The following is a 43,287-nucleotide window of genomic DNA, read 5'->3' as shown; positions in this document are numbered from 1 at the left end:
ATCGCTGCGGAGCCACCATGCGCCATTGGGTCAACGAAGCCATACGTAAAATAGATGCCGACTTTCAGCGCACTGCCGACACCCATCTTATTAAACTCCCCCTGCCCTGTTACCCAGGGGTAGACATCTATTTGAAGGATGAGAGCACTCACCCAACCGGGAGCTTAAAGCACCGTTTAGCGCGATCATTGTTCCTCTACGGGCTTTGCAATGGGCATATCAATCAAGATACTCCAATCATAGAGGCCTCCTCAGGCTCCACAGCCGTTTCAGAAGCCTATTTTGCCCGTTTGATAGGCTTACCCTTTATCGCGGTAATGCCGGCAAGCACGGCCAAAGAGAAGATCAAGTTGGTGGAGTTTTACGGTGGCCAATGCCATTTTGTTGAGCGCGGTGAGCAGATATACGCAGAGGCAGAACGTTTAGCAAATGAGAAGAATGGCCATTACATGGACCAATTTACCTATGCCGAACGTGCTACAGATTGGCGAGGCAATAACAATATTGCCGAAAGCATTTTTAAACAGATGGAACAAGAGCGCTTTCCCCTGCCCCGCTACCTAGTGATGAGCTGCGGCACTGGCGGTACGTCATCCACGTTAGGCCGTTATATTCGCTACCGCCGATTTGAAACAGAACTGGTGATCGTGGACCCAGAGAACTCGGTATTCTATGAAAGCTTTATGACAGGCGACAAAACACTCACCAGCAATGTAGGCAGTCGCATAGAAGGCATTGGCAGGCCACGAGTGGAGCCGTCGTTTACCCCAGGGGTCATCGACAGAATGATTCAGGTGCCAGATGGCGCTTCGATTGCGGCACTGCGATGGTTAGAGAAATTAACAGGAAGGAAGGCGGGAGGATCCACAGGCACGAACCTGTGGGGGGCATTGCAACTAGCGAAAGAGATGCACGAGCATGAGGACACGGGCTCTATAGTGACAGTGCTGTGCGATACCGGTGAGCGTTACCTCCACACCTATCACGACCAAGCGTGGGTACAAGAAAAGCTGGGCGACATCGCCAGATGGCAAGCCCAACTGCCTGGCCTAGGGGACTAACCTCACTACTAAAAACGACGCTTGCGCAGATACACCACCGCAAACCCCACCCCTACCCCAATACCAACAACATCCGCAATCAAATCCCCTATGCTGGCGCTGCGCCCCGGCACAAAAATTTGAATAACTTCAGTCAGAACCGCATAGAGCAGCAGCAATAAAAAAATGAGATACCAATGCTGCTGCAGAACGTGCCATCCACGCACGAACAACGCACCGCACACTAAGAACAGGGAGGCATGAACAACTTTGTCTATAGGGATTTCAGAGGATGCTAAGCCTGAGGATGGCCATGGCCACAAAGGGTGGATATACAATTGAAGAGCTGAAATCCACTGCCCGGGTATAGAGAGCAGAAATAAGACTAATATGGCGGCAATTATCGAAATGTGTCGGTAATGCTGAGTGCGTTTTGTGGTTTTTATATTCACAGACTAAGAGACTTAAAGAGATCCATCGCTATCATTAAGCACTGACTTTATATCGTATATAACTTGCGTAAGTTTGGGGCGAAAAGGTAAATCTAAAAATTCACGATGTGCAACGGCGAGAACAATGCCATCATAATCACAGAACTCTGTTACTTCCTGTGACGGTAACATCTCAATATCGTATTCTTCTCTCACTTCCCGAGCGTCTGCCCACGGATCAAAAACATCTACTAGGCACCCAAATTCTTTTAGCTCACCAATAACATCGACCACGCGGGAATTACGAATATCTGGACAATTTTCTTTAAAAGTAATACCCAGCACTAGCACCCTCGAGCCTTTAATTTTTTTCTCTTTTGCAATTAACAATTTAATTACTTGATTGGCAACATAAATACCCATGTTTTCGTTCAAGCGCCGGCTCGCCAAAATTATTTCCGGGTTATAACCAACCTCTAGCGCTTTTTTTGTTAAGTAATAAGGGTCAACCCCTATACAATGACCACCAACTAAGCCCGGCTTAAAAGGTAAAAAATTCCATTTCGTCGCTGCAGCCTCCAACACATCTTTGGTACGGATACCCATACGGTTGAAGATCATGGAGAGCTCATTAACAAAAGCAATATTCACATCACGTTGTGCATTTTCAATTACTTTGGCGGCTTCAGCCACTCTGATGGAAGGAGCGAGATGAGTGCCCGCGGTAATGATGCTTGCGTATAGTTCATCAACTCTCTTTGCGATCTCTGGAGTCGAACCCGAAGTGACTTTTTTGATCTGTGTTACTGTGCGAGTATTATCGCCTGGATTAACTCTCTCTGGCGAATAAGCACAGAAAAAGTCTTCATTGAATTTCAAGCCTGACACATGCTCTAACACAGGCACACAGTCTTCCTCTGTAGCGCCTGGATACACAGTAGACTCGTAGATAACGATATCTCCTTTTTTCAATACTTTGCCAACTGTTTTTGAAGCACCTAAAAGTGCTATCAAACATGGACGATGATCACGATCAACTGGGGTTGGCACGGTCACTATGTAAACATTACAATCGGCAATATCATCGGAGAGAGTTGAGAACCGCAGATCTCTTGTTTTGCACACTGCCTTTAAATCATCTTCATCGACCTCGCAAGTCCGGTCAATCCCGTGAGTTAGTTCATTGACGCGACGCTGAGAGATATCAAAACCAGTGGTTGGATATTTACGAGCAAATTCCACGCAAAGGGGCAGGCCGACATAGCCCAGGCCGATAATTGCGAGTTTAGTGTTATGCATACTATTTTCCGGGATAACTGATGGCACTTTTTAAGAGACTGAAAACATCGCGCGTTGTTCGTCTGTTAACAGTGCCATTAATTCAGGCGGTGGCGTGGGTAGTTCTTTGAAATAGTTAAGTGTATTCAAGTGGCGATTGATAATACTGGCCGCGGTCAGGTAGATGATCTTGAAATACAGTAGCACAGACTTATGTTGCGCGTACCACACCTCAAGGTCGCCTTTATAGGGGGTGACAACATCGTCGTGGAACCGGATGGGATCACAACCGCAGTCCACGAGCATTTGCTCCTCATTACGGAAGAATAGCGAACCCACACCCGTCAACCCTGGCCCAGTATCATCGATCACGCGCTGCTGTGTGGGGGTGTATAAACTATAGTGGGGACGGGTTTGAGGACGCGGACCGACGAAGCTCATATCGCCTTTAAGAATATTGAAAAGTTGAGGTAACTCATTCACCTTGGTGCGGCGCAAGAAACGACCAAAAGGTAACACGCGTGGATCATTCACCGCTGTCACAAGACCGCCGGAAAGATTAGGACTATTCTCCAGCATGGTCGCAAATTTGTAGAGCTTGAAATCCTTACCGTATTTGCCTACTCGATTCTGTTTATAGAGAACCTTGTGCTCACCAGTGCACAAATTGATTGCCGTTGCACCTAGCATGAAGATGCCTAAAACTAACAAACCCAACACGGCAAAAAAAATATCCAATAACCTAACCATTCTTGTTCTTCCCTCTTGTTGGAACTACTTGCTCGTAGATCACCGAGCCTTTTCCCGCATGCACCTCAATCCTGCCTAGCGGTTTCGCGCCCATGCGTTGGTAAAAGCGGTGTGCCGGTGCTAATGCATCACCTACGATAATCTTGAACGTTTCGATCTGTTGTTGCTCACAATATTCAATCATTTTTTGGTACAAGCGCCCACTGCACCCAGTGCCCCGTGCGGCAGGGGCCACAACTATGCTCAGTAGCTCAAACTCGGGCAGCGTTAATTCTTCATCAATATTCGCACTACTGCTATAGCGCAGGATTTCATAAATACGTTTGAGTCGCTGCGGCCTGATCAATGACGGCAGCAACGTCATTAAAAGAAGCAGGGGTTTGCATAGCAACTGCCGATATAACGGTTTCATGCTCGCAGCCCCCGACACGAAACCAATGACCTCGTTATTTTCAATCTCCACGATCAGCACACTTGCGTTGCACCCATCTATTGCTTCATACAACAACGTCATGAATCCTTGGCCTAACTGAGGCAGAAAGCCTCTATTTATTCCTTTCATATGTAAAAGCGCAACCTGGCGGTAGAAGGCCTTGTCGCGCGACGAATATGATGGAACGTTAGAAATTTTCTTGGACATTACATCCGGTTATCCAGGTATTTGCCGGTTTCCTTGTGATCAAAACCGGGAATCATCTCATTGAAAAGCGCTACAATTTCTAGTTTATCCCATACGTGTTGACGACGAATGCGAGCAATTTCGTCAAGGAAATAAGTCAGTTTCTGCTCCTCAAACGTCGCCGCATTCTTAATTACACCAATACTTTCAAAACGCGCCATGTCCAGCGTTTCTGCATCCGTGAAGAACTCCTCGAAATCCTTCTCACCGGTCGTGTCGCTAGAAAAAAAGTACACTGGCCATTTCTTCTTTGGAATCAATTCTGCACAACGGTCACGTGCTTCCTGCTCCGATGCGCACTCAAAAGGCTCATACCCCTGCATCGCTAGGTAACGTACGGCAATATCGGAGAAACGCGTCAGGTCCAACGCCTCGTTTAACTTTGGGAAAAAGACATCGCGATTATCGCCCAGCAAACAGGACATCAAACACAACTCCCCTGACTCCTGAGGCGTGACAAAATATCGCCGTACGTCATTGGGGGCCGCAATAGGCTGATGCTTGGCGAAACGTTGATTGAAGCCGTGCAGCAACGATCCGTCCGAGAATGCGACATTGGCGAAACGAGCAGTCGAAACCAGCAGGTTCTGGCTCTCTCGCATCAGAAACATTTCCATGATCCGTTTGCTCGCGCCCATCATGTTGACTGGATTTGCAGCCTTGTCCGTTGACACACAGAAGTACTTGCGCGCACCCTGCTCCAATGCTTGGCGAAAAGTACTCAAGGTGTTCAGGATGTTCACCTCGATCAACCGCATCAAGGTGAACGGGTCCTTCTCACTGCGTACGTGTTTCAGCGCCGAGAGATTCAGCACAAAGTCATATCCTTTCGATGCGTTCATGAGCGCGCTGAATTCTCGCCCTCCGCAATCAATAGCAAAACTTCGGAAATCCCCTTTGATGTAACCCAGTGTGCTGCGGATATCGCGCACCAGTTCCACCATGTTGTTTTCACTGATGTCTACAACATGCAATGCGACAGGATTGCGTTTGAATATTTCGCGTGTTACTGCCTGGCCAATGGAACCGGCACCTCCAATAACGAGAAATTTGCTACCTTCTACTACTTCCAATAACTGACCGTCTTCACGCTTCAGATCAGCAGAGAACAATGCCTTGTCTCGGCCAATCAGCTTCAATACTTTCACTGTCTGATCCTCCAGAACTCGCTTTCAGGTACACTCGACGGCAGATTCACCACTCGCTCCTCAAGCCAGCGAGAAGTTTCCAACCCATCGTTCTGACAGTTCTTGAACATCATCAATGAGCTCATCAACTTCCAGACAGGGCGTGTCATTATGCCCTGACGGTTAGTATGTTCAAGAAAGGCGTTACGCTGGGTGAGATCGTCCAACACGATGGCATTCAACCAATAGTTTGGGGTTGTGTTGGGCAGCGCAGCTATGTACTTCAACTGATTGGCTGCGCAGAATTCCTGGTAACGGCGCGCAATTTCCGCTTTTATCTCAAGCATGATCGGCAGCTTTTCCATTTGTGAACAACCAAGCGTGGCATTGAGATTTGGTAATCGGTAGTTATACGCAACTAGATCGTGCTCAAATTCATACGGATGCAAAACCTTTGCTGTCGTTGTCATGTGTTTGGCTTGTTTTGCCAAGGACTCATCATCTGTCACAATCATACCACCACCGCCGGTTGTGACGATCTTGTTGCCATTGAAGCTCAGGGTTGACAACAATCCGAAAGTACCGGTATGACGAACACCTACATAGCTGCCTAAAGACTCCGCAGCATCCTCCACCACAGGTATGCCAAATTCCTCACAGATAGCGACAATCTCTTCTATTCGGCACGGCAGACCGAAGGTATGCATAGGTACACAAGCTGAGATTCGAGCACCCGTTTTACTATTGATAGCGTGTCCGTCGCGCAACTCAATGTTATCGACAAGCCAGCGCCGCAAAGACACTGGACTCATGCCAAGAGTATCTAAATCAACATCAACGAATACCGGTTTCGCTCCCGCGTAGCTTATTGCATTGCACGTTGCGATAAATGTCAGCGCCTGACTTATCACTTCATCCCCGTGCTTGACTCCCGCCAACTGCAATGCGATATGCAGCGCGGCGGTTCCGTTTACTGTGGCTACCGCGTATCGGCATCCAACAAACTCGGCGATCCTGTTTTCGAATTCGATGACTTCAGGGCCTACTGATGATACAAAGTTGGAATCGATGCAGGCAATCAATCTAGATCGTTCGTTGCCTTCGAAAACAGGTCTATGTAGCGGTATATAGTCCTGTCCGTAAATCCCTCGTATAAACTCAATCAATGAGTTGATATCTCTCATTTAAAATCTTCCGTACTTTTGCCATGTTTTCTATCAATCAGCCAGTTGCAAAATGTAGACTCTAGCCAGTCAACAAACTGTTCCGACAGTTTCTCGCGATCGAACTCACGTCGCGCTAACTCAAGGCCGTTCTCTCCCATTTTATTCAATCTTTCTTTGTCTCCAGCTGCTTCTTCAAGTGAATCAGCAAAAGACACAGGATCATCTGGTGGAATGGAAAATCCACAATCCGTCGATATGATCATATCCGCCAGCCATCCTGGATAATTATTTAGTACTGGTAAACCCGCTGCTATGTAGTCAAAGAATTTATTTGGCGAGGTGCCGTAATAGAATGCTGGCACATTGGCCAGTATTTGCATACCAAGGTCAGTGCTCAACATAAGACCAGCCAATTTGTTTTTGATTACGGGCTCATGAAACACTACATTATTCAGTCTCTCTCTTTGAACACGAGCCTGGAGCGTTTGCTTCAACTTGCCGTTTCCAATTAACAAAAATTTTATATCGCTACGTTCCCTAATCTTGAGCTCGACAGCTGCATCCAGTACTGCGTCAAGGCCATTTGCTATTCCATGAGTTCCCGCGAACACAGCCATGAAGTCGGTTGGAAGGATGCTGTCTGGTCTCCAAGGATCAACATCCGCCGAGAATATGTCAAGGTCACAGCCATTTGGCACCATGATGATCCGCTCAGCTTCAATGCCCCTTGCTCTTATCCCACTGACAATCCCAGGGGAAAGCCCAATCAGTCGGTTTGCAGAGTGATAGCTCAGCCATTCTAGGATGCCCATGGCCCATAGAATGATTGGATTGGAAATCACGCCCATGGCTTTCGGTAGTTCTGGCCAAAGGTCACGCACCTCAAATACAAAAGGTTTACGCCGCAGCCATCTGGCAAATATACCGGGTATCCCTGCAGTGAGCGGTGTTGTCGTTGCAAACACTATGTCATAGCTTTCACCTAAAGCGATTCTTGCACTCCGAATTGCAAAACTGAAAAACGTTCTACCCCTTTTCATGAATCCGTCACTATTCGAATATTGAAGTTCCAACTCAATCACATCAATTCCATCAACTAAACCACGACGAAAGCCTTTGAAAAATTCTCCTGACAATCCGGTAGTTCCTCCTTGAAAGTTTCCGCAAACCATAGTGACGCTATGCCCACGTTGGATCAGCTTCTGCGCCATTGCATAAGAGCGGGTTGCACCTGCCCCCATAGGCGTCACAAAGTGTTGATGGAAATAGAGGACTTTCATTTCGCTTCCCATTCAACACAGGTTATCAACTCGCCAGCATGGTTGATTTCGATCTCCAGAACAGGGATTTCACTCTTGGTCAAATAGTAACGTGACTCCCAGCCCGTCACTAAGGAAATGCGCTGAATTTCCACATTACTAGTGACTTTCACGGAAAAACCCCTGCAGCTCACTGTGGAGTTTGCAATCCGCCACTCGCCCGGTTTCAGTCGCCAACGTAGCACTGCTTTGTCAGTGAAGCCGGATACGTTATCGACAACTTTCATGAAACCGGCTGACAATTGTACTTTTCGCTGATGTTTACAGCGCCAATGATCGCGATAGGCTACTGAAAACGAGTGTGAAGTCGGTTCAACATTGAGCGGTTCAACTACACGTGCTTTAGGCCAACCACCGAACAAGAACCTGCTGATTCTCGGCATCTGATCACGTCCATCAAATTGCACTGTATTATGTGACGCTGTACCTGAAAAATAGCGCATTTCTGCTGGATCGCCGCTGTAACTATAAGTACCTCCATCGCGTAAATAGTTTTCGTTATTAACCCATAAATCCAGGTGAAGAGCATCAGCCTGCCCAGGTCGAAAGCGAAAGCAAGGGTAGCGCAAGACTGCCGTAGCCGACCCAAAATGCAGAACCGCATATCCTCCGCAGTCGAAAATTTCACTTGTGATCGAAGGAAGTGTTTTTTCAGGGACAGGTATTCCCAGCCACTGTAAAGGCAGATTCCAATCACCGGCACCAGAATATGCACGGGCGTCAAGAAAGTGTGCTGCGGCCAGTTGTACCGACGGTCTGTAATCTCTATAGTCGGTGTCAGTCAGTGGCAACAATCGTGCCCCGTCGTTGGCGCCAATATTGGGGGCATCACCTGTCGAGACCTGCACGAATGAGTACAGCCAATGAGTTGCGGCGCGGGCACGCTCGTAAAACGCAGAACTGAACCGAGGCAGCTCAAGCGTGCCACGCCAAAGTTCCACCATCACCAAAGTATCAAGCAGCAAGCGATGATAGTTTACCGAATATTGACTGAAACTCCCATCCGATGCGATCAATCGTTTTGCGCGATTTTCCAGCCATTTGCGTCCAATTCTCTCCCAAGAGGCTCCCCGTTTATCTCCTACTGCCGCCAACCAACTTCCTCCTATAAACAGCGCAGCAGCCTCCGACGTACCATGATTATTATCTTGTGCGAGTGCATATTGGAGAGTGGGTGCGATTCGTTGCAAATGGGTCGTCAACAGATCCAGCAGACCTGAGGATGGTCTCGAATGCTGGCCCAGTAGTCTTGCACCCAAAGCTAAGTGCAGCACTCGAATGGACGCTTCCTGACCACACTTCCAGTTTGGACCTTTATATGGAGGATTATTAAGGCACCAATCCTTCAACCAGAATTCCAGTCGTTGCCATGCATCCTTGTCACCTGACATCATTTGTTCTGTACATGCAATGACCCAGTCGAACCGAGAAGCCTCCCATATCACCTTGATGTCGCCTATTGATGGATCAAAGTCGGGAATCTGCCACCAGAACAAACTGCCAAATCGTGTCGATTGGTTTGTGTTGCATCCAATGAACCAGTTCGGGGGGCGCTCAGAAAGCCTACTAATTTTGATCCCAAATGCTTCGCTGTATTCGTACCAGCCTTTGCGGGGTGGCAGTTCGATGTGAGGCGATTCATGTAACAGGAAGAAGGGATTATCCAGCTTTGGTGCAATCAGCCGCTTTACTGGATTCAGTCCTAGTGCAATTCCCATTCGGTACACAATGACTCGCAGTACGTTTCCCAAGCCCAGTTTGAGTGCTGTCTGCGCTCTTAGAGTGAACAAACTCATTGCTGACGCAGCAACTCGGCCACTTCGATACTGACTCGGGCGACCTCGAACAACTCCGAAGCTGCTATAGGTGATGTGGCACCTTGTTTAATGGCCCGTACAAACGCGGTGGCACAAGCGACCTGTCCCTTGTCTTGCCGCCATAGATTCATTCTACGGAACCCAGGCCATCCATATCCTTTCAGCTTGCGAAAATTATCGAGCTGCAACACACGACCTGCAGCAAATACTTCTATTCGTTCTTTTGGAAACGAACCCGCACCATTCGCAAGATATAAAATGGTCCCAAACGAACCGTCCTCAAATCCAAGCAGAATGGAGGCCTTGTCTTCACTAACCGCATCCGAATCGCTATTTCCCATTCGACGCGCTTGAACGGAAACAATTGCCGAATCTGCCAGGTAACGCATCAGATCGATGAAATGGCAGGCTTCGCCTATGATTCGTCCGCCTCCTACTTCCTTGTTCTGGGTCCAGTGGTCAGACGGTATGAAGCCCGCATTCACTGTCATAACAAACGTCTTTGGCTCGCAGACAGATATCAGCAGGGTTCTGATTTTCTGAATCTGAGGCGAGAATCGACGATTGAATCCAACCATCAGCAATGGTCCTGCTCCATCAGTCAATGAATCCTCATATGCCTGCTGAACGCCCAGTAACTCCTCGTGATTTATTGCAAGAGGTTTTTCAACAAATACATTTTTTCTGGCTTTCAAGGCTTGAATCACCAGGTCCGCATGACTGTTGTGTCGCGTGACAATGGCGACAGTGTTGATGGCATCGCTGCTTATCATAGCCACGGTTTCCGTGGTGGCTTCCGCGAAACCCGCTTTCTCACCATGAACCACCGCACTCACTCCGCCGGACGTGGCAATAGAATGCAGGCGCGCACCGGCCGCTTTGAATGCCGGTATCAATATGCGTGAGGCATAATTTCCCGCACCAACGAACCCGACTATTGGCTGAGAAGCCTTGGAGCCGAATTGCACGGTGCACTCAAGTCGCTTACGGCGCAGATGCCGATCAGCCGAATTACTTTCATACTCCAACAAGATTCCCAGTGCCGACTTGTCCGCCGAAAGTTGTTCATAAGCTTCAGATGCATTTTCAAATTTGAAACGGTGAGTTAACAAGGGCGAGGTGTCTATTCGCTTCGATGCCATCATGTCTAACACAGCTTCAAAATTACGCTGCTCCGTCCATCGCACGAAACCGATGGGGTAGTCGTGGCCTTGTTCTTCATAGCTTGAGTCGTAACGACCAGGGCCATATGAACACGAAACCTGGAAAGACAGTTCTTTCTCGTAAAAGTCGGCTCGATTCAATTCAAGACCAGTGACACCTACCAAAACAATGCGCCCACGTTTTCTGCTCATGCGCGCGGCTTGAACAACAGGATCGCTAGTCTTGGTAGATGCAGTGATAATTACTCCGTCTACACCGTGGCCTTGGCTGAAGGTCATTCCTGCGGCAACTGGGTCAATCCCGGCACTAGGATTGCAAGTTTCTGCCCCAAACTGCCGCGCCAAAGCAAGTCTGGATTCGTCAAAATCAATCGCCAGCACACGACAACCCTGTGCATACAATAATTGGACTGTCAGCAGTCCTATCAAACCGACGCCAGTCACAACAATACACTCACCAAGGCTTGGCTGTAGCAAACGAATGCCCTGCAAACCAATACTAGCGAGCACAACAAAGGATGCCTGTTCATCGGATACGTTATCGGGAATTTTCGCGCATAAGTTTTTCGGAACGAGAACAACATCAGCGTGTGCGCCGTTGGAAACAACACGATCGCCAATTCGAAAACCTATAATGTCATCACCCGCCTCTGCTATCACGCCCACATTGCTGTAACCGAGCGGTAACGGCTGGGCCAGTTTTGACCTTACTGCGTCAATGGTTGAGCCTAATCCATCCGTTTGGATTTTCTCTAGTACCATTTTAACTTTTTCAGGTTGCTGGCGAGCTTTGGCAATATAAGACGCCTTGCCGAAATCAACCAACATACGTTCCGTGCCGGCGGATATCAAAGATAAGCTTGTATTAATCAAGAGGTGTCCGCGCTTGCATGCAGGCGCAGGCGCATCAACAGTGCGCGTTACTCCATTGCCCATGTCCTGCAGTATTTGCTTCACGAAGCGGCCCTGATTGATGTTTTCAATTTCCCCTGCTGCACCAAGCGCTGCAAAATCTCCACTATTCTGCTACCAGTTTTGCCATCCCATTTTTCTGGAATCGTGCCACTCTTCCAATTCCCTGCGAATAATTTTTCCATCGCGGGAGCTAGGTTAGCCGGATTGCTGCCGATTAGCTCGTTTGTACCCATCGTAACGGTTTCAGGCCGCTCCGTAGAATCACGTAAAGTGAGGCAAGGAATACCCATTACCGTGGCCTCCTCAGTGATACCACCTGAGTCCGTAATGACGGCAAAGGCATTCTTAACCAGATAATTGAACTCCAGATAGGATTGTGGTTCCACCAACTTGAGGTTGCCGGGGATGTTGATCACCGCTTCCAACATCTTTGCCGTTCGAGGGTGCACAGGGAACACTACTGGCATTCCTCGCGCTCCGGAAACTACTGCGTTCAACATCTCAGTGAACTGATCTCCATTATCCACATTGGATGGTCGGTGCATCGTCAGAACAAGATAGTTCCCAGGCTGCAATTCTAGGGAATCCCAGAAATCGGGAGGATTCAATCTGTGCATGCTGGTCAGCAAGGTATCTATCATGGTGTTACCTACAAAAAAAATTCTGTCGTTCTCAACACCAGAATTGCGCAAATTCATGTTTGCAACTTCGCTGGTTGTAAAGAACCAATTGCTAATAGCATCCGTCACCATACGATTAATTTCTTCCGGCATAGTCCAGTCTCCGGATCGTATACCACCCTCTACATGAGCAACAGGGATACGCAATTTCTGTGCGGCAATTGCAGTTGCCATGGTGGATGTAACATCACCAACTACTAGACAGAGATCACTTGGCTCCTTAATAAGCAATGCCTCGTAGCGTGTCATGATGGCAGAGGCTTGTTCAGCTTGCGTGCCTGATCCCACCTCAAGATTTACATCCGGATCGGGTATCTCCAACTGATCAAAAAATACACCTGACATTCTTGCATCATAGTGTTGCCCTGTATGAACCAATCGATACTTCAGATTTCCACCTGTAACTTCATAATTTTCCAGTGCACGAATTATCGCTGCGATCTTCACGAAGTTTGGTCTTGCGCCTGCAATCAAATCAATTAGCACTTGGGGAGTCCAGGTAGGTTCTGCACCATATCTCAATGCAGAGCATTGCAAGTAAAGTGTAGTTGGCATCGATGCGCCCGGCATCGTTTGCCTCAATGAGTTTAAGGACAGCGCCCGGTTCAAATAGTCCTCTACGAGTCAGACTTTCACTTGAAAGAAGGTCATGCAATAGATCGCGAAGTTCGTGACGCATCCATCGTCGTATTGGCGCTCCGAAACCGCTCTTGGGTCGATAGATCACATCCTTTGGCAAATACGATTCCATAGCCTTCTTGAGTACCCATTTACCTTCCCCTCCGCGTTGTTTGAGTGCCAATGGCACTTGTGACGCAAAATCGACGAGATCCAGATCCAAAAATGGAACCCTCACCTCGACTCCTGCCGCCATGGACATTTTGTCGGTGTAGTTCAAGTTGTGATCGGTAAGAAAGAAGCGCTGTTCCAGAGCCAGCATTCGTTCCAACGGCTTGATATCCTTTGACAAGGGTTTAAGGAAATCCATCATTGGACGAGCAGCCATCACTGAACTCAGTTTCTGTCTGGTTTCTGTAGAGTACAACGCTCGCAACTCCGTCTCTTTGATCCACTTGAAGTACTCGACCAACCGTTCGTCGCCTTCCAACGCCGCACCACTAAACAGTTTCCTGACGCGCCTACCCAAGTTACGTTGTTGATTCAACTTTCCGGTAGTATATGCTAGCCCGTGACGTACATCTTTTGGTAACCATGACCACAACGACTCGGCCTGCACTGCCCTATGTCGGCGATAGCCAGTAAATAGATCGTCTCCACCTGCACCTGAAAGTAAGACCTTTATGCCCTGATTGCGCGCCAATTGACTAATATAGAGCACATTGAGTGATGCAGGGTCTGCTAATGGTTCATCCAATTGTGCAACCATTTTTTCCAGATCGTCTGCCATTCTATTTGCATCAATGGTAACCACTTCCAGAGGCACACCCAAGTGCTTGGCCACTTTTCTGGCATAAGGCAAATCGTCTTTCATACCCTTTTCTGGTCCCCCTAGCGATTCAATTGTAAAGCAGGGGATTTTGGGGTGTGTCTCGCAGGCCATGGCAACGATAGCGCTGGAATCCAAACCACCCGACAGAAACGCGCCTACTGGCACATCCGCTACCATTTGACGTCTCACAGCCTGTGCTAGATGGTCTTTTACACCAGAAATTGACTCGTGCTCTGCAAGTATGATTTTTGATGTCTGGAATATTGGCAACTGATACCAACACCAACTGCGGACAATCTCCCCTGCACGTACTTGTATTGCATACCCTGGTAACAACTTGCGGACAGCTTTTAAAGGGGTGCCCTCTCCGGGACACCATAGATAACTCAGATAGCGATGTATTGCTTCCAAATCGAGTTCGTGTTTCTTAGGTGCAAGTTTCAAAAGCGACTTAATTTCACTGGCAAATGAAAATTTGCCATCGACACTCGAGTAGTAGAGAGGTTTAACTCCTAACCCATCCCTAGCAATAAGCAAGGTTCCCTTGCGGCGATCCCAAACTGCCAAGGCAAAGATTCCATTCATTCGAGACAGCATCTTCTCGCCTTCGACAAGATAGAGATTCAAGACAACTTCAGTATCTGACTGCCCCTGAAAACTCACGCCCTTCAACTCCAAAGACTGGCGAAGCTCGCGAAAGTTGTAGATTTCACCGTTAAATACCAGGATGACTTCGCCATTTGAGCTATGCATCGGCTGATGCCCCAACGACGAAACATCTTGTATAGATAGTCGAGCGTGGGCAAGGCCCAAACCAGCGTCTCTGTCCTCATATATTCCCGAGTCATCCGGCCCGCGATGCGTCAACGCGCGCAACGACTCTTGTAGTAAACGAGAATCAAAAGCTATCTGCGGGGGATATGAAATCCCGCTAATACCACACATTATCTAGCCTCGATTGCACACCACAAAATTGTAGCCTCATTTCGTTCTACTTCCTAAGAGCTGTAAAGATTAGATCACAATTGGTATTCAAATTGTGATTGCTCTTTATCGTGTCGAGTGCTGCGATCGACTGCACATCTAATAACTTTGGGTTTTTCAAATACCTTTCCATTGCTTCAACAAGTGAATCGGTATCCCTCGGCTTGATCAAGTAACCATTTTTCCCACTGACTAATGAGTCTGAGACACCTCCAACATCACTTACAATCGCAGGAAGTCCCTTTGAAAATGCTTCGATAAGCGACATGGGAAATCCTTCGGAATAACTAGGTAACACAAAGACATCTTGCGACTCCAAGAGTTGCTGGAATTCGCTATTATCAACCCATCCAAGAACAGACACTTCGGAGGTCCATTCTTTCAACTTGATGTGGTTTCGTACTGAATCAAGTAGCTCGCCACCACCTACAAAAGTGAATTCAAACTGGAATCGACCCCGTAGCAGATCAATTGCGGAAAGTAATTCCTCGACGCCCTTCTCTTTTATTAACCACCCCACAAATACAAATCTAAGAGGCCGGTCAAGAGATGCTGACTTCGGGCTGTCTATTACCTTAAAAGTTCGCGGTAACCAATACAGTGTATGCAGGACTCTTGCTTCCCTTAAACCGAGGTCCTTGAAAAGGTCCACCCATTGTTGTCCGCTTGCCAGCTGTTTGTTCGGGACTCTCAGCAGCACAGATATCAGGTATCTATAGAGAGGATTGGATCTACGTACGTTCACAAACGCACCGTCCACAATTATCATGATAGTAGACACTTGAAAAAACCGACACAAGAGTGCCAAAGTCGTGCGTTCGAAGAAACTAAAACCAGCGCCGGTGAACAAAATCGCACCTTGATAGGTGCTGTCATTACGAAACAGAGAAAAAAGCTGACGCACTCTACTCATTCCCATTCGGATTCTACTTAGGGTAGAAATCGGAGACATATCCAGCCGTAATGTATTGATTGTGGTTAACGTAATGCCGCGTTCGCTCGCATAGTCAAATAAACCAGCACATAGCGTGAGAACTCCTCCATGGTGATTAGTGTGTGCACGGGGATCTGCTCCAACTACGATATATTTAGGCATAGATGCCAGAGAGTAGAATGTCTTCCAATGATGTGTTCATAAATTAACTCACGGTTGATGCTAACTCACGATATCAAATGAGGATCTGCTTATTAGCATGGATGCCAGACCCGATTTCAAACTAAACTGCGGCTCCCAGTTAAGAAAACTCTTTGCACGACTTATGTCCGCACGAGTGTCCATCACTTCGCCATGGCGTCTCTTGCCGACGGCTTTAACAGCAAGCGCTGTTCCCTTTATGTCTTGAATAATCTGAATGAGATCCTGTACGGAATAACTTTGCCCTGTTCCAATATTGAAGACATCGAAGTCCCGTCGATTTCGCATAGCCAATACGATTGCCTCGACGAGATCATCTACATACACATAATCTCGCTTTGGTTCGAGATCCTGTACTGTGATAACGGTGTCAGAATTGATCTGGTCAATAATCGAAGGAATTAGAAAATGTCCAGACTGGCCTGGTCCAAATACGTTAAACGGCCTCAAGATAGTGACTTTGACCCCAAAATTTTCTGCATAAAATCTACAGACATCTTCCGCAAGTTTTTTGGACAAAGCGTAGGGGTTACTTGCAATAAGCTGTGATGCCTCAGGGATCGGTAGTTCCTCAGGATTCCCATACAAATAAGAGCTCAGGTACACAAAATTCGCACCATGACGCCTGCAGTATTCCAGGGCAAGGATCGTCCCAGTCAGATTGGTTTTCAAATAGGAGTTTGGTTTCTGCCAACTATCTGGCACAAATGTATTCGCAGCTAGATGAACAACAGTTTCAACGGCCTTCAGAGCATCCCAAGTTGCACTGTCAGAAATATCGCCATTGGATCGGGTTAAAGCTGTGACTTGAAAACCTAAGCTGAATAGTCTCTTCGTCAAGTGCTGCCCAATGAAACCAGTGGAACCGGTAACCATCACCTCAGGCACGGATAAAAACCTCTTTCCATGTTTCGAACTCTTCGATAGCCTGCATATAGTCATCGGGTCTACCGATGTCAAGCCAGTAACCGGAGAATCTCTCGACATGTATCGGAAGACTGGAACGCATCAGATCATGCATAAGGTTGTCGAACCCGTATGTCTGCTCGTCTGCAATGTGGGAAAGTACCTTTCTATTGACCATGTAGATACCCATGCTGACTTGGTATGTATTATTGGGTTTCTCCTGAAATCCGACCAATCTATTGTCTTGATCAGTTTCTAGCACACCATAGTCAATGTTCTGTACGCGTAAATAAGATGAAATTGTAAAGAGATTTCCACTTTCAACATGCTGTTCAAAGAAACGGGCAAAGTCGAGGTCCGTTAGAATATCTCCATTCAGAACAAGGAAATCTTCTGGGAGATCTGGAATCAATTTTAGAGGCCCCATCGTGCCCAAAGGAGTAAGTTCCAATGAGTAGTCAATAGAAATTCCCCACTTAGAACCATCACCAAAAAAAGCCTTAATTATTTCTGCTTGATGATTAACAGCTAAAGTAATTCTATTGAATCCATTGCTTAACAACTGCCGTATGATCACCTCCAGAATTGAGTAGTCCCCAACCGGCATCAGTGGTTTAGGAAGTACGACTGTGTACGGTCTTAAGCGAGTTCCTTTGCCGCCAGCCAGAATAACAGCACGCTTTTCTTTCATCATGATCTAATCCCAGAAATATCTTTAGTTTCCATGGAACGGTGCCCCCACCTCCAAACCTTAGAAGGTTCATAACCATAGAAGGCAGAAACCCCGAGAGTTAGAAAAGCTGTGAATACCCACGGCTCCCACAGAATGCTATTGGTAATACCAAAGGCAAGAGAAATGTATAGAAGGAACAAAATAGAGTAACTGTCAGATTTAATTTTAGTAAATATGCGGAACAGAAATGCAAAAAAAATAATCATAAATGGTATACCAAAGGTCGTAGCAACTAAGCCATAGGAATTATCTGATATTGTAAGACCATTAACCATTGTCGAATTAACTAGTTCAGAGGAAGATCCAATAGCAAAATCTGTCATAGAGTTCGAAACAAGAAGAAAAGTGGCTTTCAATTTATCGTAACGTCCGCTCGTCTCGCCAAAGCGATCGAAGAATGACAAGTAGTCTACTTCCAATGAGGTAATAGTAAAAATCGTAACAGAAATCACACATATTATTCCGAACAACGTCCTAAGCTTAATCAACCTCAATTGCAAAAATGAAAAAAGAAAGAATATGATTGCAATAACTATTGGGAATCTGCTAATTGTAGTGAAAACTGATAGCAGCATTAATAATTGCATTGAGAGGAAGACAAACGAGTTTACTTTGGTAATCAGGTGTTTTACAAGAATTACATTTACGAACATCCCGCAGAGAATAATATTGGCGGAAATTGACGAACCAAGCAGCAGATCGCGCGTTAAACTCCCTTCTGTGTTAATAAATGCTTCATTGTCAGACCCTCCTCCATACGAAATCATGACATAGGGAAAATAGTAATAATTAACAATACGTACTAATGTTACCACCAATCCCTGCGCTAAAATTGCGTATGCTAAAATTCTCATGGCTAGTTCATTACGCATAAGATGACGAGTAAACACGATAAATAGAAGGCAAGTTGCAATAAATCTCATATCTAGAAAGCTTCTATAGTCTTCATATGCAATGGCTCTGGCATTGAACACTAAATAGGACAGTAACGTCACTGCAAAAAACCCAAAATCATATGATGTCAATCTGAATCTCTTTATTAGAAGAGAGTAAGTGTAGAGAGATGTGATCACACCTACCGGTGCAATGATCCAAGCACTCTTACCAACAATGAATATCGGAAAAAGAATGTGCAACAAATTAACGAATGGGAATATCAATACAACAATTACTAGTAGCGCTATCGAACCATTGGGAAATTGTTTCAAATGGAAATACGTCAATATTCTTACTTCCGACGAAAAACGACAATCATTATGAACATCCAAATTAGTTTCGGTTTTAGCGTGTGCCTCCCGTACTTGAAGGCATTTATGATGTCATTTGTCGCTGCTTTGTAATTCCTTGCCCGATAGTTATACCTTCCTCGTGTATAACTTAAATTTCCTTCGAAGCGTTTTTTTTGATAGGAGTCCAATCGACTTACGAACGCTTCCGCGGCAAATCGTGCCGGAACCGACATATCCTTGATTGACGATACACTTTGGCTATGAACTTGATAATAACCAAGTGCGTACGGAATATACTTGAAATGATCTGTGAACTGAGCTATCCGTAACCATGTATTATAATCCTCTGCCGCAATCATTTCTCGTCTTTGATCCATGCCCCCAATCTGTCTTAGCAGAAAAGTACGTACAAACGCAGAGGATGTAGATATGGCGTTCCCTCTGACCAATAGATCAATAAGCACAGGAGCAGAGAGTTGCCATGACTTATTTACTGCGCTTACACAGAGTCCAGTGCGTTCTCGTACTATCTTCAAATCGTGATAAATGAAATCAATATTGTCACCAACTCTATCAATGCAAGTCTGAAGTTTATTAGAAGCCCACCAATCGTCAGAATCCAAGAATGCCACCCACTCTCCTTTGGCTATTTGAATTGCAGCGTTCCTGGAAGCCGCAATCACTCCGTTGTTATGAATTTTCAAGTATAAAAGACGAGGATCATTGAAACTGGATATCACTTCTTCGGTCTTATCTGTGGAATGGTTGTCAACAACAATTACTTCCCAATTCACATATGTTTGATTGAATACAGATAGCAGAGCCCGATGTAGATACTCGGCGTGGTTATATGTCGGAATTACCACTGAGACAAAGGGATTACATTCAGTTTTCATGCGATTGGTTGCTAGAATTAACCTAAAATGAAGATTGACAGAATCGTAATAATTCGTCGATATCAGTAGTGCTGACCTGAGACTCTGAACCAACATCAAGCCTAGGGAGAACTTCCGACTGGTATTGCAGATTTGGTTGCGATTCATCAGAAGCACCTATTGGGCGCTCAATCAAAGGTTCAAACCCAAGAACCTCTCTGCATCGTTGCTGGACAAGTATCGCCATGTCGAGAACTGGCTGTGAGACTCCTGAGCCTATATTGGCGATTTCAATTTGACGAAATGCTTGCTGAGGAAAGACAAATTTTTCAATTACCCTGCAAACTTGAGACATTCCAATAAAGTCACGTTGGTGTTGACCGTTTGTAAGCAGCACCATGTTTCGCGTTGTCACCGCCTGTCGACACAAGTCATTTACCAATAGCATCCAGCAATTTACATTCCGATGTGTCGGCGCGCCAAAAACATTGGAAAGGCGCAAGACCACCCCCTCGATTTCGCATCGCTGTCTGGCGCCCAGTATCGAATATTCACCCGCGAGGTTAGAGGTTGCATAAGGATGCATATTTCGCGGGCATGTATCTTCTGTGATTACACCTACAAGCGGGTTCATGTAAACATGGGCAGTAGAAAGGTAAATGAAACGCTTTACAGCCATTTTGCTCGCCGCACTTACTAATCTTGAAGTTGCCACGCCATTGAAAGAAATTGCAGCGACCGGATCCAAAGCACAGTCTTGAGCATTCATGCCAGCGGCATGAATCACCACCTCTATGCCCTTGCAGCATTTTTCAAGTTCTTGATCACTCTCCCAGCTTACCTTAGTGACTACTGCTTTTGGTAACCAGGACGGCGGATTAAATTTCTCCCGCGAACTAAGCACGATATCATGTCCAAGACTCCCTAGATAGACAGCCAGCCTACCGCCAATGAATCCAAAACCACCAGTAATTAGAATGCGCATGGTTAAGCTAGATAACCCAAGGAGCACCTTTTGCCCAAAGCGATTCGAGCAGTTCATGATCCCGCTTGGTGTCCATACAGTGCCAGAACCCCTCATGTCGGTAGGCCATCAACTCACCAGCTTTTGTTGCCAACTCCAATGGCTCGCGCTCCAGCATAGTACTATCGTCTGCAATCAGTTCGAAAAAGCCCGGTTCAAGAACAAAATATCCACCATTGATCCAGCCGTCATGCAATTGCGGCTTCTCTTGAAAACTGGTTACACGCGCACCGTCCATCTCTAGCTCTCCGAACCGCGCTGCAGGTCGAACAGCGGAAACAGTTACCATTTTTCCGTGAGATTTGTGAAAAGTCAGCAAAGCATCAAGATCGATATCCGCAACACCATCGCCGTAGGTCAGTAGGCAAGTTTCGTTTCCGATGAAGGATTTCATACGTTTGACTCTTCCCCCTGTCATCGTTTCAGCACCTGTATTGACAAGAGTGACTTTCCAGTCGATCGGGTCGATTTGATGAGGCGTCACATCCCCGGTTTCAAGGCAAACAGTGAAATCCGCATGCAATGCCCTGTAGTTAAGAAAGTATTCCTTTATCACTTCTGATTTGTAGCCCAACGCCACATAAAAGTCTTTATGACCGAATTGAGCATACTTTTGCATAATGTGCCAAAGGATTGGCTTCCCTCCTATTGGCACCATGGGTTTCGGAACTATGTCCGTGTACTCCGACAAACGCGTCCCAAACCCACCGGCAAGCAAAATAACCTTCATATAGTCACACCATTCAAAAGTATAAAACCAAGCTTTTTAGAGACTTAAAACTAGCGATGCACCAATTCCCAGTTATACGGAATGGCGGAATCGTTTGGGGGACGACGCTCAATCTCATCACGACAATGTGGTAGTGTCGAACAATTTGCCACAATGGATTCTGAAGTACCCACACATTTGAATCCGTTCCAGATCAAGGGTGGAACGGTTACTAACATATAGTTCTCAGGAGAAATAAACAGCTCCTGCAATTCTCCTTTGGTTGGACTTTGAGGTCGATCATCAAAAAGTACGAATTTTATGGATCCGTGAATGACCGCATAATTCAGCGTCATCTCTTTATGAAGATGCCATGCTTTAACGACGCCCGGATATGTGCATGAAAAGTAGATTTCTCCAAATCTTGAAAATACGGGTGAATCTTCGCGCATCATGTGCATTACTTTACCCCGTTCGTCAAAAATCTGTCGTAGAGGCGTCAATATCAGACCATCGATCATGCCAGCTCCGGGAAGAATTCATGTATCTGTGCGCGGGTAATCAGTTCGGCATTGCCGCCATCCAAAATCGTCTTGTACCAAAGCGCTGTAGATTCCAGTGTTTTCTCAACCTGCCAACGAGGATACCAACCTAATAGTTGATGTGCCTTGTCACAATTTAACTGAAGTAAACGAGCCTCATGAACCTGCGTTTGTGACTCTATAATCTCGATACAACCCTTACCCATATGCTCTACAATTACTTCAGCAACATTCTGCACCGTTCGCACTTCGTGGGTAGAGGGACCAAAATTCCATGAACCGCCCCAACGCTTTGGATCTTCATATAATAAGGCCGCCAGTAAAAGGTACCCTGCTAGAGGCTCCAGAACATGCTGCCAAGGTCGAGTTGCACCAGGGTTCCGTAAGCGTACTGGTTGGCCAGCCTCAATCGCACGAATACAATCGGGAATTATTCGATCGACTGCCCAGTCTCCGCCACCAATCACATTACCAGCTCTTGTAGTTGCAGAACCTAATGTCGGGCGTTGTTGAAAGTATGAACGCGCAAAAGAGGAAAACGCGATTTCGGCGGCTGCTTTAGATGCGCTATAAGGATCTCGGCCGCCGAGAAGATCATTCTCTCTATACCCCCAAATCCATTCAACATTTTCATAACATTTATCGGAAGTGATATATACCAAGGATCGAATCGACTCGCATTTCCGTACTGCATCCAGCAAATTGACAGATCCAATTACATTTGTGGAAAAAGTAGAAGCGGGATCATCATATGAAGGCCTTACCAATGCTTGCGCTGCCAAATGAAAAACAAACTCTGGCTGGAACTCTTGAATTGTAGTTGTAAGATGGTCAGCATCTCGAATGTCACCTATTCGATGTTTGATTTTTTCACTAAGCCCAAGCAAATCAAAATGATTCACTTTAGTAGCAGGGGGCAGTGCAAACCCCATTACATCAGCACCAATCTCATGCAACAAAAATGCAAGCCAAGAGCCTTTAAAGCCGGTATGACCGGTGATGAAAACACGACGATTACGGAACATTTCAAGCGATTTTTTCATTTTATTCATAATTGTGAATTCAAGAGTTTGGAATATTCACGCGCATAATTTTCTAGAGCAATTTCACTGGTAAAATTGTCGTTGAAGCGATTCAAGGCAGCGCGCCCCAATTCATTTCTAGTATCTGGATCAATAAGTAGGCGAAACATTGCTTCGCTCAATTGATCAACATTCCGTGGTTCGACAAGAAACCCAGTCAACCCGTCAACCACTTGTTCAGGCGTTCCTGCAAGGCGGGATGCTATAACCGGCTTACCCAACGCCATGGCTTCCAATATGACATTTGGGAAATCTTCATCCTGAACAGAAGGCAACACCAATACGTCTAGTACTGCCATGAAGTCGACTATATTTTTCTCATTCCCTACAAATGTCACCCATTGTGTCAGACCATTCTGCTCGACGAAGTCAACTAGTTCATTTTTCAATGGCCCATCGCCCTCTATCAAAATCTTAAACTGTCTTTTATAAAATTTTCTCTCAGTGATCAACTTCAAAATCGCGTTCAGCAAAATTTGATGTCCTTTTCTTGGAATTAGTAAGGCAACCACGCCAAAAACAACCCCATCTACATCATTTATACCTATCCTCCTCCGTGTATCCTCAGCCGTACTCTTCAAATCGCGCAATGCGATACCGTTGTGAATAGTGCGTATTTTCTCTGCAGGTAGATTAAGTACTTTTTCAAGGCGCCTAGCGGCCTCTTTGGAACCTGTAAAAAACATATGGACAGAGCTAACTACAATTTTATCAATTGGGTAATCAAACCACCTAGAAAAGTGCCTGTAATTCGAAGCCATGTTATTAACTACCATGATTACGATTGGAGTTCCTGCTAATTTACCTGCAATAGCAGCAGCTAATGCCGAACGTGCAGCAGGGTAACCTCCATTATTAATGTGAAGTATTTCTGGATTAATTCTCTTCAGCAAGCGAAATAGAATATATGTTTGGTACGCTAATAACGGTAGATGAAGAAATAACCTTAATGAGGCCATTATTAGTTTTTTGACTAACAATGGGAACCATTTAGGGACTTTGCTGTAGTCTGACAAGTTAGGAAAATTCAATGGATAGTTAGGCAAGTCTCTATGGACCCGTTGTTTAAAACCTAACTCGTAGTTACTATTTCTAACATAGCTAAAAGTCACTACATAGGAGTTTCGAAACATCTCGGAATTGAAAAAATTTACAAGCATATTTTCGCATCCGGCGAAAAACTCACACTCAGAATGATAGTGTACTTTAATCATATGGAAAATTAACTGAATTTATTATTGCTGGATCCATAGTTCTCAATTAATCGCCTAAGCCCGTTTTCTATAGGGACTTTTGGATGCCAACCAAGAGCTTCCTTTGCAAGATCAATGTCTACACGATAATCCATTAATTCATTTATCCTATAAGGAACTGCTCCGATTTTAAGTAGTGAGCTTGCTTCATGGTGAATTAGGTTAGCCGCATAGGTCGCAAGTTGGCAAATAGAAATGGAAACCCCAGATGCAATATTAAAGATAGGAAATTCAATTTCCTTATCAAACAAAAGCGACTTAACTATGGCGTCGACTACGTCTGTTACATAAATGAAATCCCGAAGTTGCTCACCCAGAGTCATCGAAAACTCTTTTCCCATTAGTAGAGTTTTGACTAGTACCGGTATAAACATATCGTCGTCTTGATCTGGCCCGTATATTATGGACGGCCTCAACACTAAACCAGGTAATTGTCGTGATCTCCACAGTGCAGCAATCGTCTTAGTCACCGTCAACTTAGATATTCCATAAGGACTTACTGGCCTTTCTTGCATAAATTCGTTGTATGGTGAAACTATTGGGCCATACTCTTCACAGCTTCCAACAAAAACTATTTTCTTAAGTGCTTTCAAGTTCAAGCATGATTCGACCACATTAAGTGATATCGCCAAGTTTCTACCAATTGAATCTCCAAAACCAATATCTATTGAACTTCTCGATTTGTTTGCAGCTAAGTGAACTATGTAATCTGGACGAAGGTCTCCAAACAGATCGAGCATCTGTTTTCGTTCCAATAAATCTAGAACGATTACCCCATCAGCACACGAATTACTTGAATGGACAAGTCTAGTTACTTTAAAGTTTTGAGATTCCAACAAATTGCAAAGGTGACGCCCAAGAAATCCGTTTGCACCAGTTACTAGAACATGTCTACTATCATTCATTCAAAACTCTCGATCTGTAAAGTGACGAGAACAAGCAAGGAAGTACATTAAGATTTGTGTTCGAAAAGACTTTTCAGTGTACGGACGGGATCATTGGATTTTTTTGCATACACCTCACAAAATTTCAGCCTGGCTTCCTGTACATTGTCTTGATTCCACCAGCAATCCACATTCTCCCATACTTCATTAACTTTTCTTGCAGCAGACTCAGGTGTTAAATGGACAATACCTACCTCAATTAGCAACTCGTAGTACGGTTTAGCACTATCTCTCAGGTGGTTCAAATCGTTTTGCCAAAAAGCAATTGTTGGAATGTTGCTAAACAAAGTCTCGAGAATGCCGGTAGAGTCATAACTGTGTACCACAAGCCTACTTTCCTGTAGCAATCTTCTTAATGGGGTGGTCCCATGATCTATTTTCAAGGTTGAATCAAAACTCGCCCAACGTTCAATCTCTGACCAATTAGTCTTCTTATACTCAGCGTGCAATCGTAATGTAAGATTATCTCGCGGTTCTGATTCAAGCTTACTTACGAAAGATTGCTGTTCGTAAAAATACTGAGTGAACTCGTAATAATTATCCCAAGTAGTAATTCGATGGCCTACGCACAACTCAACAAGTAAAAGTCCTCCATCACAGCTATAGGGACGTAGTTTCTCTCCAGCTTTTTTGAAAATAAATGCTGGAGTATGCTGTGGAAGACCCTCATCCCAACCCCAAGTTAGGAATTTATCTGAAATCGTTTCTTCCGTACTTGGGTTTAACGTATGCCTCGTAACACCATAATTGCCATGCTGACCTATATAGTACTTTACGCCTAATGACGATTTGGTAGCACTCCATAGCTTAAACACCTCATCTGTATCGAAATTATTGCTGGTGAAAATAAACTTAGGATTTGTCGGCCAAGGCTGACTGTTCACTACTTCTATTAACTCTGGAAATCCTTCAAGGTAGCAGATAGGCAACAACTTAAACATTAACACTCTGGCAGCGTCTTCAACTATATTTGACGTAGCACAAGAAACTTTTTCCGACAAAATGTTTCGCAAAGACGGGTCATATGGTGTATCGCAAAAAAACTGCGGAGAAGTCCAGAGCTGGGGGCATTGTCGCAATGCGAGTTGTAATTTTATTGCTTCAACTCTTGGAAGATAACTGCTTATTATGAACGCATCACTATCTCTCATTAGATATCTAGCGGCCTTCCCAATCTGCCGATATCCCCATTCTGATAGAGAGTAATTTCGTTTTTGGGATGAGTCTTGGAAACACGTAGATTCTTGGACACTTAAAAACTCAATAGGAAATTCCGAACCATATAACCACTTTAATAAAAAAGTGTTAAGCGCATTATTCCAGGTATCTTCACCAAAACTTAGAACTGATTGGGAGGAATTCTGTCTCGCGAACACATAGTCGGTATCTGCACAGGTAATCATCCCTGATACCTGATAATTATGTAAGCATTGCTGCAAAGTATTCACGCGATTCAAAATAACATCAATAAAACGCCTCCACCAATGCCCAAGTACAATGTTCCAAAATCTTTCGTCTTGTTGGGTTTGATGATATTGATTTAAAGTTTGGCAAAGCAGAGGGAATAGTCTAACTTCGAGATTCCTAGCCTTAATAAAATCAGACTCTCTAGCAGGAAAGTCTATTCCGTAGGGATTGGCAACGATACCATCCATTTCTTGCCAGACATGCTTCCGATCAAAGGTTCGACACCACTCCCCTAGAAAAAGAACCGATCTATCAAAACGCCAAGTCCTTTCATCGGCACAACTGATCAATAGTCGAGGCTTTCGATCAATCATCAATCTGTGCCAAATTTTGAAGCTACAACCGCATGTTCAGCTCGCAACAATGGGATTCCTTGAAGTGTTGGATATGCAATCCCCACATCAGCAGCAAAATGACAACCATCCCGAATACTCAGTAAAGCACCTGTCAATGGACACGCCCATTCTTCTCCTTGTGTGACACAAATTTCTGAAGAACGAGGTTTTGTTAGCGCGATCACACCCGATCGATTAAGTGAATTGCTATAAACATCAAGCAATCGATAATCCTCTACATGTGCGCCAAGTGACTCAGCGACGGCTTTAAGGGAGCGAACATAGCCATGATCGAGCATCCGTTTACGCGCCTCTTCGGAGGCAAGTTCGTAGCAGGGTTCAACTAGTACAACTGCATTTCGAGCCACTCTAAGTAATTCTTTTATTGCTATCTCTTCTTTTCCTCCATTTGGTTCTAAGGAATGCGATGTATACACAACGTCGATCGAATTGTCCCGAAGAGGAATTCTGAAAAGATCTCCAACGAACAAGTTGGCTAAAACCTCTTGGCTTTCAATCCACGATCTCGCAATTGACACTCTTGACCAACTCAAATCAAAACCATATGCAGAAATATTTAACCCCTTGAGACGCCGCAAAACACCAGCAAAAGTAGTCCCTTCACCAACTCCAACTTCAAGAATTCGCCCTCCTGTATCCACATATGGTTTAACTAGTTCACTTAATTGTTCACACCATGCGTTGGTATATTCAGGATTTTTTCTTGCCGCGTCTACATAGCTACCTGACTGTAGGTCATATGCGATTAGAGTGCTAACCGTAGAGTTTTTATCACCCGACTTAGAATTCGCCCGCGCCCACGCCATGGCATTTTCACCTCTCGAAAATGCGGCATGCATTCCAATTATCAATTGAGCAAGCTCTTCCTTTTCTATAATCATTTTTAAAACCTTATGGTACAGTAAAATTAACCTAGCAAGTCCCACGTAAGCGCTGTCCCGCGCTCCACATCCACTGACACTTTCTTTCCCAATACAATACTCAAACATTTCACAGGCAATCCCATTCCTGGACGAATTGCTCTAACGTTCTCAGTGGTTAGCATCTCCCCAACCTTTATGTCTTTTACTATATAGAGTGACCGTCGAAACACCATCGATTTCCTTTCAGCTTCAGTGGCACCATAGCTAATTCGGCCAAGCGCTTGCGATGCACGTTCGGTTTCGGCAACCAGTTGTGTCATTTCTGAGGGTTCCATAGAAAATGCACTGTCCACTCCCCCTTCGTCACGATTAAGGGTGAAATGCTTTTCAATGACTGTTGCACCTAAAGCGACGCTGGCGACTGAGACGCCGACGCCCATTGTGTGATCGGACAAGCCAACTTCGCAACCGAAAAGATCACGCATATGTGGAATAGTGAGAATATTCGTATTGTTCGCCGTGGCTGGATAGGTACTAGTGCACTTGAGCAGGATTAAGTCATTGCATCCTGCGTCACGTGCCGCACGGACGGTGTTGTCCAATTCCGCGATGCTAGCCATTCCTGTAGAGATAATCATTGGTTTACCGGTGGCTGCAACTCGACGGATCAAATTTACATCAGTATTTTCAAAGGAGGCAATCTTGTAGCACGGGACATTGAGGCTCTCCAAAAAATCGACTGCGGTGTCATCAAACGGAGTACTAAAGGCAATGAGACCTAGTTCACGCGCTCGTTCAAATATTGGTTTGTGCCAGTCCCATGGAGTATAGGCTTGGCCATAAAGTTTGTAGAGTGATGTACCTGCCCATAAGCTATTCGGATCACTGATATGGAACTCTCGCTCGTCAATATCCAACGTCATGGTATCGGGGGTGTAGGTCTGGATCTTCAGCGCGTGCGCGCCACATTTTGCAGCAGCCTCGACGATTTCCAAAGCTCGCTCAAGTGATTGGTTATGATTACCTGACATTTCGGCAATGACAAACGGCTGTTCGCCTACGCCAACTTTACGATTACCGATGATGATCATTGTTCTACTTCCGGATTTTTGCTCTTCAGAGTGATTCTTACGTCTGCGGTGATGCTGTCAGATTTTCGGGAAGCGCGCGTGAATTCCAGACGGTAATTACCAACATCGATATAAGCGTGAGGATACCCATGGGCGTCTAACATCCGAATATAATCGAAAGCTTGCTCAAGCGTTGTTGCAAAAAGCAGATTCCCTTGTTCTGGTTTTCTACGCTTAAAATATATTGGTTCACCTGACTGCGCGACGGGTTTCGGATTATCTGCAACGATCTCAGTAATCATAGTCTCAATTACTCCCGATGCTCTTAGATAGATTTCCTCGGCGGCCCCATACAAACTGAGGGGCCGCTTAGTGTAGATCGGTCCCTCATCAACTTCTGCAATACATTTCAGAGCAGATATTTGCGTCTCGTAGATGCCCCGCTCAATTAAATTCTGTAGCGGACTACCGCCCCGCCCGAAAGGCAAATCCGTCATGTGGAAAATGACACACTCAAAGTTTTCAAACACATTCGCAGGAATTATATGTGACCAATGAGGAAAAAAAATGTATTTTGGTCCCCATTGCCACAATCGCTCGGCCGTCAACTCTTCCGGACTAGAAATCATTTGAAACTTCGCACCAGTCAAAGATTGCAGCCGCGATGGAAGATCCTGATTCCAAGGCATTGTCGAAGCAATGATATTGAGATTAGAGATATTATTCTTCTGCAATTGTTATAAGCCCCTTTTTTGTGGAGCCAAAACGCTCAATTGGTAGTGAAGATTACAATCTGGTTTGTCACTCTTTTGCTCAATAAAACCTAAGCCTACGAATGTAGCCGCTGACGCAAGGTTTTCTGGCTTTACTGAGGCATTAAAAATAATTGACTGCTCTTTCCCGAACATCTCCATTCCAAGCTTCAGTAATTGTTTCGCCCAACCTCTTCCTCGCACCAAGACATCTAGCGAATAATCAATCGTCACCTTACCATCTCTTCGTTCAAATCGCACTTGTCCAACGGGCAGATCCCCCGCTTCGAGAACATAGAGAAAGCTATCTACATCTTTCATTCGGTCATCAAACCATCGCAAATGGGTTGACATATCAATCGGCTCTGAGTTATTGGCACTTGATCGAACAATCGGATCATTGACCCACGAAAAATAAAATAACGCGTCTCGCTCATTCGCAAGGCGAAGCGTTAAGTTTTCTGACTTTGTCGGCTTAAGCACTTCAGCAACACGACTAGCACCCAAACCATCGACCATCGTTTGATTGACTGTCGCCAATTCTTGTAACGACCTCGACATTGATAGCGCATTATTCAATGCTGATTCGATTTTCGCGACATCAAGGTCATGGCTGTTCCCCAGATACTGAATCAATCCACACGATGCCAATGCTTCACATGACTGTATTTGATTATCAGCAATGCTAATAACTAGACTTGGCAGGCCCATGCAGAGTCTTTCCCAAGTCGTGGCACCACCCGCACCAATCGCCAAATCGGCATTAGCCATTAAATTTGCCAGATGTGGGCATGGACCATGGATCTGGGTGTTAGGACGATTCTCCGCTTGCTTGCTGACCGAAATCTTATGAATGAAGTTAGCGCCGATGACAACATCTACTTCTAGGTACCCCAATTGATCAGTGCTAAGTGCAGCCAGCACCTTACTTGTAACATTGCTATTATCCGAACCACCCATAAAAACCAGCACACGCTCGATATTACCAGTGCGCGGCACCATGGTGTCACGGTAATGGACATATTCAGGCCTGAGTAAAGCGTATTGAGGTCCCAATAAAAATTTGCAGTACTCCGGTACCAAAGGGCGATAACGATCCTCTCTTGATATTGCATAGTTCTGGTCTAAAAGCACATCACATACATGGCTGCGGTTTGCCAAGTCATCAATCACCATCAATCTGTGCGTATACGACTTTAGTCGCACCTCCCAAATGTGGTCGAGGCCATAGTGGTCAACAATCACCCAGTCAACTGGTTGGTTTTGCATTGCGAGGATGCTCTGTTCTGCATCTTCTTGCTGACTTACCCCCAACCAAGTCGAATACCCTTCCTCATTGAGCATCTGTACCTCTGGTGATGGTAACAGCGTCACTGCAAAACCGTTACGGACTAGCATATCGCCCAAATGACCTGAGTGTTCACGAGTTATGAACTGAATATCCGCGCCGTGTTTTTCAAGTGCTGCAGCCAAGGTAAGACACCGCATAATATGACCAGTGCCAATTTCAAGAGAGGCATCCGCGCGAAATACACACTTCATGCCAGTTTCCTACCTAACATAAAGGCCTCGGCGGCATCCACTCCCACTGTTGCACCTCGCCAATGCGCCAGATGCTCAACCCCTCTTAGGGAGCGTGGATGCGGCCAGCCGCGGAGTTCTTCCTTATAAGCGTCGAGTGCAGCCAGTTTGCGTTCCAGCGTCCCTGAAATATCAACGAACCAATTGGGAGTAAAGCTGGGAGCACTACCGTAAAATTGCCATTCAGTGCTAGATGGCACCTCAAAGCATAATATCGTTTTCACTGAATGCCCTTGTTGAGGGCGGCATGCCGTTACCGTGGCTTCATGTACGCGGCGATGATCAATATTCACATCACCAGCGTGATGCGTAAAAACTAGGTCAGGCTGATGCTTCATTATAAGAGCTTCGACCGCTTGTGTAATTTCCAGCAAAGGAATTGTATCTAGGCAATTGTCTGGAAAATCTCCGAACGACACTGACTCAACGCCGAGAATCAGGCAGGCTTTTTGGGCCGCGTCACGACGAGAAGTCAGTTCTCTTTGCTGATCTGTGAACTCTCCTTTACGTGAAAGTACGCCATCCGCCAGAAAAGCGACATTCACGATCATGCCCTCGTCAACATATTTGGCGATAGTACCACCACAACCGAGAACTTCGTCGTCAGGGTGCGCAGCTAGAATCAGAATGGAACGCGTCATCAATTCAACCTCTTGAACCCGCTATGACAAACCGGTCCTTTTAGCAAACTCATTACGTCTCGCCCTTCTTCGCATTCTTTGACCATAGCAAATATCGGATCAAGTGCATCGAAAAAACCAGCTACGACGTTTGGGGTATGCTCGATACACACATATACGCTGTTCCCTGCCAAGTACCCTTTAGCCAACATCTCTTGAGTAATTAGCGTCTTGTAGGCTAATGCGTTTTCACTTTGAAATGTAAATCCGGTAAGTGCAGGCAAACCCCAATGGTCAATACCTAATGCGTGTTTATCGGCAAGCATTTGCCAGCGTTTTCTAATGTCCATCCCGGTCTCAGTGATTGTGTCCCACGATTGGATTTGCTCCATCACTTTCAGCGTTGCCAAGCCAGCAGTTGGGCCGATTCGCTCAGTCCAGAATGTGCTGCTGATAAATGTTGTTTGTGCCGCCTCCATTACGTCTCGCCTGCCAATGGTTGCTGTAATACCATAGCCATTGCCCAAGGCCTTCCCAAACATCGCTATATCAGGTTCAACACCATATTTTTTGTGCAACCCTCCAAAGGTTCCACGGAAACCTGAGGTACATTCATCGAAGATCAGCACGATATTGCGGTCTGTGGCAAGCTTTCGTACTTTTTGCAGGAAATTATCCTCTGGCCCCATATTGCGAACGACTTCCATCTTGATCACGCCGATGTCTTGCGCTTTAACCAGAGATTCCAACTCAGCATAGTTGTTGTAATTGAACGGGAATACGGTTCCCTTAAGATTGCGCGGTACACCATTGGGCTGTAAACCAGGTAACAAATGTCCGTCGAGACTGGCGTCATCCCCCAGATTCGCAGACAAATACCAATCATGCCAGCCGTGGTAACCACATATGGCCACTTTATCTTTTCCCGACGCCGCACGTGCGATTCGAATCGCAATTGCATTGGCCTCTCCTCCACTACGCGCAAAGCGGACCATATCCGCCCAAGGGTGCAGCTCGATGAGTTTCTCTGCCAAGTACACCTCTTCAGGACAATTGAAGGTACTCATGTTGCCAGCTTGCAATGTGCGCAAGACAGCCTCGTCCACTTCTGGATGTCCATAACCCAGAATATTGGTACCAATACCCATGATGCTCATATCGGTGTATTCATTGCCGTCCAGATCCCAGACTTTGCAACCCTTGGCTTTGCTGAAATAGGTGGGCCACTGATCGGGTAGAAACATCTCCGCGCGCTTCGAAAGCAGCATGTTGCCGCCAGGAATAACTTGCTTGGCTCGTTTCCAGAGTTTTTGTCCAATGCTCATCGTGGCTCCTTCGTTGCGGATTAGATGTCGATTAATGCTGAACAACTCTGGCTGTTGTAGCTGTAGGTTATGCACTTCATCCCAGGAGAAATCGGTGCGGGGATGAAAATATTGAAACACCTTTTCGATTACGACAAAATCAGCGGGTTCATCGACTGTCCAACGCAAAGCTGACAGATCCAGTTCGTGTTGCATCGAACCGATCCTGAATTTTTCCGGCTTGCGCAGATAAGGCGTAACGTGCTCCCTGTCAAATGTATCACTGGTTTCCTGGCTCGCCTGTTCCAGCACCTTGAAAGTGAAAACTTCAATGTCCAGGCCGTCGGGGTATGTGGGAGGAGTAGTGTTGCTGAAATAATCCACGCCAGCTGATTTAAAACGTCGAACTACCTCATCCACAAGTTCTGGGTCCACCAAAGGGCAGTCGCCTGTAATTCGAACCACAATATCAGCGTGATACTTTTTCGCAGTTTGGACATAGCGGTCCAACACATCATTTTCGCTTCCCTGTTCACAGTCGTAGCCCAGCTTACGAACATGTGCGACCAAAGGAAGATTGCGTTCATCGCCTGAAGTGGCGACGATGATCTGATCTACTTCTTTTGCTCTCGCCAAACGAGTCAGTAGTAGCTCAATCATGGGAACGCCGTCCATGGCTTTCATAACCTTGTTCGGTAGACGTGTTGAACCCATGCGGGCTTGAACTACTGCAACGATTTTCACAACGACGGCCAATTAGCAGGATTAATTAGATTTTCGTCTTCGCATTGCAATGCAGGAAAATCATGTATGGTGTAACTAGTTATAGAACCAAGAATTTGGGACAACTGGCTCACGCTGTCGACGCCTACGACAATCCGATCAATTCCAGGAAAAGAGAGTGGAAAGGCCAAACAGGTCTGAACAGACGAAGAGCCCATCTCTTTGAGCCAAAGTTGCCATCTATGCCACAAAGAACTCCAAGGTGCGAATTTGGCTGGCATATTCGCATTGGTCATTAGTAACAAACCTTGCAGAAAAACAGAGCGAGTATGCACTTCTACACTGCTGTCCTTCAGGCGTTGTAACCAACCTGTTGTGAAGAGTCGTCGGTCGACAAGGTTAAAGGGTGCTTGTACCAGATCAAAACGGTATTGTGGAATCAATGCATCCAACTCGCTCGGCGAGTATATGGAAACGCCCATTTTTTGGACTTGGCCATTGTCTTTCAAGTCTTGCATCGCTTGATACAGCACTGCTCCGTGCGGACCGCGCAATTGCTCAGACCTATGCAGTAGCAGACCATAGACTGCAGAGACACCCAACCGCGCAAGCGATGCATTGACCTGTGCCTTTACCCAAGAACTGACATCCGCACAATCAGATGGCACTGCTGGCAATTTGGTCACAATTTTGAAGCCTTGCGTGCCAACTACTCCAAGACTAGTTTCACTCTCGCCGTAGTCAATGGCAGTATCGAGGATATCGACACCGTGTGTAGCAGCCATTTGCAACATCATCTTGGCTTCCTGGCGTGTCACTTGGCCAACTCGGTTAGCTATGCCGTAAGGCAGGCCGAACTGGACGGTACCAAGCGCGATCCGATTCATGCCAATGTCTCATGCAACGCGCGAATAACTTTGGATTGATCGGTATCTGTAAGTGTGGGATACAGGGGAATGCTCAGAGCCTCCTTGTGATACAGTTCGCTCTCTGGACAGTAACCCGTCTTGAACCCCATTGCCTCATAATAGGGCTGCCGATAAACAGGAATGTAGTGCAGATTGACGTTGATACCTGCAGCTTGCAATGAATCATAGACTTGCCGCTGGGTAGTAGTTCCTTTGATCTCTTTAAGACGAATTGGGTAAAGATGGTAGGCAGAATAGCTATCTGGGTGCTGCCACGGTGTTTCTACAGGCAAACCACTCAACTCATCGTTGTAGCGCTTTGCAATCTCGTGGCGCTTGTCGACAAAGCTATCCAATCGCCGTGTTTGGCTTAGACCTAGTGCTGCCTGAATATCAGTCAGTCGATAGTTGAAACCCAACTCAATTTGCTGATAGTTCCAAATTTCTTCCACGTCGCGTGGTTGCATGTCGGCTTCGACATTACTGATTCCATGACTTCGTAACAGACGCATGCGTTTGGCCAATGCCATATCATTGGTCACGGCCATGCCGCCCTCGCCAGTAGTAATAATCTTTACGGGATGAAAACTGAACACAGCAATATCACTGTAGCGGCAACTGCCAACGGGCTCGTTCTTGTATTTTCCACCGATAGCATGAGAAGCGTCTTCGATGATCTTGAATCCATATTTTTGACTCAACGAATGAATGCTGGCCATATCACATGACTGGCCGCACAGGTGCACGGGGATTACTAATTTGGGAAGATTGCCTTCCTTCCCGGCCTCTTCCAACTTTTCCGTTAAACGCTCTATGCTAATGTTGAATGTGCGCGGATCGATATCGACAAAGTCTACTGTCGCGCCACAGTACAACGCACAATTGGCGCTGGCCACGAAAGTTATTGGCGTCGTCCAGACGATATCACCTTTGCCAACACCTAAAGAGAGGCACGCCAAATGTAAAGCGCTGGTTGCGCTGTTAACTGCAACTGCAAAACGTGCACCGCAGTAACTTGAGACAGCATCTTCAAAAGCTGGAATGACCGGCCCCTGAGTAAGAAAATCAGAGCGTAGCACTGCAACCACCGCATCGATATCAGCCTGATCAATGTCTTGACGACCATAAGGAATCATGACAATCAAAACTTCCCAATCTTCTCGCTGTACTGCGAGATCCATTCTCGCAGCGCATCGACGCTCATCCAATCAATATTATTGTCCGATGAGTAGGTGAAATCAGCTGATACCAATTGACCTCCGTTGATTCTCTTGGGGTCCTGGCTCCAGTTATGGATAGTGGGTAGTATTTTATAGTGTTCGCCGTATTCGTAGGTGTGAGGGGCGTCCTCGGGGCCAATCATCTGTTCGTGAAGCTTTTCGCCAGGCCGAATGCCCACTATTTCGTGAGTGGCCCCCGGGACAGCGGCAGACGCGATATCAGTTATCTTCATTGACGGAATTTTCTTGACGTATATCTCTCCGCCGATCATATCTTCAAATGCATGCCACACGAGTTCCACGCCTTGTTCGAGCGTGACCATGAAGCGAGTCATGCGGGCGTCTGTTATGGGTAACACGCCTTTGTTGGCGAGGGAAAAAAAGAATGGAATAACCGATCCGCGCGAACCCATGACATTGCCATAGCGCACGACAGAGAAACGCGTATCCTGTTGGCCACTATAAGAGTTTCCGGCAATAAACAATTTATCGGAGGTCAACTTCGTGGCACCGTACAAATTGATAGGGCTGCTGGCCTTGTCGGTCGAAAGTGCCACGACACGTTTTACCCCTTGATCAATACATCCATCTATCAGGTTCATCGCACCCATCACATTTGTCTTAACACACTCGAAGGGGTTGTACTCGGCGGTCGGCACAATCTTCGTCGCTGCGGCGTGAACCACATAGTCGATTCCATTAAGGGCACGTGCCAAGCGGTCCTTGTCGCGCACATCACCGATAAAAAAGCGAACACGTGAGTCATTGCCATAAAGCTTGGCCATTTCCCATTGCTTCATTTCGTCGCGCGAATAGATTACCATGCGGCGAGGATTGTATTTTGCCAGTGTCATTGGCACGAATGTATGACCAAACGAGCCAGTGCCACCGGTGATGAGAATAGAGGAATTAGCTAGCATTGAAATTCGTTTCCTTGTCTATTGATGGAGCAGATGACATCTCATTTATCACTTCCTGATATGTCCCTAAACGCCTGATTTCACCATTGGCCAACTCTACAATCTGAGTGCAATTTTTCAAAGTTGTCAGCCTATGGGCAATGATAAGCAGAGTTAACTCAGAGCTTAGATTTTCAATGGCTTGCATGACAGCTTGCTCGGTTTCAGTGTCCAGCGAACTGGTAGCTTCGTCGAAAATTATTACATCGGCGCGCTTATAGAGAGCCCGCGCAATGCCAATTCTCTGCCGCTGACCGCCAGACAAGCGAACGCCTCGTTCGCCTACTAAAGTTTGATACTTGTCAGGCCATGAATCGATGCTATCTGCGATCTGCGCCTGTCTTGCCGCCTCCTTTACTCTGGTAGAATCAATCAGCTTCAGAGGTATACCAAAAGCTATATTTTCCTCGATAGTAGAATCTGCTAGAAATATCGTTTGTGGAACGTGCGCCACACGTGATTGCCATGCTCGATTGTTGCTAGGAGTGATTTCACAACCGTCTATGATTAGACCGCCTGCTCCCGGGGGAAGCAATCCCATGACAATATCCAGTAAGGTGCTTTTACCACTTCCTGTAATCCCGACAAAACCAACTCGGCTACCTTTATGAATAGTCAGATTCAGATTCTTTAAAATCCATGGCATTTGAAGCTGATAACGAAAAGAAAGCCCCTTGATAGTAATACTTTGCTGGAATGGCAATGCCCCCAGCGCAGGCGCTACTACAGTCACAGGCATGGGTTGATCCAACAATTCAAGCGTGTCTTGCAACGACGCCTGTCCCCCTCGAATCTGTGACCATGCACCATAAGATTGTTGCAATGCGGGCAGCAAACGTTGTGCGCCTAAAGCTAGAGCTCCCAACACAGGGATAGCACTGTTAATGCCACTAGGTTGGATAGCAAGCGAGTAAGCCAATGTTGCTATGAGTATCATTCCTAAAGCCTCCATGCCGAAACGCGGACTTCCTGCGATAAACATATTGTTACCTTGAGCGCGGCGTAGAGGTATGTCTGCATCCCTGTATATTTGACAAAACGTAGACTGACTGCCATCTAGCAGGACATCGCGAATACCGCCCAATCCTTCCTGCAAGGATTTGATTACTCGATTCGATTCAACTGCAATGCGGGCACTATCTCTCAGCAGTTGTTTACGTGTTAATTTGATGATGACCGCATAGATCAAACCAAATCCACCGAAAGCCACAATGGCAATCAACGGCTGCACTGCTATCAGCGCCACAAGGATTGCTATCAACATTACCGTGGAACTGATCAAAGTCAGTAACGGTACGATAATACTGTAGATAACCCCATTAGCCTTAGTCGCAATACCATTAATGACCTCACTACTGTTTCGAGAACAATGCACAGCATAGGGCTGATAAAGTGTTCGGCGATAGATATCAATACTTAAATCCGCACCTACAGCAAAAGACAATCGCGTACTCGCCCATAACAGTAGTAATCTCATTCCCCCTGCAATCAAAGCTGCTAATCCAAATGCAACAGTGAGAGGTAGCAGCAATTGATCAGGGGAACTGAGGCCCATAAGCTCAATTAGTGGTTGTGCAACTGGGTGGGAGAACACTAGCTCAGGTGATGTAAGGACCCCTAGAAAAGGTAACACTGCACCTATGCTCAGGATTTCAGCTAGTGATGCAAAAAACATCAATATCAGCAGCAAACCCAATTGTTTGCGCCGACGACGGTTCACATGAATCCACAGACTATTGAGTAAAATCCAAATTGATTGATTAGTGCGAGATGGGTTCACAACGATGTCTTATTGTAATTGAGGTCAATCGGCATCTCTGAAAAAGTAGCTTCGGATAATAACGAACAGCACGACAAAAAATCCCCCTAACATTGTTCCAAAAATACAGATCATTTTTCTTCGCGGAGCTACTTTCTGATCTGGCACAACTGCGGGATCAATAATTCGAAACACGTATTCATTCCGGACATCGGCTAGCATGGTTATTCGAGTCTGAGATTCAATTAGTTGATAAAACACTCGCTGCATCTCAACCAACTGAGTGGCTCCCAATTGATTCCGCAGATATTCAATGGCGTTCGTCGCTTCGGCAACATCGCGCACTTTTGAATCTCTGTTTATATCGGCTACTAATTGATTCACCCACGCACTGGCTAAGACGGGATCATGCCAGTTTATTGAAACCGTTACCAATCCGGTTTCATTATCGGGAGAAGATACACTCAGAATTTCAAGAAATTTTCTATATGCTTCCAATCTGGATGGTTCGCCCCCTTCCTGAACCCAAGTACCGTTTATGTTGTTATATATTTCTTGGTCTACTACGCTAGACGCATCTTCTGCGTTCCATTTTCCTGCAAACAACGGCACTAGTAACTTATGCTCGTCAATGAATTGTCCAATAAACTCTCTTGATTTCATTACTGCTATAGCAGTAGTAACCTTGTCCCCGCCTCCAGCACCTAGATTAACACCCAGCAATGCGGCTGCTCCTCCCAGCTGGCTGTTCATATTGTTTGATTGCTGTTCATCCGCTGGTGCCAACACCGCCTCAGCTCTATATATATTGGTTAGCATCAACGAATAGATTAACGACGCTATTGCGGCAGCAACTACAACACCAGCAATCAACCACTTCGCAGACCACAAAACGCCAAACAATTCTCGAAGATCAATTTCGTCATCAGTGTAATTTGCATACGCCTGCGGCCGCAGCGCTGATGGTTTGTTGAATTGATTATTATCCATCAGTTTGCCACTCTCTCAACCGCCAACAACGTGGTCGAAATATTAAATAGAATCTGCGAGATACTCGTCCAATTCTGTAAGTAGTTCGGCCTATAGGTATCAAACGGCACAATAATAGTGTCCCCCGGATTCAAACGAGAGCGCTCCTGGAAGAACCAGCGAGAGCCGCCATAGGCAACCACCTCTCCACTGGCTTTTATCACGTAGATGCCGCTACGGTCCGCATCTTGGGTTACCCCGCCGCTACGATTGATGTAATCACCCACAGAGAGCCTGCGGTCAAACAGGTGCGATGTTGGCTGATAGACCTCCCCAATAATGCTTACTTCTTGCTGGCTTCGCGGAATCAAAAGCTGATCACCATGACGTAAAATCGGGTCGTCTGCCTCACTCAAGTTGCCCGCTAATATCCCTGGCAAATTGATCACTAGGCGACCAGTGGCGGTTACGGCACTCACGCGCTCTAGCATATCCATCACGTCCGCATCGGCATTGTTCTCGGAAGACTGCAGCCTACGTGTTACTACATCGCGCCGCAGCTCGTTGCGGAACTCATCGATCATGCGTTGTTCGTTGTCGCGCAGTTCTTCACGCAGGAATATCGCAGCGCGTGGGTCGGCATAATCAGTGATGCCCCCCGCTCTTTTAATCAAACTGCTTATGGTGTCTTGCTTGGTGATCGAGTAGGTGCCGGGTGAATTTACTTCTCCGCCTATCGTCACCGTTTCGTACTCCGTCCAATTGGGCATCTGCCGCACGACTAATTGGTCAAAGGGGGTAAGCCTATAATCCAAGCCTGTATTGCCCCGGTCCTCTAAACTAAGCTCTACATGGCCCACTCTTCGTCCGATGCTTGGGTCGGCGTCAAAACGGGTAATCTCCGCCTTGCTGGTATCCGCACTCTCGCTTAGCCCGCCCGCCATAAGCAGCAGGTCTTGTACGTTCAAGGTTCTTGTTAGCGGGTAGTCACCTGGGAAGCGTACTTGTCCCGCCACGTTCACAATTTGGGTTGGGCGCGAGCTAGTCGCTTGGTTGCGCAGGCTCTCTAAGGTCTCTTCTAGTAGTGCTTCTCGCGGGGTATTGGAGTTGAACACAATAACCTTGTCGAGCTCACGCAGGCGGACACTGGCTTCCGAGCGGAGCGTGTTGGCGTCGACCGAGTGGCTCTCAACATCAATACTGCCGCGCAGGTCCATGCGGCGCTCTAGCATGATGTGCTCTAGCTCACTGTCTGGCAACAGGCCACCAGCAAAGCGAATCGCATCTCCTAGGCTCATATTGCGCACTAGGGGGTACTCACCCGGGAACCTCACGTTACCGGTTACCGCAACCACTAACGCTGGTGCGTCAAAACTCGATTGCTCGTATAACTGCGCAAGCAAATCACGTAGTTGCTCCTGTCGATTTTGGCTGGCGCCAAAGGTATGCAATTGATCGCGCGGCTCCAGTGCAAGATCGGCCTCCGAACCTGGGTTATTGATCGCACTGCCTAAGTCGACATAGATAAGTTCAATCCGCCTAGTAGGCTGTATTTCTCGTGCTATAAGAGCGTACTCGACATCCGGATTTGGCAGCATGCTGTTGAGGCTAGGGATCACATCGCTAACGCGTAGGCCGTTGCGCCACTGGAACGGACCGGGGCGTTGCACATGCCCCTCTAACATCACAACCTGCTGCACTTGATCAAGCACTGAATACACTTGGATCACATCACCGTCGAACAGATCAGGCGCCGCTTGACCGCTTTGACTTAAATCCACATCTACGACGGTGCGTTCGCCCAGTTCATTAATACGCTCGATGCGCGAGGCACGGGGAAAGGCGGTTGGGTTTAAGCCACCGGCCAAAGCCAAAATGTCAGCGGGGCTGGCCTCCTCCCTTAGCTCATAGATCGCGGGGCGGCGTATCTCTCCCGAAATGCCCACTGTTTTGCCAATCGGTGGAATGAAAATCACATCGCCCGGCTGCAAGCGGGCATCTCCGCTTGTGTCGCCGCGCAGCAACAAGTCATAAAGGTCTAAGCCAGTGACTAGCTCGCCATTGCGCATCAGGCGGATATCGCGCAGCGACCCAACCGGAGTTACGCCACCGCTGACAAATAAAGCATTAGTCATGGTACTTAATGCGCTTACGGTGTAGGAGCCTGGCTGCACGGCCTCACCTAACACGAACACATTGATAGAGCGCAACGCACCCAGTGTGATTGAGGCGTTTTGACCGATTAGCTGATTGGCAACGACGCTTTGAATCTGGTCGCGCAGTTCTTGAAAGCTCAGGCCTGCGACATTGAGAGGCCCGATCTCAGGGAACATCAAAATGCCCTCACGTGTTATTACCAGCTCGTGAGTTAAGTTACGCTGTCCGTACAGTTGCAATATCACTGTGTCTCCCGGCCCCATTATGTAGTTCGCGGGTACCGGAATAGTTGTGGCTGGCGCAAAGGTAGTGGGTGCGCCGCTAAATAGGTCATAGCCGTATTGAGCGAGGGGCTGCTCCTGCTCTGCCTGTGTTCCTAGTGCTTGTGCATTGATCCCGTTTTCGCGCTGCTGCAAATTGTCTGTCGTTAAGCTTGGGTCTTGGGGAGCAATGGCATCCCCTCCTGGCAGGCCTTGCCGTTGTGCAGGCGAAAGCCGAGCACTGCTTATCGGAGAATTTGTAATGGGGCTACGCGTGTTGTTCTGCGTTGCAGGACTATTGTCTTGCGAGGGCCGATTCGAATATTGGTTTGGCGCTGCCTGCGTATTGATCTGCTCGGGAATTTGCGTTTGGCGCACGCCGCCCTGTTGCCCGCCTAATTGTTCGAACAATGCTTGCCGCTCCTCATCACTTAAATTTTGCAATTGCTGCAATTGCGCTGGAGTGAGGTTGATGCTTTGCGCATTGCTTAGTGGTGAGTAGGTGATACTCAATAACAGCAACAAACTTAAAAGCTTAATAGATCTTGGAATGGCTTTTAGCATTTTTATTCGGTTTCCCTGAGCTGTTTTAATCGGGCTAATTTTGGGTTTAGGCACGCTACCGCCCTACCTGGGCGTTTGCGGCATCTTTTAATTCAGGGTAAAAATCGCGGGCAAGGCCCGCTCCCACATAGTGGGTATAGTTTATCCCTTAGGTCAGCTTGCTTTAGCTAGCTGGGCTGGGGTCAGTTGTATTGCTTGTTCTGTTTGCATGATCTTCATCAGCACTATTACGCGCTCATCGGCGCGTACACTTTGGACGATTGCTTCTATATCTTTAAAGCAACCCTCTGTAATTAGTACCCGCTCGCCCGCTTTATAAAGTGGTGCAGGTTCGTCTATTTCTGTTAGGCGGTGTTGTAATGCGGCGATTAACTCGTCACTCACCGGTTGCGGCATGCCATTGAAGCCCACGACTCGGCTGACTCCACGAGTGGCACGAAGGGCGCGCCAATTGCTCTCAAGATTTAATTTGATAAAGAGGTAACCGGGGAATAACACTTCGCAGCGAGTAACAACTTTGCCTT

37 protein-coding genes are annotated in these 43,287 nt (G+C 46.5%); 1 reads left to right on the top strand and 36 read right to left on the bottom strand.

Annotated features, from left to right (window positions below):
* Positions 1-17 precede the first annotated feature (17 nt).
* Positions 18-1,061, top strand: a complete 1,044-nt coding sequence (locus ACN5NT_RS23010; RefSeq protein WP_419177027.1) for a PLP-dependent cysteine synthase family protein — start codon at positions 18-20, stop codon at positions 1,059-1,061.
* A gap of 8 nt (positions 1,062-1,069) precedes the next feature.
* Here the strand turns inward: ACN5NT_RS23010 and ACN5NT_RS23005 are convergent, their stop codons facing one another.
* From ACN5NT_RS23005 to nusG, 36 genes are all read right to left on the bottom strand, one after another.
* Positions 1,070-1,492 carry a VanZ family protein gene (locus ACN5NT_RS23005; protein WP_419177022.1) on the bottom strand — a complete coding sequence of 141 codons (423 nt, stop codon included), beginning with the start codon at positions 1,490-1,492 and terminating at the stop codon, positions 1,070-1,072.
* A 12-nt stretch (positions 1,493-1,504) separates the two neighbouring features.
* Entirely contained in the window at positions 1,505-2,770 is a 1,266-nt protein-coding gene (locus ACN5NT_RS23000) for a nucleotide sugar dehydrogenase (RefSeq protein ID WP_419177021.1), read from the bottom strand.
* A 30-nt stretch (positions 2,771-2,800) separates the two neighbouring features.
* Positions 2,801-3,499: a sugar transferase gene (locus tag ACN5NT_RS22995; protein WP_419177020.1), complete on the bottom strand. Its 699-nt coding sequence runs from the start codon at positions 3,497-3,499 to the stop codon at positions 2,801-2,803.
* Entirely contained in the window at positions 3,492-4,139 is a 648-nt protein-coding gene (locus tag ACN5NT_RS22990; RefSeq protein WP_419177019.1) for an N-acetyltransferase family protein, read from the bottom strand. Before ACN5NT_RS22990 ends, ACN5NT_RS22995 begins: the two co-directional genes overlap by 8 nt.
* The gene (locus ACN5NT_RS22985; protein WP_419177018.1) at positions 4,139-5,326 is read right to left on the bottom strand and encodes a UDP-N-acetylglucosamine 4,6-dehydratase; all 1,188 of its coding nucleotides are present in this window, start codon (positions 5,324-5,326) and stop codon (positions 4,139-4,141) included. The genes ACN5NT_RS22990 and ACN5NT_RS22985 overlap by 1 nt, the downstream gene beginning before the upstream one ends.
* Positions 5,323-6,489 carry a LegC family aminotransferase gene (locus ACN5NT_RS22980; protein ID WP_419177017.1) on the bottom strand — a complete coding sequence of 389 codons (1,167 nt, stop codon included), beginning with the start codon at positions 6,487-6,489 and terminating at the stop codon, positions 5,323-5,325. The genes ACN5NT_RS22985 and ACN5NT_RS22980 overlap by 4 nt, the downstream gene beginning before the upstream one ends.
* A complete protein-coding gene (locus ACN5NT_RS22975) occupies positions 6,486-7,751 on the bottom strand; it encodes a glycosyltransferase family 4 protein (RefSeq protein WP_419177016.1) in 1,266 nt (421 codons plus the stop codon). Before ACN5NT_RS22975 ends, ACN5NT_RS22980 begins: the two co-directional genes overlap by 4 nt.
* Positions 7,748-9,508, bottom strand: coding sequence for a heparinase II/III family protein (locus tag ACN5NT_RS22970; RefSeq protein WP_419177015.1), 1,761 nt, complete (start codon positions 9,506-9,508; stop codon positions 7,748-7,750). Before ACN5NT_RS22970 ends, ACN5NT_RS22975 begins: the two co-directional genes overlap by 4 nt.
* Positions 9,509-9,582: 74 nt before the next feature.
* A complete protein-coding gene (locus ACN5NT_RS22965) occupies positions 9,583-11,727 on the bottom strand; it encodes a bi-domain-containing oxidoreductase (RefSeq protein WP_419177014.1) in 2,145 nt (714 codons plus the stop codon).
* Positions 11,724-12,851: a non-hydrolyzing UDP-N-acetylglucosamine 2-epimerase gene (gene wecB / locus ACN5NT_RS22960; protein ID WP_419177013.1), complete on the bottom strand. Its 1,128-nt coding sequence runs from the start codon at positions 12,849-12,851 to the stop codon at positions 11,724-11,726. The genes ACN5NT_RS22965 and wecB overlap by 4 nt, the downstream gene beginning before the upstream one ends.
* Positions 12,841-14,760, bottom strand: a complete 1,920-nt coding sequence (gene asnB, locus ACN5NT_RS22955) for an asparagine synthase (glutamine-hydrolyzing) (protein WP_419177012.1) — start codon at positions 14,758-14,760, stop codon at positions 12,841-12,843. Before asnB ends, wecB begins: the two co-directional genes overlap by 11 nt.
* Positions 14,761-14,806: 46 nt before the next feature.
* Positions 14,807-15,895 (bottom strand): glycosyltransferase, encoded by a 1,089-nt coding sequence (locus ACN5NT_RS22950; protein WP_419177011.1) that lies wholly within the window; start codon positions 15,893-15,895, stop codon positions 14,807-14,809.
* 60 nt (positions 15,896-15,955) lie between these two features.
* On the bottom strand, positions 15,956-16,822 hold the full coding sequence (locus tag ACN5NT_RS22945; protein ID WP_419177010.1) for an NAD-dependent epimerase/dehydratase family protein: 867 nt from the start codon (positions 16,820-16,822) through the stop codon (positions 15,956-15,958).
* Entirely contained in the window at positions 16,815-17,531 is a 717-nt protein-coding gene (locus ACN5NT_RS22940; RefSeq protein ID WP_419177026.1) for a nucleotidyltransferase family protein, read from the bottom strand. Before ACN5NT_RS22940 ends, ACN5NT_RS22945 begins: the two co-directional genes overlap by 8 nt.
* A complete protein-coding gene (locus ACN5NT_RS22935) occupies positions 17,531-18,598 on the bottom strand; it encodes a hypothetical protein (protein ID WP_419177009.1) in 1,068 nt (355 codons plus the stop codon). Before ACN5NT_RS22935 ends, ACN5NT_RS22940 begins: the two co-directional genes overlap by 1 nt.
* 203 nt (positions 18,599-18,801) lie before the next feature.
* A complete protein-coding gene (locus ACN5NT_RS22930) occupies positions 18,802-19,698 on the bottom strand; it encodes a glycosyltransferase family 2 protein (protein WP_419177008.1) in 897 nt (298 codons plus the stop codon).
* A 22-nt stretch (positions 19,699-19,720) separates the two neighbouring features.
* Complete coding sequence (locus tag ACN5NT_RS22925) at positions 19,721-20,719, bottom strand: SDR family oxidoreductase (protein WP_419177007.1); 999 nt, start codon at positions 20,717-20,719, stop codon at positions 19,721-19,723.
* Positions 20,670-21,431, bottom strand: coding sequence for a glucose-1-phosphate cytidylyltransferase (rfbF, locus tag ACN5NT_RS22920; protein WP_419177006.1), 762 nt, complete (start codon positions 21,429-21,431; stop codon positions 20,670-20,672). Before rfbF ends, ACN5NT_RS22925 begins: the two co-directional genes overlap by 50 nt.
* A gap of 50 nt (positions 21,432-21,481) precedes the next feature.
* On the bottom strand, positions 21,482-21,931 hold the full coding sequence (locus tag ACN5NT_RS22915; protein WP_419177005.1) for a dTDP-4-dehydrorhamnose 3,5-epimerase family protein: 450 nt from the start codon (positions 21,929-21,931) through the stop codon (positions 21,482-21,484).
* Positions 21,928-22,995 (bottom strand): CDP-glucose 4,6-dehydratase, encoded by a 1,068-nt coding sequence (gene rfbG, locus ACN5NT_RS22910; RefSeq protein ID WP_419177025.1) that lies wholly within the window; start codon positions 22,993-22,995, stop codon positions 21,928-21,930. Before rfbG ends, ACN5NT_RS22915 begins: the two co-directional genes overlap by 4 nt.
* Positions 22,996-23,000: 5 nt before the next feature.
* Positions 23,001-24,194, bottom strand: a complete 1,194-nt coding sequence (locus tag ACN5NT_RS22905) for a glycosyltransferase family 4 protein (protein WP_419177004.1) — start codon at positions 24,192-24,194, stop codon at positions 23,001-23,003.
* Positions 24,195-24,256: 62 nt separating this feature from the next.
* Positions 24,257-25,192 carry an NAD-dependent epimerase/dehydratase family protein gene (locus tag ACN5NT_RS22900; protein ID WP_419177003.1) on the bottom strand — a complete coding sequence of 312 codons (936 nt, stop codon included), beginning with the start codon at positions 25,190-25,192 and terminating at the stop codon, positions 24,257-24,259.
* Positions 25,193-25,239: 47 nt separating this feature from the next.
* Positions 25,240-27,012 carry an LIC12162 family transferase gene (locus ACN5NT_RS22895; RefSeq protein ID WP_419177002.1) on the bottom strand — a complete coding sequence of 591 codons (1,773 nt, stop codon included), beginning with the start codon at positions 27,010-27,012 and terminating at the stop codon, positions 25,240-25,242.
* Positions 27,012-27,935: a class I SAM-dependent methyltransferase gene (locus ACN5NT_RS22890; RefSeq protein WP_419177001.1), complete on the bottom strand. Its 924-nt coding sequence runs from the start codon at positions 27,933-27,935 to the stop codon at positions 27,012-27,014. The genes ACN5NT_RS22895 and ACN5NT_RS22890 overlap by 1 nt, the downstream gene beginning before the upstream one ends.
* A gap of 26 nt (positions 27,936-27,961) precedes the next feature.
* Positions 27,962-29,008 (bottom strand): pseudaminic acid synthase, encoded by a 1,047-nt coding sequence (gene pseI / locus ACN5NT_RS22885; RefSeq protein WP_419177000.1) that lies wholly within the window; start codon positions 29,006-29,008, stop codon positions 27,962-27,964.
* Positions 29,005-29,721: a methionyl-tRNA formyltransferase gene (locus ACN5NT_RS22880; protein WP_419176999.1), complete on the bottom strand. Its 717-nt coding sequence runs from the start codon at positions 29,719-29,721 to the stop codon at positions 29,005-29,007. Before ACN5NT_RS22880 ends, pseI begins: the two co-directional genes overlap by 4 nt.
* A gap of 3 nt (positions 29,722-29,724) precedes the next feature.
* Complete coding sequence (pseG, locus tag ACN5NT_RS22875; protein ID WP_419176998.1) at positions 29,725-31,281, bottom strand: UDP-2,4-diacetamido-2,4,6-trideoxy-beta-L-altropyranose hydrolase; 1,557 nt, start codon at positions 31,279-31,281, stop codon at positions 29,725-29,727.
* The gene (locus ACN5NT_RS22870; RefSeq protein WP_419176997.1) at positions 31,278-31,961 is read right to left on the bottom strand and encodes a PIG-L deacetylase family protein; all 684 of its coding nucleotides are present in this window, start codon (positions 31,959-31,961) and stop codon (positions 31,278-31,280) included. The genes pseG and ACN5NT_RS22870 overlap by 4 nt, the downstream gene beginning before the upstream one ends.
* On the bottom strand, positions 31,961-33,988 hold the full coding sequence (locus ACN5NT_RS22865) for an aminotransferase class III-fold pyridoxal phosphate-dependent enzyme (protein ID WP_419176996.1): 2,028 nt from the start codon (positions 33,986-33,988) through the stop codon (positions 31,961-31,963). Before ACN5NT_RS22865 ends, ACN5NT_RS22870 begins: the two co-directional genes overlap by 1 nt.
* Positions 33,985-34,854: an aldo/keto reductase gene (locus tag ACN5NT_RS22860; protein WP_419176995.1), complete on the bottom strand. Its 870-nt coding sequence runs from the start codon at positions 34,852-34,854 to the stop codon at positions 33,985-33,987. Before ACN5NT_RS22860 ends, ACN5NT_RS22865 begins: the two co-directional genes overlap by 4 nt.
* On the bottom strand, positions 34,851-36,017 hold the full coding sequence (gene pseC / locus ACN5NT_RS22855) for a UDP-4-amino-4,6-dideoxy-N-acetyl-beta-L-altrosamine transaminase (RefSeq protein WP_419177024.1): 1,167 nt from the start codon (positions 36,015-36,017) through the stop codon (positions 34,851-34,853). Before pseC ends, ACN5NT_RS22860 begins: the two co-directional genes overlap by 4 nt.
* Positions 36,017-37,015 (bottom strand): UDP-N-acetylglucosamine 4,6-dehydratase (inverting), encoded by a 999-nt coding sequence (pseB, locus tag ACN5NT_RS22850; RefSeq protein WP_419176994.1) that lies wholly within the window; start codon positions 37,013-37,015, stop codon positions 36,017-36,019. The genes pseC and pseB overlap by 1 nt, the downstream gene beginning before the upstream one ends.
* The gene (locus tag ACN5NT_RS22845) at positions 37,005-38,729 is read right to left on the bottom strand and encodes an ABC transporter ATP-binding protein (RefSeq protein ID WP_419177023.1); all 1,725 of its coding nucleotides are present in this window, start codon (positions 38,727-38,729) and stop codon (positions 37,005-37,007) included. Before ACN5NT_RS22845 ends, pseB begins: the two co-directional genes overlap by 11 nt.
* A gap of 129 nt (positions 38,730-38,858) precedes the next feature.
* Positions 38,859-39,803: a Wzz/FepE/Etk N-terminal domain-containing protein gene (locus tag ACN5NT_RS22840; RefSeq protein WP_419176993.1), complete on the bottom strand. Its 945-nt coding sequence runs from the start codon at positions 39,801-39,803 to the stop codon at positions 38,859-38,861.
* Positions 39,803-42,763 carry an SLBB domain-containing protein gene (locus ACN5NT_RS22835; protein ID WP_419176992.1) on the bottom strand — a complete coding sequence of 987 codons (2,961 nt, stop codon included), beginning with the start codon at positions 42,761-42,763 and terminating at the stop codon, positions 39,803-39,805. The genes ACN5NT_RS22840 and ACN5NT_RS22835 overlap by 1 nt, the downstream gene beginning before the upstream one ends.
* A 153-nt stretch (positions 42,764-42,916) precedes the next feature.
* On the bottom strand, positions 42,917-43,287 hold a 371-nt coding region (nusG, locus tag ACN5NT_RS22830; protein WP_419176991.1), incomplete at its 5' end, for a transcription termination/antitermination protein NusG.

The organism is Desulfosediminicola sp. (assembly GCF_048381775.1).
GTDB classification, from domain to species: Bacteria; Desulfobacterota; Desulfobulbia; order Desulfobulbales; family Desulfocapsaceae; genus Desulfopila; species Desulfopila ganghwensis.
This window is presented reverse-complemented; position numbering and strand designations above follow the sequence as displayed.

What these genes read in the sequence shown, in the direction of transcription:
- ACN5NT_RS23010 (WP_419177027.1), top strand. Translation starts at nt 18, where the DNA reads ATGCGCCATTGGGTCAACGAAGCCATACGTAAAATAGATGCCGACTTT.
- ACN5NT_RS23000 (WP_419177021.1), bottom strand. Translation starts at nt 2,770, where the DNA reads ATGCATAACACTAAACTCGCAATTATCGGCCTGGGCTATGTCGGCCTG.
- ACN5NT_RS22995 (WP_419177020.1), bottom strand. Translation starts at nt 3,499, where the DNA reads ATGGTTAGGTTATTGGATATTTTTTTTGCCGTGTTGGGTTTGTTAGTT.
- ACN5NT_RS22990 (WP_419177019.1), bottom strand. Translation starts at nt 4,139, where the DNA reads ATGTCCAAGAAAATTTCTAACGTTCCATCATATTCGTCGCGCGACAAG.
- ACN5NT_RS22980 (WP_419177017.1), bottom strand. Translation starts at nt 6,489, where the DNA reads ATGAGAGATATCAACTCATTGATTGAGTTTATACGAGGGATTTACGGA.
- ACN5NT_RS22975 (WP_419177016.1), bottom strand. Translation starts at nt 7,751, where the DNA reads ATGAAAGTCCTCTATTTCCATCAACACTTTGTGACGCCTATGGGGGCA.
- ACN5NT_RS22970 (WP_419177015.1), bottom strand. Translation starts at nt 9,508, where the DNA reads ATGGGAATTGCACTAGGACTGAATCCAGTAAAGCGGCTGATTGCACCA.
- asnB (WP_419177012.1), bottom strand. Translation starts at nt 14,760, where the DNA reads ATGTGTGGTATTAGCGGGATTTCATATCCCCCGCAGATAGCTTTTGAT.
- ACN5NT_RS22950 (WP_419177011.1), bottom strand. Translation starts at nt 15,895, where the DNA reads ATGCCTAAATATATCGTAGTTGGAGCAGATCCCCGTGCACACACTAAT.
- ACN5NT_RS22940 (WP_419177026.1), bottom strand. Translation starts at nt 17,531, where the DNA reads ATGAAAGAAAAGCGTGCTGTTATTCTGGCTGGCGGCAAAGGAACTCGC.
- ACN5NT_RS22930 (WP_419177008.1), bottom strand. Translation starts at nt 19,698, where the DNA reads ATGAAAACTGAATGTAATCCCTTTGTCTCAGTGGTAATTCCGACATAT.
- ACN5NT_RS22925 (WP_419177007.1), bottom strand. Translation starts at nt 20,719, where the DNA reads ATGAACTGCTCGAATCGCTTTGGGCAAAAGGTGCTCCTTGGGTTATCT.
- rfbF (WP_419177006.1), bottom strand. Translation starts at nt 21,431, where the DNA reads ATGAAGGTTATTTTGCTTGCCGGTGGGTTTGGGACGCGTTTGTCGGAG.
- ACN5NT_RS22915 (WP_419177005.1), bottom strand. Translation starts at nt 21,931, where the DNA reads ATGATCGATGGTCTGATATTGACGCCTCTACGACAGATTTTTGACGAA.
- rfbG (WP_419177025.1), bottom strand. Translation starts at nt 22,995, where the DNA reads ATGAAAAAATCGCTTGAAATGTTCCGTAATCGTCGTGTTTTCATCACC.
- ACN5NT_RS22905 (WP_419177004.1), bottom strand. Translation starts at nt 24,194, where the DNA reads ATGCTTGTAAATTTTTTCAATTCCGAGATGTTTCGAAACTCCTATGTA.
- ACN5NT_RS22900 (WP_419177003.1), bottom strand. Translation starts at nt 25,192, where the DNA reads ATGAATGATAGTAGACATGTTCTAGTAACTGGTGCAAACGGATTTCTT.
- ACN5NT_RS22895 (WP_419177002.1), bottom strand. Translation starts at nt 27,012, where the DNA reads ATGATTGATCGAAAGCCTCGACTATTGATCAGTTGTGCCGATGAAAGG.
- ACN5NT_RS22890 (WP_419177001.1), bottom strand. Translation starts at nt 27,935, where the DNA reads ATGATTATAGAAAAGGAAGAGCTTGCTCAATTGATAATTGGAATGCAT.
- pseI (WP_419177000.1), bottom strand. Translation starts at nt 29,008, where the DNA reads ATGATCATCATCGGTAATCGTAAAGTTGGCGTAGGCGAACAGCCGTTT.
- pseG (WP_419176998.1), bottom strand. Translation starts at nt 31,281, where the DNA reads ATGAAGTGTGTATTTCGCGCGGATGCCTCTCTTGAAATTGGCACTGGT.
- ACN5NT_RS22870 (WP_419176997.1), bottom strand. Translation starts at nt 31,961, where the DNA reads ATGACGCGTTCCATTCTGATTCTAGCTGCGCACCCTGACGACGAAGTT.
- ACN5NT_RS22860 (WP_419176995.1), bottom strand. Translation starts at nt 34,854, where the DNA reads ATGAATCGGATCGCGCTTGGTACCGTCCAGTTCGGCCTGCCTTACGGC.
- pseB (WP_419176994.1), bottom strand. Translation starts at nt 37,015, where the DNA reads ATGCTAGCTAATTCCTCTATTCTCATCACCGGTGGCACTGGCTCGTTT.
- ACN5NT_RS22845 (WP_419177023.1), bottom strand. Translation starts at nt 38,729, where the DNA reads ATGTTTTTTGCATCACTAGCTGAAATCCTGAGCATAGGTGCAGTGTTA.
- ACN5NT_RS22840 (WP_419176993.1), bottom strand. Translation starts at nt 39,803, where the DNA reads ATGGATAATAATCAATTCAACAAACCATCAGCGCTGCGGCCGCAGGCG.
- ACN5NT_RS22835 (WP_419176992.1), bottom strand. Translation starts at nt 42,763, where the DNA reads ATGCTAAAAGCCATTCCAAGATCTATTAAGCTTTTAAGTTTGTTGCTG.